The sequence below is a fragment of the Saccharopolyspora elongata genome (genome assembly GCF_004348985.1).
GTDB lineage: Bacteria > Actinomycetota > Actinomycetes > Mycobacteriales > Pseudonocardiaceae > Saccharopolyspora > Saccharopolyspora elongata.
On sequence record NZ_SMKW01000030.1, the window covers coordinates 1 to 55,939 of the forward strand.

Annotated in this window: 54 protein-coding genes, 1 tRNA gene, 1 pseudogene and 1 riboswitch (1 of these 57 cut by a window edge); of the genes and pseudogenes, 33 read left to right on the forward strand and 23 right to left on the reverse strand. The window is 70.8% G+C overall.

The annotated features are described in order from the left end of the window. Positions 1–316: 316 nt before the first annotated feature. From E1288_RS22100 to E1288_RS22120, 5 genes are all read right to left on the reverse strand, one after another. Positions 317–1,561 (reverse strand): beta-ketoacyl-[acyl-carrier-protein] synthase family protein, encoded by a 1,245-nt coding sequence (locus E1288_RS22100; RefSeq protein ID WP_132488018.1) that lies wholly within the window; start codon positions 1,559–1,561, stop codon positions 317–319. Beyond that, complete coding sequence (locus E1288_RS22105; RefSeq protein ID WP_093273031.1) at positions 1,558–1,797, reverse strand: acyl carrier protein; 240 nt, start codon at positions 1,795–1,797, stop codon at positions 1,558–1,560. The genes E1288_RS22100 and E1288_RS22105 overlap by 4 nt, the downstream gene beginning before the upstream one ends. Before the next feature lie 68 nt (positions 1,798–1,865). Next, entirely contained in the window at positions 1,866–2,846 is a 981-nt protein-coding gene (locus E1288_RS22110; protein WP_132488020.1) for a beta-ketoacyl-ACP synthase III, read from the reverse strand. Then, positions 2,843–3,763, reverse strand: coding sequence for an ACP S-malonyltransferase (locus tag E1288_RS22115; protein ID WP_132488022.1), 921 nt, complete (start codon positions 3,761–3,763; stop codon positions 2,843–2,845). Before E1288_RS22115 ends, E1288_RS22110 begins: the two co-directional genes overlap by 4 nt. Before the next feature lie 195 nt (positions 3,764–3,958). Continuing rightward, on the reverse strand, positions 3,959–5,173 hold the full coding sequence (locus E1288_RS22120) for a PucR family transcriptional regulator (RefSeq protein WP_207954490.1): 1,215 nt from the start codon (positions 5,171–5,173) through the stop codon (positions 3,959–3,961). Positions 5,174–5,469: 296 nt separating this feature from the next. Here E1288_RS22120 and E1288_RS22125 point away from each other — a divergent pair, with 296 nt between their 5' ends. Then, positions 5,470–6,237, forward strand: a complete 768-nt coding sequence (locus E1288_RS22125; RefSeq protein WP_132488024.1) for a mechanosensitive ion channel family protein — start codon at positions 5,470–5,472, stop codon at positions 6,235–6,237. A 136-nt stretch (positions 6,238–6,373) separates the two neighbouring features. After that, entirely contained in the window at positions 6,374–7,264 is an 891-nt protein-coding gene (locus E1288_RS22130; RefSeq protein ID WP_132488025.1) for a peptidoglycan recognition protein family protein, read from the forward strand. A gap of 3 nt (positions 7,265–7,267) precedes the next feature. On the opposite strand, the gene E1288_RS22135 is transcribed toward E1288_RS22130, so the two are convergent. From E1288_RS22135 to E1288_RS22150, 4 genes are all read right to left on the reverse strand, one after another. Next, positions 7,268–7,948: an antibiotic biosynthesis monooxygenase gene (locus E1288_RS22135; protein ID WP_132488027.1), complete on the reverse strand. Its 681-nt coding sequence runs from the start codon at positions 7,946–7,948 to the stop codon at positions 7,268–7,270. Between the two features lie 26 nt (positions 7,949–7,974). Further along, positions 7,975–8,829 (reverse strand): SDR family oxidoreductase, encoded by an 855-nt coding sequence (locus E1288_RS22140; protein WP_235883724.1) that lies wholly within the window; start codon positions 8,827–8,829, stop codon positions 7,975–7,977. 185 nt (positions 8,830–9,014) lie between these two features. Next, on the reverse strand, positions 9,015–9,248 hold the full coding sequence (locus E1288_RS22145) for a DUF3263 domain-containing protein (RefSeq protein WP_132488029.1): 234 nt from the start codon (positions 9,246–9,248) through the stop codon (positions 9,015–9,017). 102 nt (positions 9,249–9,350) lie between these two features. Continuing rightward, positions 9,351–10,532, reverse strand: coding sequence for an MFS transporter (locus E1288_RS22150; protein WP_132488031.1), 1,182 nt, complete (start codon positions 10,530–10,532; stop codon positions 9,351–9,353). A gap of 171 nt (positions 10,533–10,703) precedes the next feature. Beyond that, positions 10,704–10,839, forward strand: a riboswitch (FMN riboswitch). Positions 10,840–10,937: 98 nt separating this feature from the next. Here E1288_RS22150 and E1288_RS22155 point away from each other — a divergent pair. Next, positions 10,938–11,585 (forward strand): nicotinamide mononucleotide transporter family protein, encoded by a 648-nt coding sequence (locus E1288_RS22155; protein ID WP_132488033.1) that lies wholly within the window; start codon positions 10,938–10,940, stop codon positions 11,583–11,585. Positions 11,586–11,733: 148 nt separating this feature from the next. Further along, positions 11,734–13,299 (forward strand): alkaline phosphatase D family protein, encoded by a 1,566-nt coding sequence (locus E1288_RS22160; RefSeq protein WP_132488035.1) that lies wholly within the window; start codon positions 11,734–11,736, stop codon positions 13,297–13,299. A 63-nt stretch (positions 13,300–13,362) separates the two neighbouring features. On the opposite strand, the gene aceE is transcribed toward E1288_RS22160, so the two are convergent. Continuing rightward, a complete protein-coding gene (gene aceE, locus E1288_RS22165) occupies positions 13,363–16,101 on the reverse strand; it encodes a pyruvate dehydrogenase (acetyl-transferring), homodimeric type (protein WP_132488178.1) in 2,739 nt (912 codons plus the stop codon). 310 nt (positions 16,102–16,411) lie between these two features. Here aceE and E1288_RS22170 point away from each other — a divergent pair, with 310 nt between their 5' ends. The 3 genes from E1288_RS22170 to E1288_RS22180 all read left to right on the forward strand — a co-directional run bounded on the left by E1288_RS22170 (position 16,412) and on the right by E1288_RS22180 (position 17,609). Beyond that, positions 16,412–16,846 carry a DUF3052 domain-containing protein gene (locus E1288_RS22170; RefSeq protein ID WP_132488180.1) on the forward strand — a complete coding sequence of 145 codons (435 nt, stop codon included), beginning with the start codon at positions 16,412–16,414 and terminating at the stop codon, positions 16,844–16,846. 127 nt (positions 16,847–16,973) lie between these two features. Then, positions 16,974–17,438, forward strand: a complete 465-nt coding sequence (locus E1288_RS22175; RefSeq protein WP_093273006.1) for a peroxiredoxin — start codon at positions 16,974–16,976, stop codon at positions 17,436–17,438. Positions 17,439–17,534: 96 nt separating this feature from the next. Beyond that, positions 17,535–17,609, forward strand: a tRNA-Val gene (locus E1288_RS22180). Positions 17,610–17,730: 121 nt separating this feature from the next. Here E1288_RS22180 and E1288_RS22185 read toward each other — a convergent pair. Next, positions 17,731–18,873 carry a sensor histidine kinase gene (locus E1288_RS22185; RefSeq protein ID WP_132488037.1) on the reverse strand — a complete coding sequence of 381 codons (1,143 nt, stop codon included), beginning with the start codon at positions 18,871–18,873 and terminating at the stop codon, positions 17,731–17,733. Then, entirely contained in the window at positions 18,870–19,535 is a 666-nt protein-coding gene (locus tag E1288_RS22190; RefSeq protein ID WP_132488039.1) for a response regulator transcription factor, read from the reverse strand. Before E1288_RS22190 ends, E1288_RS22185 begins: the two co-directional genes overlap by 4 nt. 213 nt (positions 19,536–19,748) lie before the next feature. On the opposite strand from E1288_RS22190, the gene E1288_RS22195 reads away from it, so the two are divergent. The 4 genes from E1288_RS22195 to E1288_RS22210 all read left to right on the forward strand — a co-directional run bounded on the left by E1288_RS22195 (position 19,749) and on the right by E1288_RS22210 (position 21,403). Continuing rightward, entirely contained in the window at positions 19,749–20,072 is a 324-nt protein-coding gene (locus E1288_RS22195) for a hypothetical protein (RefSeq protein ID WP_132488041.1), read from the forward strand. Positions 20,073–20,266: 194 nt separating this feature from the next. Continuing rightward, positions 20,267–20,656 carry a DMT family transporter gene (locus tag E1288_RS22200; RefSeq protein WP_132488043.1) on the forward strand — a complete coding sequence of 130 codons (390 nt, stop codon included), beginning with the start codon at positions 20,267–20,269 and terminating at the stop codon, positions 20,654–20,656. Positions 20,657–20,658: 2 nt separating this feature from the next. Further along, on the forward strand, positions 20,659–20,985 hold the full coding sequence (locus tag E1288_RS22205; RefSeq protein ID WP_132488045.1) for a DMT family transporter: 327 nt from the start codon (positions 20,659–20,661) through the stop codon (positions 20,983–20,985). A 157-nt stretch (positions 20,986–21,142) separates the two neighbouring features. Then, positions 21,143–21,403, forward strand: coding sequence for a cytochrome P450 (locus E1288_RS22210; protein ID WP_328592472.1), 261 nt, complete (start codon positions 21,143–21,145; stop codon positions 21,401–21,403). A 159-nt stretch (positions 21,404–21,562) separates the two neighbouring features. Here E1288_RS22210 and E1288_RS22215 read toward each other — a convergent pair whose 3' ends face one another. Beyond that, positions 21,563–21,766: a cold-shock protein gene (locus E1288_RS22215; RefSeq protein ID WP_093273004.1), complete on the reverse strand. Its 204-nt coding sequence runs from the start codon at positions 21,764–21,766 to the stop codon at positions 21,563–21,565. A 200-nt stretch (positions 21,767–21,966) separates the two neighbouring features. On the opposite strand from E1288_RS22215, the gene E1288_RS22220 reads away from it, so the two are divergent. The 3 genes from E1288_RS22220 to E1288_RS22230 all read left to right on the forward strand — a co-directional run bounded on the left by E1288_RS22220 (position 21,967) and on the right by E1288_RS22230 (position 23,688). Next, entirely contained in the window at positions 21,967–22,338 is a 372-nt protein-coding gene (locus E1288_RS22220) for a hypothetical protein (RefSeq protein ID WP_235883725.1), read from the forward strand. Between the two features lie 31 nt (positions 22,339–22,369). Further along, positions 22,370–23,095 carry a Clp protease N-terminal domain-containing protein gene (locus E1288_RS22225; RefSeq protein ID WP_132488049.1) on the forward strand — a complete coding sequence of 242 codons (726 nt, stop codon included), beginning with the start codon at positions 22,370–22,372 and terminating at the stop codon, positions 23,093–23,095. 134 nt (positions 23,096–23,229) lie between these two features. Continuing rightward, positions 23,230–23,688, forward strand: coding sequence for a GreA/GreB family elongation factor (locus E1288_RS22230; protein ID WP_132488051.1), 459 nt, complete (start codon positions 23,230–23,232; stop codon positions 23,686–23,688). 61 nt (positions 23,689–23,749) lie between these two features. On the opposite strand, the gene E1288_RS22235 is transcribed toward E1288_RS22230, so the two are convergent. Then, positions 23,750–27,187, reverse strand: a complete 3,438-nt coding sequence (locus tag E1288_RS22235; RefSeq protein ID WP_132488053.1) for an indolepyruvate ferredoxin oxidoreductase family protein — start codon at positions 27,185–27,187, stop codon at positions 23,750–23,752. A gap of 159 nt (positions 27,188–27,346) precedes the next feature. Here E1288_RS22235 and E1288_RS22240 point away from each other — a divergent pair, with 159 nt between their 5' ends. Beyond that, positions 27,347–27,796: an Lrp/AsnC family transcriptional regulator gene (locus E1288_RS22240; protein ID WP_132488055.1), complete on the forward strand. Its 450-nt coding sequence runs from the start codon at positions 27,347–27,349 to the stop codon at positions 27,794–27,796. A 376-nt stretch (positions 27,797–28,172) separates the two neighbouring features. Continuing rightward, positions 28,173–28,511, forward strand: a complete 339-nt coding sequence (locus E1288_RS22245) for a hypothetical protein (RefSeq protein WP_132488057.1) — start codon at positions 28,173–28,175, stop codon at positions 28,509–28,511. 4 nt (positions 28,512–28,515) lie between these two features. Here the strand turns inward: E1288_RS22245 and E1288_RS22250 are convergent, their stop codons facing one another. Further along, the gene (locus E1288_RS22250) at positions 28,516–29,274 is read right to left on the reverse strand and encodes a hypothetical protein (RefSeq protein ID WP_132488059.1); all 759 of its coding nucleotides are present in this window, start codon (positions 29,272–29,274) and stop codon (positions 28,516–28,518) included. Between the two features lie 148 nt (positions 29,275–29,422). Then, on the reverse strand, positions 29,423–30,958 hold the full coding sequence (locus E1288_RS22255) for a UxaA family hydrolase (RefSeq protein ID WP_132488061.1): 1,536 nt from the start codon (positions 30,956–30,958) through the stop codon (positions 29,423–29,425). Between the two features lie 293 nt (positions 30,959–31,251). On the opposite strand from E1288_RS22255, the gene E1288_RS22260 reads away from it, so the two are divergent. The 6 genes from E1288_RS22260 (at position 31,252) to E1288_RS22285 (ending at position 35,592) form a co-directional block, all read left to right on the forward strand. Continuing rightward, positions 31,252–32,085: an arylamine N-acetyltransferase family protein gene (locus tag E1288_RS22260; RefSeq protein WP_132488063.1), complete on the forward strand. Its 834-nt coding sequence runs from the start codon at positions 31,252–31,254 to the stop codon at positions 32,083–32,085. Positions 32,086–32,149: 64 nt separating this feature from the next. Beyond that, a complete protein-coding gene (locus E1288_RS22265) occupies positions 32,150–32,719 on the forward strand; it encodes an NADPH-dependent FMN reductase (RefSeq protein WP_132488065.1) in 570 nt (189 codons plus the stop codon). Positions 32,720–32,802: 83 nt separating this feature from the next. Continuing rightward, positions 32,803–33,759, forward strand: coding sequence for a DUF3048 domain-containing protein (locus E1288_RS22270; protein ID WP_132488067.1), 957 nt, complete (start codon positions 32,803–32,805; stop codon positions 33,757–33,759). An 83-nt stretch (positions 33,760–33,842) separates the two neighbouring features. Beyond that, the gene (locus E1288_RS22275) at positions 33,843–34,436 is read left to right on the forward strand and encodes an ArsR/SmtB family transcription factor (RefSeq protein ID WP_207954491.1); all 594 of its coding nucleotides are present in this window, start codon (positions 33,843–33,845) and stop codon (positions 34,434–34,436) included. Positions 34,437–34,438: 2 nt separating this feature from the next. Beyond that, positions 34,439–34,849 carry a VOC family protein gene (locus tag E1288_RS22280; protein ID WP_165968208.1) on the forward strand — a complete coding sequence of 137 codons (411 nt, stop codon included), beginning with the start codon at positions 34,439–34,441 and terminating at the stop codon, positions 34,847–34,849. Between the two features lie 2 nt (positions 34,850–34,851). Continuing rightward, positions 34,852–35,592 carry an SRPBCC family protein gene (locus E1288_RS22285; protein ID WP_132488071.1) on the forward strand — a complete coding sequence of 247 codons (741 nt, stop codon included), beginning with the start codon at positions 34,852–34,854 and terminating at the stop codon, positions 35,590–35,592. Between the two features lie 84 nt (positions 35,593–35,676). Here the strand turns inward: E1288_RS22285 and E1288_RS22290 are convergent, their stop codons facing one another. Next, entirely contained in the window at positions 35,677–36,594 is a 918-nt protein-coding gene (locus E1288_RS22290) for an endonuclease/exonuclease/phosphatase family protein (protein ID WP_268951856.1), read from the reverse strand. A 176-nt stretch (positions 36,595–36,770) separates the two neighbouring features. Here E1288_RS22290 and mshB point away from each other — a divergent pair, with 176 nt between their 5' ends. Further along, positions 36,771–37,595, forward strand: a complete 825-nt coding sequence (gene mshB, locus E1288_RS22295; RefSeq protein ID WP_132488188.1) for an N-acetyl-1-D-myo-inositol-2-amino-2-deoxy-alpha-D-glucopyranoside deacetylase — start codon at positions 36,771–36,773, stop codon at positions 37,593–37,595. Positions 37,596–37,820: 225 nt separating this feature from the next. Here the strand turns inward: mshB and E1288_RS22300 are convergent, their stop codons facing one another. Both E1288_RS22300 and E1288_RS22305 read right to left on the reverse strand, forming a co-directional pair. Beyond that, a complete protein-coding gene (locus tag E1288_RS22300) occupies positions 37,821–38,537 on the reverse strand; it encodes a maleylpyruvate isomerase family mycothiol-dependent enzyme (RefSeq protein WP_132488190.1) in 717 nt (238 codons plus the stop codon). Between the two features lie 41 nt (positions 38,538–38,578). Then, positions 38,579–39,280 (reverse strand): GntR family transcriptional regulator, encoded by a 702-nt coding sequence (locus tag E1288_RS22305; protein WP_132488073.1) that lies wholly within the window; start codon positions 39,278–39,280, stop codon positions 38,579–38,581. Positions 39,281–39,457: 177 nt separating this feature from the next. Between E1288_RS22305 and E1288_RS22310 the strand changes: the two genes are divergently transcribed. The 7 genes and pseudogenes from E1288_RS22310 (at position 39,458) to E1288_RS22340 (ending at position 46,708) form a co-directional block, all read left to right on the forward strand. After that, positions 39,458–40,678, forward strand: a complete 1,221-nt coding sequence (locus E1288_RS22310; RefSeq protein WP_132488075.1) for an NRAMP family divalent metal transporter — start codon at positions 39,458–39,460, stop codon at positions 40,676–40,678. A gap of 7 nt (positions 40,679–40,685) precedes the next feature. Continuing rightward, positions 40,686–41,447: a LamB/YcsF family protein gene (locus E1288_RS22315; protein ID WP_132488077.1), complete on the forward strand. Its 762-nt coding sequence runs from the start codon at positions 40,686–40,688 to the stop codon at positions 41,445–41,447. Further along, positions 41,447–42,058 carry a 5-oxoprolinase subunit B family protein gene (locus E1288_RS22320; RefSeq protein ID WP_132488079.1) on the forward strand — a complete coding sequence of 204 codons (612 nt, stop codon included), beginning with the start codon at positions 41,447–41,449 and terminating at the stop codon, positions 42,056–42,058. Before E1288_RS22315 ends, E1288_RS22320 begins: the two co-directional genes overlap by 1 nt. Continuing rightward, positions 42,055–42,936 (forward strand): 5-oxoprolinase subunit C family protein, encoded by an 882-nt coding sequence (locus E1288_RS22325; RefSeq protein ID WP_132488081.1) that lies wholly within the window; start codon positions 42,055–42,057, stop codon positions 42,934–42,936. Before E1288_RS22320 ends, E1288_RS22325 begins: the two co-directional genes overlap by 4 nt. Before the next feature lie 148 nt (positions 42,937–43,084). Beyond that, positions 43,085–43,867, forward strand: a complete 783-nt coding sequence (locus E1288_RS22330; protein WP_132488082.1) for a putative hydro-lyase — start codon at positions 43,085–43,087, stop codon at positions 43,865–43,867. A gap of 228 nt (positions 43,868–44,095) precedes the next feature. Then, positions 44,096–45,653, forward strand: a pseudogene (locus tag E1288_RS50405) (alpha/beta hydrolase). A 587-nt stretch (positions 45,654–46,240) separates the two neighbouring features. After that, entirely contained in the window at positions 46,241–46,708 is a 468-nt protein-coding gene (locus E1288_RS22340; protein WP_132488084.1) for a hypothetical protein, read from the forward strand. A 363-nt stretch (positions 46,709–47,071) separates the two neighbouring features. On the opposite strand, the gene E1288_RS22345 is transcribed toward E1288_RS22340, so the two are convergent. Then, positions 47,072–47,458, reverse strand: coding sequence for a hypothetical protein (locus tag E1288_RS22345; RefSeq protein ID WP_132488086.1), 387 nt, complete (start codon positions 47,456–47,458; stop codon positions 47,072–47,074). A 331-nt stretch (positions 47,459–47,789) separates the two neighbouring features. On the opposite strand from E1288_RS22345, the gene E1288_RS22350 reads away from it, so the two are divergent. Both E1288_RS22350 and E1288_RS22355 read left to right on the forward strand, forming a co-directional pair. Then, entirely contained in the window at positions 47,790–48,536 is a 747-nt protein-coding gene (locus E1288_RS22350) for an IclR family transcriptional regulator (protein WP_132488088.1), read from the forward strand. A gap of 91 nt (positions 48,537–48,627) precedes the next feature. Then, positions 48,628–49,701, forward strand: a complete 1,074-nt coding sequence (locus E1288_RS22355; RefSeq protein WP_235883727.1) for a saccharopine dehydrogenase family protein — start codon at positions 48,628–48,630, stop codon at positions 49,699–49,701. A 30-nt stretch (positions 49,702–49,731) separates the two neighbouring features. Here E1288_RS22355 and E1288_RS22360 read toward each other — a convergent pair whose 3' ends face one another. After that, the gene (locus tag E1288_RS22360; RefSeq protein WP_132488090.1) at positions 49,732–50,292 is read right to left on the reverse strand and encodes a VOC family protein; all 561 of its coding nucleotides are present in this window, start codon (positions 50,290–50,292) and stop codon (positions 49,732–49,734) included. Positions 50,293–50,388: 96 nt separating this feature from the next. On the opposite strand from E1288_RS22360, the gene E1288_RS22365 reads away from it, so the two are divergent. After that, a complete protein-coding gene (locus E1288_RS22365; RefSeq protein ID WP_132488092.1) occupies positions 50,389–50,874 on the forward strand; it encodes a GNAT family N-acetyltransferase in 486 nt (161 codons plus the stop codon). 102 nt (positions 50,875–50,976) lie between these two features. Here the strand turns inward: E1288_RS22365 and E1288_RS22370 are convergent, their stop codons facing one another. Both E1288_RS22370 and E1288_RS22375 read right to left on the reverse strand, forming a co-directional pair. Continuing rightward, positions 50,977–52,245 (reverse strand): TIGR02679 family protein, encoded by a 1,269-nt coding sequence (locus E1288_RS22370; protein WP_132488094.1) that lies wholly within the window; start codon positions 52,243–52,245, stop codon positions 50,977–50,979. A gap of 258 nt (positions 52,246–52,503) precedes the next feature. Further along, positions 52,504–55,939 carry the 3' portion of a TIGR02680 family protein gene (locus E1288_RS22375; RefSeq protein ID WP_132488194.1) on the reverse strand. Its footprint extends 644 nt past the window's final position, so only the last 3,436 of its 4,080 coding nucleotides appear in the window; the start codon falls outside the window, past its right edge — the gene reads right to left on this strand; its stop codon occupies positions 52,504–52,506.

The following is a 55,939-nucleotide window of genomic DNA, read 5'->3' on the forward strand; positions in this document are numbered from 1 at the left end:
GATCACCCTCGTGCCGTCGATGCGACCGCGCACCGCGTACATCCCGCTGCTGTCGCGGGGGTGCAGTGGTTCGATCGACTCCGGGTCGAGCAGCTGCTCCAGCCGCACGTCGGGGTCGCGCGGATCCTGTTGCGCCTGCTCGGTTTCCGGGCGGGTGGCCACTGCGGTCATCGGTTCCTCCGGAAGTTCGGTGTTGGGAAGGCCGCCGTGGGCGTGATTGGCGCCGCTGACGGCGGCCGACCGTGTGCGGTTGTCGTACCGCAGAGCGCCAAAGGACGGGCTGAGCGGAGGCCCAGCCCGTCCCGTGCGCGAACGGTCATGCCCTAGCGAAGGCGAGCGCGACGTTGTGCCCACCGAAGCCGAAGGCGTTGTTGATCGCTGCCGTCTGCTCGACGTGCCGCGGCTTGTCGGCGACCACGTCGATCTCGATCTTCGGGTCGATCGTTTCCAGGTTCCGGGTCGCCGGGATGATGCCGCGCTGCAGCGAGAGGATCGTCAGGATGCTCTCGACCGCGCCGGCCCCGCCGACCAGGTGACCCAGCGAGCCCTTCGGTGCGGTGACCACCGCACCGTCGCCGATCGCCTTGCGCACCGAGTTCGCCTCGCCGACGTCACCGACCACGGTGGACGTCGCGTGCGCGTTGACGTGCCCGATGTCGGACGGCTGCAGGCCCGCGGTCTGCAGGGCCTTGCGCATCGCGGCGACCTGGCCGCGGCCGTCCGGCGGGCTGCCGGTGATGTGGTAGGCGTCGGACGTGATGCCCACGCCCGCCAGCCGGCCGTAGATCCGCGCGCCGCGCGCCTTGGCGTGCTCCGCGCTCTCCAGGACGACCACGCCGGCACCCTCGCCCATCACGAACCCGTCGCGGTCGACGTCGAACGGGCGGGAGGCCCGCTCCGGGTCGTCGTTGCGGGTGCTCAGGGTCCGGGCCTGGGCGAAACCGGCGATGGTGATCGGGTGGATGCAGGCCTCCGCGCCACCGGCCACCACCACGTCGGCATGCCCCTGCTGGATCATCTCGAAGCCCTTGGCCAGGCCCTCGGCGCCCGAGGCGCAGGCCGATGCGGGGGAGTGCACCCCGGCGCGGGCCCGCACGTCCAGGCTGACCATCGCGGCCGGGCCGTTGGGCATCAGCATCGGCACGGTCAGCGGCGAAACCTTGCGCAGCCCCTGCTGCTGCAGCAGTTCGTTCTGCTGGAGCAGCGTGACCGGTCCGCCGATGCCGGTGCCCAGCGACACGCCCAGCCGGTCCGGGTCGACCGGCTCGTCGTCGTCGGTGGGCAGCTCGAACCCGGCGTCGGCCCAGGCCTCGCGGGCGGCGATCACGGCGATCGCCTCGCAGCGGTCCATGCGCCGCAGCTGGACGCGGGGCAGCACCTCGCTCGGGTCGACCAGCAGCGGGGCCCCGATCTTGGCCGGGAGCTCGAGCCGGTCAACCCACTCGGCTTCCAGCCGGCGGACGCCGCTGGCGCCGTTGACGAATCCGTCCCAGGTGGACGCGACGTCACCGCCCAGCGGTGTCGTCGCGCCCAGCCCGGTGATCACGACATCCGTGGTCATGCGTTCTTCGTGATGTAGTCCACCGCATCACCGACGGTCTTGAGGTTGGCCAGCTCGTCGTCCGGGATCTTGACCCCGAACTTGTCCTCCGCCTGCACGGCGATCTCCACCATGGACAGCGAGTCGATGTCCAGGTCGTCGACGAAGGACTTGTCGACGGTCACGTCGGCGGCGTCGACACCGGCGACCTCCTCGACGATGGCGGCGAGACCGGTGGTGATTTCCTCGTTCGACACGGGTAGTTCCTTCCTGGTTCTTGCGTTCCGCGCCGCGAGCCGGTGGCCTGCGGCAGTTTGGGGTGGGCTCAGGGGCAGATGGCGACCTGGGCCGCGTACGACAGCCCGGCTCCGAAGCCCACGAGCAGCATCACGGCACCGCTGGGGATCTCCCCAGCCGCCCGCATGTGGTCGATGGCCAGCGGGATGGATGCCGACGACGTGTTGCCGGAGTAGACGATGTCACGCGCGACCACGAGGTCGTCACGGGCACCCTGCGTCTTCAGCTTCTTGGCGATCGCCTCGACGATCCGCAGGTTCGCCTGGTGCGGCACCAGGACGTCCACATCGGACAGCTGGAGTCCGGCCGCCTCGACGGCCTGGGCCGCCACCGGCGCGATCTGCGTGGTCGCCCACCGGAAGACCGACTGGCCCTCCTGGTAGATGTACTTGGCGTCGCGCAGGTAGATGGTGTCCACCAGGTCGCCGGCGCTGCCCAGCACGCCCGGGCCGAGCTCCGGCTCCTCGGCCGGTCCGACCACTGCGGCGCCGGCACCATCGGCGAAGATGATGCAGTTCGCGCGGTCTTCCCAGTCCAGCCATTCCTGGAACCGCTCCGAGCCGATCACCAGCACGTTGCGGGCCGATCCGGAGCGCACCGCGTCCGAGGCGGTGGACAGCGCGTAGACGAACCCGGCGCAGGCGGCGTTGAGGTCGTAGGCGCTCTTGGCCTTGATGCCGATCTGGTCGGCGACCTGGGCCGCGGCGTTGGGGATCCCGCCCTGCATGGTGCACGTGGCGACGATCACCTGGTCCACATCGGACGGTGCCAGGCCCGCGTTCGCGATCGCCTTGGCACCGGCCTCGACGGCCATGCTGACCACGGTCTGGTCGTCGTCGCCGAGGCGGCGGTGGATGATGCCGACGCGCTGCCGGATCCACTCGTCGTTGGTGTCGACGATCTTGGCCAGGTCGTCGTTGGTGACGATCCGGTTGCCCTGCGTGCTCCCGAAGCCGAGCAGTCGGGTGGCGGCCGGAATGGGGTTCTGGTTGAGACGGGGTCGCGTCACGCGTCGCTCCCGAGCAGATCGGCGACCTTGTCCAGGTCGGCAGGGGTCTTCAGAGCGACGGCCTTGACGCCCTTGAGTTCGCGGCGCACCAGGCCGCTGAGGGTTCCGGCGGGCGGGAACTCCACCACGGCCTCGACACCGCGGTCGGCCAGCGCCGCCATGCAGCTGTCCCAGCGCACCGGGCTGGTCACCTGCGAGACGAGGCGGCTCAGGATCTCGGCGGCATCGGTGACGACCTCGCCGTCGGCGTTGGACAGCAGCGGCAGCGCGGCGTCCGTGGCGGTCACCTTCTCCGCGTGCTGGGCCAGGCTTTCCCGCGCGGGCGCCATGAAGCGGGTGTGGAAGGCGCCGGCCACCGGCAGCGGCCGCACCCGGGCGCCGGCCGGCGGTTGGGCCGCGAGCTCCTCGAGGGCGGGCACCCGCCCGGCGGCGACGATCTGGCCCGCGCCGTTGCGGTTGGCCGGGTCCAGGCCGAGCCGCTCGAGGTGGGCGACCACATCGTCCGCATCCCCGCCGAGCACGGCGGACATGCTGGTCGGCTCCAGCGCGCACGCGGCGGCCATCTCCCGGCCGCGGACGGCGGCGAGCGCGACCGCGTCGTCGAAGCTCAGGGCGCCGGCGATGGCGGCGGCGGCCAGCTCACCGACGGAGTGCCCGGCGACCGGCGTGCCCGCCGGGACCGTCACCCGGCGGCGCAGCTCGTCGGCTGCGATCAGCGACAGCGCCACCACCAGCGGCTGGGTGACCGCGGTGTCCTTGATCTCGTCCGCTTCGGCGGTGGTGCCGAGGCGGAGCAGGTCGAGACCGGTCGACTCGGACCAGGCGGCGATGCGTTCGGCGACACCGTCCAGTTCGAGCCACGGGTTCAACATCCCTGGGGTCTGCGACCCCTGTCCGGGGGCTAGAAGCGCGATCACCCTTGTAACTGAACACGTCCGGGGGCGGTCGACGTGATGTCGATAGAGACGAAGTCCGGACCGCAAAGTTGTGGAGTGTCTACAAGCGCGGAGGTGGGGGAGCCCGGCCAGGGGGCGAATCGTTGTCGGCTGTGTCTGGTTGGTGACCGATCGGTGAATACCGGTAAAGCCCAGTTGCGGCGCGTGATCACCGCGTCACCAGAGGCCGCGGGACTTGGCCAGCCTGCCCACGGCGAGTCCGACCCGCAGGACGTGGGCATCGCGGGCGTTGGACGGCGTGTGGCCGGTGAGTTCCGCCACTCGGCGCAGCCGGTACCGGACCGTGTTCGGGTGCACGTACAGCTGCCGAGCGCAGTTCTCCAGCACGCCGCCGACCTCCAGGTAGGTGTCGACGGTCTCCATCAGCGCGCCGCCGGCGTCCACCAGCGGCAGCACGATCCGCTCGACCAGCTGCCGCTCGGCCTCCGGATCACCGGCCAGCGCCCGCTCCGGCAGCAGGTCGCCGGAGGGCACGGGGCGCGGCGCGGTCGGCCACGCCACCACGGCCCGCAGCGCGGACATCGCATCGCCGGCCGACCGGTGCGCCTCGGCCAGGCTCGGCATGGTCGGCCCGACCACGACCGGCCCGTCGTCGAACGCCTCGGACAGCCGCTTGGCCGCCTCCTCGTTGGTGCGCGCGTCGTCAGGGCCGCCGAAGACCACCACCAGCCGGGTGCCCTGCACCCCGAGCAGCACCGGGCAGCCGACCCGCGCCGCGCGGCTGCGCACCTGGTAGACGATGGTCGGCGGGTCGTCGGACGGGGCGTTGCCGACCAGCACGGTCGCCTCGGATGAGGGCTCCCAGCCGAGTGCGGCGGCGCGGGAGAGCAGCGACTCCTCGGCGTCGCCACGCACGATGCCGTCGACCACCAGCGCTTCCAGCCGTGCGTCCCACGCGCCGCGGGCCTCCGCCGCCGCGGCGTACGAGGTGGCGGCCGCGAAGGAGATCTCGCGGGTGTAGCGCAGGATCGACTCGGTCAGCAGGATGCGCTCGTGCTCCTCGGAGGCCAGCTCCGGCAGCTGCTGTTCGAGCACGTCGATCGCGACCCGGACCAGCTCCAGGGTCTGCCGCAGGCTGACCCACCGGGACAGGTCCCGGGGCGCGGCGCGGAAGGCCTCGGCGGTCAGCCGGATCGCCTCGGTCGGGTCCTGCAGCCACGCCACGAAGTTGGTGGCGCCGGTCTGGGTCACCAGGAGCACGCTCGCCCGCTGGTCGGCGGGCAACCGCCGGAACCACGGCAGGCGCTGTTCCATAGCGCTGACGCTGGCGCTGGCCAGCCCGCCGGTGCCCCGTTCGAGGCGGCGGAGCGTGGCGGCGGAAAGCTGACGCTGCGTACCGGTATCCCGCTCACCTGCGCGTTCGGTACTCATGCCTCCAGAATCGCACGTCGCCGATCAGCTCCGGCGACCAGCGGCCAGGCGGTGCGGGCCGGCTCACAACGCGGCGGGGCTCGGGCCCGGGGAGCGGTGTTGCGGTACCGCCGGGGCTCGGGCCGCCGCGGACGGTTGATCCCACGGTCGGGGGCGGTCGCCTTCGGCGGCATCGACCCGATCGAGGGAAATGAATCGCCCTTTCGAGGGGCCTGTCGCGGTTGCCGGTAAAGCCGTCGCAGGAAACGATCTCCGGCACACGCGAATCGGGTTTTGTTCTATCGAGGTGAATTCAAGTGGGAGCTCTCCAGCAGGGACTCGCAGAGGCGTGGGTCGCAATTGCGACCTTCGTCCCGAAGCTGGTCGTATTCCTCATCATCGTGCTGGTCGGCTGGCTGATCGCGAAGGCGATCGGCAAGGCGATCCAGATCGTGTTCGCCCGGCTCGGTTTCAACCGGCTGCTGGCGAAGTCCGGGCTCGGTGAAATGACGTCGAAATCGAACATCGACATCTCCGGCCTGCTGGTGAAACTGGTCTACTACTTCATCCTGCTCATTTTCGTGCAGCTGGCGCTGGGCGTTTTCGGGCCCAACGCGATCAAGGACCTGATCGACACGGTGGTGCTGTTCCTGCCGCGGATCGTGGTGGCGATCGTGCTGGTGCTGGTGGCCGCGGCGATCGGCCGCGCCGTCGGCGACCTGATCCGCGGCGCGCTGGGCAGCCGCCCGATCGGGCCGGTGCTGGCCAAGGTCACCTTCGGGTTCATCGTCGCCCTCGGCGTGATCGCCGCGCTCAACCAGCTCGGCATCGCCCTCACCGTGACCACCCCGGTGCTGATCGCGGCGCTGGCCGCGCTGGCCGGCGTGATCATCGTCGGCGTCGGCGGCGGCCTGATCAAGCCGATGCAGCAGCGCTGGGGCCGGTGGCTGGACAGCGCCGAGGCCCAGTTCTCCGGCTCGCCCGGTTCCACCGGCTCTTCCGGTTCCACCGGCGGCCCTGCGGAGAACGGCAAGAACGGCGCGAAGCCGGGGACCGGCGACGCGGGCGTGAGCGGCCACGCGTGACCGCGCGCCGCGCCTAGCCGAAGGTCGGGACTCACCCGGTGGGTGGGTCCCGGCCTTTTTCACGCACTTGGCCGTGGTCGCCCGCGCGCGGTCGCGACACCATGGGAGAACGGATCAAGCCGGGAGGTGATCAGTAGTGGCTCTGCCTCTCGTCTGGCTCGCGGACGTGTTGCGCGCGGCCGGGCTGACGGTGGTCGAGACCGACGGCTGGCGGGACCGGACCGCCACCTCGGGACCGCAGCCCGCTCCGGTCGGCGTGCTGGAACACCACACCGCGACGCCCGCGTCCTACGAGAACCCCGCGCCGAGCGTGCAGCTGTGCATCGACGGACGCCCCGACCTGGCGGGGCCGCTGTGCCACGCGGTGATCGGCTTCGACGGGGTCGTGCACATGATCGCCGCCGGTCGGGCCAACCACGCCGGCAAGGCGAAGGCCTCCGGGCCGAACCCCGAGGGCGACGGCAACACCCTCTACGTCGGGTTCGAATGGGACTACCAGGGCGTGGACCAAGGGCCCAGCCCGGAGCAGTACCGGGCGGCGCTCAAGGCGACCACCGCGGTGCTCAACCACCTCGGGCGCCCGATGGACGCCGCGCGCGGCCACAAGGAGACCAGCGTCACCGGCAAGATCGACCCAGGTCACGTCGACATGGACCAGTTCCGCGCCGAACTCGGCAAGAGGGATCAGGAGGACGTGATGAACCCGGAGCAGGACGCGATTCTGCGCCGCCTGGAACACGAGCTGCTCGGCCCCCGCGGGCCGAAGGGCGAGATCCAGGGCTGGCAGACCGAGATCGGTCCGCGCACGATCGTCGCGATGCTCGTCGACCTCGTCAACGAGGTGGTGGCGAAGCAGCAGGCCCCGGCGGCTCCGGCGCAGGGGAAGGGGGCCGACGCGGAAGCGATCAAGACGGCGTTCCAGGCGCTCCCGCCGGATCAGGCCGCCCCGCTGCTGGCGGAACTGGTGCGGATCCAGCAGGACCGCCAACTCACCCCGGAGCAGTACGCCCAGCGCCCGCAGGCGTAGCGATCAGCGGGTCCGCCACCGGTGGAACCGCTTGAACCCGAGCAGGCGCAGCCCGGGTGTCGTGGAGATGAGCTGCGGAACGTCGTCGCCGTCGCGCAGGTCGCTCGCGACGATCCGGCGGTGCGCGTCCTCGTCGGCGAACTCGGCGTAGTTGACGACCCGAGTGCCGTCGGTGCTGATGTGGAAGTGGTTGGCGAGCATTCCGGCCGGCGGTTCGACGTCGGTGCGCTGCGCCAAGCCCGGCTGCTCGTCCAGCAGGGTGTCGACGAAGTGGCGCGCGGTTTCGTGGCCGTCGGTCTCGAAGGAGACGGCGACCACGCAGCCGGGCCGCTCGTCGCCCAGCACGAGGCTGCGGTAGCGCTGGTACTCGACCACGCCGTGGCGCTCGATCCCGGGCACTTCCGCGAAGATCTGCTGGACCCGCTCCGGCGGATCGCTCCGCTTGAACCCGGCGTGCGCCGCAGCGTCCGTCCACTGTGAATAGTGGAGCAGGGTGTCGCCGTCGGTGCTCGTCAAGCAGCTGTAGGAAAGCAGCCCATCCGGCCAGGCCAGGTGGTCCCACGCGGACATGGCGGTCGCGGTGGCGGCCTGCTGGCGCTCCGGTGTTCCCACGGTCCACTCGCTCATGAGCACCAGGCCCGCGTCCGCGCGGACGATGTCGGGCAGGGAAGCGGTGCTGGTCATTCCGTCCTCCTGGAAGTGGTCGGGGTTCAGCGGAAGTCCTCGGCGTGGTCGGCGACCCACTGCCGGAAGGTTCGTGCCGGTAACCCGGTGATGTCGGGTACCGCGGAGGAGATCGGGCCGGGCCGCCGGACCATCTCGGCGTAGCCGTCGAGGGCGGACTCGGCGACCGAGGTGGGCATGCCGGGGAACATCTTGGGCAGCGCTTCCTCCGGGGTGATCTCTTCCCAGCGCAGCGGTCGGCAGAGCACTTCGCCGATGGTGCGCACCTGTTCCGCCTGCGTGATCAGCTCGGGCCCGGTGAGCGTGTGCTTGGTCCGGCTGAATCCGCCGTTGGTGAGCACGTGTGCCGCGACCGAGGCGATGTCGTGCTCGTGGATCAGTGTCATGGACGCCGCCCCGAAGGCCCCGCGCACGACGTCGCCGCGGCGGATCTCCGGCGTCCAGGCCAGCGTGTTGGACGCGAACGCGTATGGGCGGAGGAATGTCCATTCGAGACCGGAGCGCTCGATCTGGTGCTCGACGGCGTGGTGGAAACCGGCGATGGGGCCGACCTGCTCCGCCACGTCGTCGCGCACCGCCGCCGAGGACAGGAAGACGATCCGACGGGCGTGCTCCTCGATCGCTTCGACGACGGCCGGATCTGCCGGGACGGAGGCCATCGGCCAGATCAGGAACGCGGAGTCGATTCCCTCCAGGGCGGAGTGCAGCGAGGGCAGGTCGGTCAGATCGCCGCGCACCACCTCCGTCGCATCGGGGAGCTTGGCGGCCGCGGGATTCCGGACCGTCGCGCGGACTTCGGCGCCGGCGTTCTGCAGGAGGGTGACGGCCTGCCGTCCGACCTTGCCGGAGGCGCCGATCACCAGGATCTTCTCGTTGATCACGGATGAAAAGTACAACGAGCATGGCAATAAGTGCAACGTTCATTGTACTTCGATAGCGTGAGCGTGATCACGGGAGATGGATGAGGCTGGGCTTGAGAAGCCCCGATTTCAGGCGGAAGCGGAAATCCACCCCGTCGGCGTTCGGGCCGAGGCGGAGGGCCGGGAGATCGTCCGAAGGTGTTCGGTCAGGCGTCGCGAACGATGCGGCGGTGGGCCCGCTGGTCGCGGCGGCTCTGGAGGCGCTTGACGAGGGCCGGCTGCTGCTGGAGCGCCTCGGGCTCGTCCAGCAGGCGGTTCAGCCGCTGGTAGTAGCGGTTCGGGGAGAAGCCGAAGCGCTCCTGGATGACCCGTTCCTTGTTGCCCTGGTAGTGCCAGTGCTCCAGCTCGAAGTCGAGGATGGCGCGATCGGTGTCGTTCATCCCGGCGTGCCCCCTTCGAGTTGCTGCCGATCGAGTCTACCGGCCGGGGCACGCGTGTTCGATCGGCCATCCCGGTTCGTCGCGCGGGAATTTCCTTGTCACTCAGGGCAAACGAGCGGCGACGGCGCGTCGCCGGTGGGACAGGTGGCGGGTCAGCGCAAGCCCTGCCAGCAGCGCCAAGAGCACCGAGACGCCCGGCCACCCGAATCGGGAGTAGGTGCGCACCCCGAGCCAGGAACCGAAGCTGCCGCCGAGGAACGCGCACGTCATGTAGGCCGCGTTGAGCCTGCCGCGCACCTCGGGGCGCAGCGCAAAGATCCGCACCTGGTTGGCGACCATGCCGGACTGCATCGCGACGTCGAGGAGCAGCGTGCCGACCACCAGTGCCGCCAGGCCGAGCGCCCCGCCGAGACTGCCGACCGCGAGGACGGCGGCGGCCGCGATCACGCCGAGGATGCAGACGAGGTTGACCGGATCGGGCCCCCGGCGGTCCGCCTGCCGCCCGGCGAGCGGCGTGCAGATCATGGTCGCCGCGCCGACCAGGGCGAGCGCCCCGACCGCCGACGTGCCCAGGCCGTACACCGGGCCGGTCAGCAGCAGCGCGACGCCGGTCCAGACGGCGGTGAAACCGGCGAAGATCGTCGCCTGGTAGAAGCAGGAGCGGCGCAGCTCGGGCTCGGCGCGCAGCAGCCGCAGCGACTCGGCCAGCAGCGCCGGATACCGCTGCCGGGATGCCGGGACCGTCGTCGGCAGCGAGAAGGCCAAGGCGGTCGCGGCGAGCAGCGCGAGCGCTCCGGCCACCGCGTAGGGCGCCCGCCAGCCCAGCCATTCCCCGATGGTTCCGCCGAACGCTCGGGCCAGCAGCATCCCGCCGATCGAGCCGCTCAGCAGCACGCCGGTGACCGATCCGCGCCGGTCGTCGGCCACCAGCCCGGCCGCCATGGGAGCGATGATGGGCGCGATCACGGTCGTCACGCCCACGAGGACGCTCGTGCCGACCAGAGCCGGCAGCGCTGTCGCGGTGCATGCGACGAGCAGGCCGATCCCGGTGAGCCCGAGCAGAGCGACGATCAACGGGCGGTGCGGGACCCGGTCGCCGAGCGGCACCAGCAGGAAGATCCCGGCCGCGTAGCCCAACTGCGCCGCCGTCACCGCCAGCGCGGCCGATTCCGGCGGCACCTGCAGGCCGGCGGCGATCAGCGGGCTGATCGCCTGCGGGAAGTAGATGTTGCCCACGGCCACGCCGCAGGTCAGCGCCAGCAGCAGGACGAGCGGCCGACTCATGCCGGCGGGGCTGCTTCCAGGCGTCCGGGAAGTGCTGTCACGAGGCAACGATCATCGGTGCGCCGACCGGGCGCAACCGGTTTTCCGGGCAGACCGATCCTGTGATCCAGCCCACGTATCGGGTGCGGAACAGATCTCCGGGCGCACGATGTTGAGCAGATCGAAACGAAGTCGTGCGCTCCGGGGTCGGTGAAAATCCGAACCGGCGGTGAAAGTCCGCGAACCGGCGCCTCCACGCGGAGGTGTCGGCCGATCCGGTGGAATTCCGGGACCGACGGTGAAAGTCCGGATGAGAGGCAGCGCACGGGCGGCCGCGATCGGCCGTCGGCGTGTCCGGCCGGCGGTCGTCGACGTCGGCTTCCCGCGTGTACCCCGGTGCGTTCGCATCCGGCGGGAGGAGCGGGCGTGCAGGCAATCGCGGAATGGGTGCTCGACAACGGGTTCACCGTGCTGGGCCAGAAGATCTCCTGGGCGGAACTGGTCGGGCAGCTGTGCGCGCTCGCCGTCGTCTTCCTCGCGCAACGCAGAACCCTCGCGACCTGGCCGGTGCAGGTGTCCGCGACGGTGCTGCTGTTCGCCGTCTACGCCTCCGCCCACCTGGGCGGGCTGGCCATTCGGCAGGTGATCATCCTGCTGATCTCGGTCTACGGCTGGTGGGCCTGGAACCGGCGCAGCGACCCGGTTTACGGCGTCGTGGTGCGCAAGGCCAGCGTCGTCGAGCGGCTCGTGCTGATCTCCGCGCTGGCGCTGGGCACCGCCGCGTTCGCGCTGCTGCTGTCCGCGCTGGACGCCTCGTGGGCCCCGTGGCCGGACGCCTGGATCTTCATCGGCACCCTGGTTGCGTTCTGGGCGCAGGGCCGCGGCCTCGTCGAGTTCTGGCTGGTCTGGCTGGCCGTCGACGCGGTCGGCGTGCCGCTGCAGATCGCCTCCGGCCTGTACTTCAGCGCGGCGATCTACGTCGTCTTCGCGGCGCTGGTGGTCCACGGCTGGTGGAGCTGGAACCGCACGGCACGCGTCCAGCGCACCCGCGAGAGCGCCGCAGTCGGGGGCTGACCGCAGTTTCAATTGAAACTGCGCCGCCGCGGACCAGCCGTGCAGGACCGGCGTGGTGTGTTCATCCGCCGGCCATGCGGGTGCGCCCGGCCGTTCGACTCCCCGGGCGAAGATCGCTGGCGATCAACGCCCGTTGTGAGGAGTTCAGGTGCCCGGAAGTCCGTTGTCCCGTCGTTCGGTCCTGGTGGGCGGGGCCGTGCTCGCCGCCGCAGCGCCCGCCCTCCCAGCCTCGGCGGCGGAGCTCCGCGGTGTCGGCAGGCCGGCCAGGCCCGGCCGGCTGTTCACCCTCGGCGTCGCCTCCGGCGAACCGCTGCCGCACGGCGTGGTGCTGTGGACGCGGCTGGCCCGTGACCCGCTCGCCGAGGACGGTCTCGGCGGCATGCCGAACCAGGAGATCAAGGTCGACTGGGAGGTCGCCACCGACGAGCGGTTCAGGCACGTCGTGCAGCGCGGGCACGTCGACGCGGCACCGCGGTCGGCGCACAGCGTGCACGTCGAGGCCAACGGCCTGCGCCCGGGGACGGAGTACTTCTACCGGTTCCGCGCCCGGGGCGAGATCTCGCCGGTCGGCCGCACCCGCACCGCCCCGGCGCCGGGCGCGCTCGGCGAGCTGACCATGTGCTTCGCCTCCTGCGCGCACTACGGCGAGGGCTACTTCACCGCCTACCGGCGGATGGCCGAGGACGAGCCGGGCCTGATCCTGCACCTGGGCGACTACCAGTACGAGTACGCCGCCAACGCGAGCAAGGACGTGCGCGAGGTGCACGGCCCCGAGACGGTCACGCTCGCCAACTACCGGCAGCGGCACGCCCAGTACAAGACCGACCCGGACCTCCAGCTCGCGCACTCGGTCGCCCCCTGGCTGGTCGTCTTCGACGACCACGAGGTGGAGAACAACTGGGCCGACGAGATCCCGGAGGCGAAGTCCGAGACGCAGGGGCAGGCGTTCCTCCAGCGGCGCCGCGACGCCCTGCAGGCGTACTACGAGAACATGCCGCTGCGGCGGGAGTCGATGCCGGGTGGCATCAACATGCGGCTCTACCGGCGGCGCGCGTGGGGTTCGCTGGCGAACTTCCACATGCTCGACACCCGCCAGTACCGCGACGACCAGGCGTACGGCGACGGCAACAAGCCGGACGGCCCGGACCTGCACGTCCCCCAGCGCACCATCACCGGGATCGACCAGGAGGTGTGGCTGCTGGACGGGCTGCGCGACTCCCGCGCTCGGTGGGACGTGCTCGGCCAGCAGGTCTGGTTCGCCCAGATGGACCACGATCCGGGCCCGGCGAAGGTGCTGCCGATGGACGCCTGGGACGGCTACCAGGCGTCGCGCCAGCGGGTCAAGGCCGGTTTCGACGCCGCCCGCAACGTCGTGGTGCTGACCGGTGACGTGCACTCGCACTGGGCCGCCGACATCAAGGCCGACTTCGACGACCCGGACTCGCGCAACGTCGCCGTGGAGCTCACGACCACGTCGGTCACCTCCGGCCGGGACGGCTCGGAGACGAACGCGGGCGGCGACAAGATCAAGGCCGCCAACGAGCACGTGCACTTCTACAGCGCCCGCCGCGGCTACGTGCGAACCCGGATCACGCCGAACCTGGTCCGCGCCGACTACCGGGTGCTGCCGTACGTCTCCAGCGCCGGCGCCCCGGCGGCGACGGCGGCCAGCTTCGTCACCCAGGACCGCGACCCGGGCCTGCACGCGGTCTGATCCCGAGCCCGGCACACCGCGGGGCGCCCGCCACCCGGCGAGCGCCCCGCGGTCGTTCCCCGATCAGGCGACGCCGGGATCCGACGTCTGCGGCCCCGCGGCCTGGACGTCCTCCAGCCGGTAGCGCCGGGTCGCCTCGACCACCTTGGACTTGTCCACCTGGCCGGTGCGGGCCAGCGCGGCCAGCGTCGCGACCACTGTGGACTCCGCGTCCACCAGGAACACCCGCCGTGCGGCCGGCCTGGTGTCGGAGAACCCGAACCCGTCGGCGCCGAGGCTGACCATGTCGCCGGGCACCCACGGCCGGATCAGGTCCGGCACCGCGCGCATCCAGTCGCTGACCGCGACCACCGGGCCGGCGGCGTCCGCCAGCGTCCGGGTGACGTGCGGCACCTGCGGCTCCGCCTCCGGGTGCAGCAGGTTGTGCCGGTCGGCGGCCTCGGCCTCGCGCCGCAGCTGCGACCAGGACGTCGCCGACCAGACGTCGGCCTGCACGCCCCACTCCTCGGCCAGCATCTGCTGGGCCTTCAGCGCCAGCGGCATGATCACGCCCGACGAGAGGATCTGCGCCCGCGGGCCCGAACCACCCGGGGCGGCCTGGTACCGGTACAGGCCGCGCAGCAGCCCGTCGACGTCCAGGTCCGCCGGCTCGGCCGGCTGCCGGTACGGCTCGTTGTAGACGGTCAGGTAGTAGAAGACGTCCTCGGCGTTCTCGCCGAACATCCGCCGCAGGCCGTCCTTGACGATGTGCGCCACCTCGAACGACCACGCCGGGTCGTAGGCGACCACCGCGGGGTTCGTCGCCGCGATCAGCTGCGAGTGCCCGTCGGCGTGCTGCAGGCCCTCACCGGTCAGCGTGGTCCGCCCGGCGGTCGCGCCGAGCACGAACCCGCGCGCCATCTGGTCGGCCGCCGCCCAGAAGCTGTCGCCGGTGCGCTGGAAGCCGAACATCGAGTAGAAAATGTAGACCGGGATCATCGGCTCGCCGTGCGTGGCGTAGCTGGTGCCCGCGGCGGTGAACGACGAGGTCGAACCGGCCTCGTTGATGCCCTCGTGCAGGATCTGGCCCTTCTCACTCTCCCGGTAGGCGAGCATCAGCTGGTAGTCCACCGGCGTGTAGAGCTGGCCCAGCGGGTTGTAGATCTTCTGCGACGGGAACATCGAGTCCATGCCGAACGTGCGGGCCTCGTCCGGGATGATCGGCACGATCCGCGGCCCGATCTCGCGGTCCTTGGCGAGGTCCTTGAGCAGCCGGACGAACGCCATCGTGGTGGCGACCTCCTGCTTGCCGGAGCCGCGCCGGACCACCTCGTAGACCTTGTCGCCGGGCAGCACCAGCGGCTTGGCCTTCGCCCGCCGCTCCGGGAGGTATCCGCCCAGCTGCCGGCGCCGGTCCTGCAGGTACTGGATCTCCGGCGCGTCCTGTCCGGGGTGGTAGTACGGCGGCAGGTACGGGTCGAGGTCCTCGTCGCTGATCGGGATCCGCAGGCTGTCCCGGAACAGCTTCAGGTCGTCCAGCGTCAGCTTCTTCATCTGGTGGGTGGCGTTGCGGCCCTCGAAGTGCGGGCCGAGGCCGTAGCCCTTGATCGTCTTCGCGAGGATCACGGTCGGCTGACCGTGGTGCTCGGTGGCCGCCTTGTAGGCCGCGTAGACCTTGCGGTAGTCGTGGCCGCCGCGGCGCAGGCCCCAGATCTCGTCGTCGGTGAGGTGCTTGACCATCTCCTTGGTGCGCGGGTCGCGGCCGAAGAAGTGCTCCCGGACGAACGCCCCGTCGTTGGCCTTGTAGGTCTGGTAGTCGCCGTCCGGGGTGGTGTTCATCAGGTTCACCAGGGCGCCGTCGCGGTCGGAGTGCAGCAGCGCGTCCCACTCGCGGCCCCAGACCACCTTGATCACGTTCCAGCCGGCGCCGCGGAAGAACGCCTCCAGCTCCTGGATGATCTTGCCGTTGCCGCGCACCGGCCCGTCGAGCTGCTGCAGGTTGCAGTTGATCACGAAGGTGAGGTTGTCCAGCCCGTCGTTGGCCGCGACCTGCAGCAACCCGCGCGACTCGGGCTCGTTCATCTCGCCGTCGCCGAGGAACGCCCACACGCGCTGCTGGCTGGTGTCCTTGATGCCGCGGTCGTGCAGGTAGCGGTCGAAGCGCGCCTGGTAGATCGCATTCATCGGCCCCAGGCCCATGGAGACCGTGGGGAACTCCCAGAAGTCCGGCATCAGCCGCGGGTGCGGGTAGGACGGCAGGCCGCCGCCCGGACCGGCGTGCGAGTACTCCTGGCGGAACCCGTCGAGCCGGTCGGCGGACAGCCGGCCCTCCAGGAAGGCACGGGCGTAGATGCCGGGGGAGGCGTGGCCCTGGATGTAGAGGTGATCACCACCACCCGGGTGGTCCTTGCCGCGGAAGAACCAGTTGAAGCCGACCTCGTAGAGGCTGGCGGAGGACGCGAAGGACGAGATGTGGCCGCCGACGCCGACGCCCGGCCGCTGCGCTCGGTGCACCATCATCGCGGCGTTCCACCGCATCCAGGCCCGGTAGCGGCGTTCGGTCTCCTCGTCGCCGGGGAACCACGGCTCCTGCTCGGTGGGGATGGTGTTGACGTAGTCCGTGCTGGTCAGCGAGGGGACGCCGACGCCGGATTCGCGGGCGCGCTGGAGCAGCCGCAGCATGAGGTAGCGGGCGCGCTGCTGCCCGTTGGCCGACAGCACCGAGTCGAAGGACTGCAACCACTCCTCGGTCTCCTGCGGATCGATGTCCGGCAGGTGGGAGGCGAGACCGTCCCGGATGACCCGAACCCGCTGCGCGGGCATGGGGACGTCGTTGTTGAGCGGGGACAAGGGAACTCCTCGACTACGTCGTGGACGTGGCAGGGTGTCGGACAGTGATGTCCGACACCCTCATGGTCCACCATCTCGGCCACCGATGCGCACACCGGAGGAGAACCAGGCTGTTGATGTCGAGCCGGCCGGTCTAGAGTCGAATCCCAACGCGTTGCTACGGCGTGTCGTGCCGTCAGCAGTTGCGCGGATGGCGGTCGGCAGTGTTCGCTATCCGCCAGATCTGGAAGGTGTGCGGCGTCCAAGGGTCGTCGCACCGGTGCATTGGAGGAGTGAGCAAACCGTGGTCGCCGCGGGAGACGCCGGTAAAGGCGAAGCCGACGTCGCCGAGAGGCTCGACATCGAGCCGGAGATGGTTGTCCAGGAACTCGGCTGGGACGAAGACGTCGATGACGATGTCCGAGCCGCGATCGAGGAGCGCTGCGGGAGCGAACTCCTCGATGAAGATGCCGACGAAGTGGTCGATGTCGTGCTGCTGTGGTGGCGCGAAGAGGATGGCGACCTGACGGACACGCTTCTCGATGCCATGACGCCACTGTCAGATGAAGGGGTCATCTGGGTGCTGACCCCGAAGACCGGCCGGGAGGGCTACGTCGAGCCGGCCGACATCTCAGAGGCGGCATCGACGGCGAACCTCGCCCAAACGGGGAAGGTGAGCCTCGGCGAGGGCTGGATGGGTACCAGGCTGGCCTACCGCAAGGCGAAGGCCCGGCGCTGATCGACCGTCGTTAGTCGCTGTGCGCATGTCCACCCCGTGGGCACCGGTGCTCGCCATCGGTGCCCACGGCGGTCGGCTCGGTGTAGGTTCGGCGATGACAAGGTCACGTCGATCAGGAGGATTCCTCATGACGGTCGAGGTCGGCGCGCAGGCGCCGGACTTCACGTTGCCGGACTTCAACAAGGAGAAGGTCTCGCTGGCCGACTTCCGCGGCAAGAAGAACGTGCTGCTGGTCTTCTACCCGTTCGCGTTCAGCGGCATCTGCCAGGGCGAGCTGTGCCAGGTCCGGGACGACCTCGGCGAATTCCAGAACGACGACGTCCAGGTCCTCGGCGTGTCCGTCGACTCGCCGTTCGCGCTCAAGGCTTGGGCGGAGAAGGAGGGTTACACCTTCCCGCTGCTGTCTGACTTCTGGCCGCACGGCGAGATCGCCAAGGCTTACGGCGTGTTCAACGAGGCGGCCGGCATGGCCAACCGTGGCACGTTCCTGATCGACACCGAGGGCAAGGTCCGCTTCGCCGAGGTGAACCAGCCGGGTGAGGCCCGCGATCAGGATGTCTGGAAGAAGGCGCTCGCCGAGCTCAAGGCCTGAGCGAAGCGGTGGCCGACCGGGTGCCGAGCGTGGCGCGAAACACCGGTAGGGTGTCCGAAGTGATCCGATCGGATGAACCCCGGACGGCCACCAACAGGGCGCATAGCTCAGCGGAAGAGCACTTGCCTTACAAGCAAGGGGTCGTAGGTTCGAACCCTACTGCGCCCACCATCATCGCAGCCCGTTGATCCGAGGTGAAATACCAGGTCAACGGGCTTTTGCACGCCATCTGGATGATCTTGATCCGTTCGTCCATTGTGGTCGCCTGCGCAGTCGGTAGGACCCGGGTGGATCATCCGGCGCTGGGCAGGGTGATGGTGATGGTCAGTCCGCCGCCGGGGTTGGGGGTGGCGGTGGCGGCACCGTGGTGGCTGTGAGCGATGGCGCGCACGAGGGCCAGGCCGAGGCCGTGTCCGTTGGCGTGAGTGCGGGCGCGGATTCGGTAGAACGGCTCGAACAGCCGGCCGGCTTCTTCGGATGTGATGGGCTCGCCGGTGTTGGTGACGGTGATGATGGCGGTGCCGTCCCGGGCGGTGGTGGTCAGTCGTGCTGTGCCACCGGTGTGGTTGTGCCGGATGGCGTTGTGCAGCAGGTTGGTCAGCAAGTGGTGGAGCAGGTCCTCGTCGCCGTTCACGGTGGCCGGGTGCAGCTCGTCGCGCACGGCGATCCGGTTGGCGCCTGCTTCGGTTCGCACCTGTTCCAGCGCGTGCGCCGCGACTGCGGTGAGGTCGACGTGCTTTGCGTCGTGGATGCCGTGGTGGGCTCGGGACAGGGCGAGCAGCGCTTCCACGGTTGCGATGCTGCGTTCGTTGGTGGCCAGCAGTTTGGGCGCCAGGGTGGCGAGATCGTGGTCGCGGGGGTGTGCGATGGCGACCTGCAGCATGGTGCGCGTGGTCGCCAGTGGGGTGCGCAGTTCGTGCGACGCGTTGACGGCGAAGCGTTGCTGGGCTTGGAAGCTGGCGTGCAGCCGGTCGAGCATCGTGTCGATGGTGTCGGCGAGTTCGGTGAACTCGTCCTGGGGGCCATCGAGGTGGATGCGTTCGTGCAGGGAGTGGCCTGCGACGGTGCGTGTCGTCCGGGTGATGCGGTGGATGGGGGCGAGCATGCGCCCGGCGATGACCCAGCCGAGCAGGAACGAGATCAGGGCCAACCCGATCAGCGCCACGCCGGACAGTTGCAGCAGCGTCATCAAGATGTCGTCTTTGCTGGTGATCGTGCCGATTGCCGGTCCGATGTCGTCGGCAGGGATGGCCGGAACCACGGTTTCTGGCATGGGGGCGGCGGGCTGCAGGTCGTAGCTCGGGATGTACCGCATCAGCGCGTACACGGTGAGCAACAACGCGATGCCGCAGGCCAGCACCGTGCCCCCGTAGAGCAGGGTGAGCCGCAGCCGGATGGATAGCCGATTCCGCCGCAGCGTGGCGTGGATGCTCACGTGGTGGCGGCGAGGTAGTAGCCGACACCGGTAGCGGTGTGCAGGATGGGTGGGTCGCCGAGTTTGCGTCGCAGTGTGGAGATGGTGATGCGGACGGCGTTGGTGAACGGGTCGGCGTGGGCGTCCCAGGCCTTCTCCAACAGGTGTTCCGCGCTGAGCACCGCCCCGTCCGCACGCAGGAGCAGTTCCAGGACGGCGAACTCCTTCCGGGTCAGCCGCAAGGAATGGTCGCCGCGGCGGGCGTCGCGGCGAGCGGGGTCCAACCGGAGGTCGGCGTAGGTCAGCACGGGAGGGTGTGCTGCGGCGCCGCGTCGTCGCAGGGCGTGCAGCCGGGCGACGAGTTCGGGGAAGTCGAACGGTTTGACCAGGTAGTCGTCCGAGCCGAGACGCAGCCCGTCGACTTTGTCGGCCAGACTGCCGGCCGCGGTCAGCATGAGGATCCGGCAGCCGGCTCGGCCGGCCACCAACTGTCGGCATACATCGTCGCCGTGCACGCCGGGGAGGTCGCGGTCCAGCACGACCACGTCGTACTCGTTGACCGCCACGCTCTCCAGGGCTGTCGCCCCGTCGCCGGCGATGTCGACCGCCATGCCTTCGCGGCGAAGGCCGGCCTGCAATGCTTCGGCGAGGAAGGCTTCGTCCTCCACGACCAGCACCCGCACGCGTTCATCCTCCTGCCCTCAGGTGACCCGCCTACGCCGGCTGGCACGAGGACTACATGATCCTCGTCGGGACATACGGTCGGCATATGGAGATCATCAGACGCTGGCGATAACCGCGGTCTGGATGGATGGGACCAGACCGCGGCCCGCTGCCGCGGTTGCGCCGGCGGTACGACCGCCGGAGCGATGTCCGCATGCAGAAGGGAATCTCACATGTCTTCCTCGCGGAAGGTAGCGACGGTCGTCGCCGGCCTGGCCATCATGCTCGGTGCCGGTGGAGTCGCGTTCGCCAGCACCACGAACTCGCCGGCCAACGACAGCAAGCCGATCACGGCGATCGAATGCCGGCCGGCCGAGGTGTTGCCGCCCGGCACGCCCACCGTGCCGGCGAAACCGGTCGACGATGTGTCGATCCCGTCGCTGCCGGGGGAGCCGATCGAATGCCAGCCTGCCGAGGTGCTGCCGCCCGGCACGCCCGGCGAGTCGGCGGAGCCGGTCGACGACGTGTCGACCGCGCCCATCGAGCTCGACAAGTAGGACAGCGGTCACGATGACCGCTTGAGGCAGATGTCCGACGACACGATTCGTGGGGCCAGGTGGACCTCGGCCCCACGAATCGTGTCGTGATCGCCGTGGTCCTGGCGGAGTGCTGGAGCTTGATGTCACCAGGCCATGCGGGCCGCGGTCATCGACCGGATCGAACGGCTGGCGACCGGGACGGGGCAGGAGGAATGAACAGGTTGCTGATGCTGGGTGCCGCGATCGCGCTGGAAGTCGTCGGCACGTTGTCGCTGCGGGCGATGGGCGGGTTCGCGCAACCGTGGTGGCTGGTGCCCGTGGTGATCGGATACGTCGGTGCCTTCTACCTCGTGGCGAAGGTGCTGGCCACCGGCCTGCCAGTGGGGGCCGTTTACGGGATCTGGGCCGCCTCCGGTGTCGCGCTGACCGCGATCTTCGGGGCCGTCATCTTCGGCGACCCGCTGACCTGGGTGATCGGGCTGGGCATCGTGATGATCATCGGCGGGGTCCTGCTCGTCGAACTGGGTTCGCAGCGGGCCGAGCGTGCGCGGCACCAGGCCGGCGAGCCGCAAGGCGTGCTGAGCGCTTCGGGAAGCGAGTGATCATGTGGTTGCTGCTCGTCGGTGCCATCGGGCTGGAGACCGTCGCGACCCTGTCGATGAAGGCATCGGAAGGCTTCACCAAGAAGGCCTGGATCGCGCCGGTCGTGCTGGGGTACGTCTGCGCGTTCGCGTTGCTCGGCGTCGTGCTGGGGCAGGGCATGCCGGTCGGGGTCGCCTACGGGATCTGGGCCGCGAGCGGTGTCGCGCTCACCGCGATCCTCGGCCGCGTCATCTTCCGCGACCCGCTGACGTGGGTCATGGCTGCCGGTGTCGTGCTCATCATCGGCGGCGTGCTGGTGGTCGAACTCGGTGCGCAGGCGGCGTACTGATCTCCTTTGGCGAGAAGGGGAATGCCAGCAGCCGGGTTCCTCGAGACCGAGTTCACCGAACCTCCTCCGCGTCGGTTCCTGCTCGGGCGGCTCACCAAGCCTGCCCGAGCGCGCCGGAATGCGACCGCAACACCTGATCTGTTGTCGAGAGTTGGGAATGGCGAGCCACCATGAGCATGACCGAGACGTCCCGGAGCCGGACCGGTTCGACATCACTAGAACGCCGAGCGCCGGGCACCTCGCGTTCGGTTCGGGGGCGCACTACTGCCTCGGCGCGCCGCTCGCCAGGCTTGAGGGCGAAGTGTTCTTCGCGGCGGTCGCTCAGCGCCTGCCCGGGCTGGTCAGGGACGGCGAGGCGCCGCACCGGCGGCTGATGGCGTTGCGCGGCCTCGGCGAACTGCCGGTGCGGCTCGGCTGACTCCGCCAGCGCCTGCGACGCCACCGTTCGCGACTGCTCGACGCTGCTTGCGGTTTCCCCTCGTTCCGTGTGGGGATTCCCTGGTACTGAAACGCGACGCGGCTCCTCCCGTCGGGAGGAGCCGCGTCGATGTTATTAACCGCTAGCGTCTGAGGATGCTCAGAGCGGGCGGACGCTGCTGGCCTGCGGGCCCTTCGGGCCCTGCGTGACCTCGAAGTTGACCTGCTGGTTCTCCTCCAGCGTGCGGAAGCCGCTGGAGTCGATCGCCGAGTAGTGGACGAACACGTCAGCGCCGCCGTCGTCGGGGGCGATGAAGCCGAAGCCCTTTTCGGCGTTGAACCACTTGACGGTTCCCTGTGCCATTTACTGTCTCCTCTGTGGAACTGAAGACGGACCGCCGCCGGTGCGGCAACCCGGGCCGTAGTTTCAGACGGCTACCACTTCAGCTGAACCAAAGGGAGAAGCTCGCCCGCAACTCGTCCTGCGAGCGTGCCGAGAACACGAACTCAGAATTCAATACGACCGAGGTCAGATTAGCACCTCCGGGGCTCGCTGTGTGCCCGGTGACCGACAGGTTCGGCGGATGGCTGGATGATGTGGGCGTGGATGTGAGTGGGCGGGACGAGCTGCTGGGGGCGGCCGAGGCGCTTGAGCGGCTTGCCGCCGTTTCGACCGGTGGCGATTGGCGGGTCGGGGGCTTGCTCGCGACCAGGCCGGATGTCGTTGCGGATCTCGGTGGTGGCTCGACCGAGCACGTCGCGGAGGCGCGGGCCGGCAGCGCTCGGTGGATCGCCGCTCTTTCGCCTGCCCTGGCCGGGCCCCTTGCCGCGTGGCTCCGGTCGGTCGCCCGGGCGGAACCCGTCGACGCCGAGGCCCTGGCGTTCGCCCGTGCCCTGCGACGGCGGCTCCCCGGGCCATCGTCAACTCATGGTTGACGACAATCGAACGTCAACCTATGGTTGACGCATGGACAAGGTACAGGTTTCCGACCACGTTTCGCTGGACGCGTTGATCCAGGCCATCAAGAAGGCGCACACCGATGCCCTCGACCAGCTCTCCGATGCCGTCATCGCCGCCGATCACCTCGGGGAGGTCGCCGATCACCTGATCGGGCACTTCGTCGACCAGGCCCGGCGGTCCGGCGCTTCCTGGACCGAGATAGGCAAGAGCATGGGCGTCTCGAAGCAGGCCGCCCAGAAGCGGTTCGTGCCGAAGGCCGACGCCGGCCTCGACATGAGCCAGGGATTCGCCCGGTACACCGACCGCGCGCGGAATGTCGTGGTGGTGTCGCAGGCAGAGGCCCGCACCTCGGGCAGCGTCGAGATCACGCCCGAGCACCTGGTGCTGGGGCTGCTGGGCGAGCCGAACGGGCTCGGCGCGAAGGCGATCGTCGCTCAGGGCGTGTCGCTGGACGCCGTCCGGGAGTCCGCGGCCGAGGCGCTGCCGCCTGCCGCCGACGAAGTGCCGCATCTCATCCCGTTCGACGCCGCGGCGAAGAAGGTGCTGGAGCTGACCTTCCGGGAGGCGCTGCGGATGGGGCACAACTACGTCGGCACCGAGCACATCCTGCTCGCGCTGTTGGAGAACGAGGACGGCACCGGTGTGCTCTCCGGGCTGGGCATCGAGAAAGCCGCGGCCGAAGCCAACATCACCGCTGCGCTCGACGCGATCGTGGCCGCCCGGGAGGAGTGAGCCACCTGGCGGCGGAGCCCGTTGGCCTGCGGGGATGTCGACGGGCTCCGCAACCGCGCGCCCGCCGGTTTCGCCTCGTCCGCGGCCGGGCAACCGCTGATGATGGCAGTCGGGTGCCGGTGAAGGGATCGATCATGGGTGGCGAGGAATCCGCGGTGGGTCGGGCTCGGTTGACCGAGGAGATCCGCACGTTGCGCGCGCGGCGGCAGCAGTTGGTCGACGAGCTGAGGCAGGGCGACGAATCCGGGGACCGGGGCGACGCCGCGCAGGAGTTGCAGGGCGGTGACGAGCTCGTCGCGATCGACGACCGCATCGCCGAGCTGGAAGAAATCCTCGCCGGCGGGCCGTCCGACGTCCGGGGCTTGGCGGCCGGTACCGAGGTGACCTTGCGGTTGCCCGACGGCGCGACGCAGGCCTACCGCGTCGTGGCGATCCCGGAGGAGATCCCCGACGGCGAGGAGGACACCACGTTCACCTCCGACAGCCCGCTGGGCCTGGCGGTGGCCGGGAGTCGCCCGGGGGAGATGATCGGCTTCCCGACGCCGGAAGGCAAGACGAGCGTCGAGGTCGTCAGCATCCGGCCGCCGGACTGAGTTGATCCACAGCGGATGGAAGGGTGCCTCCCACCCCGGGCGGGAGGCACCCTTCCGCCGCTCATGATGCGGCGACGACCTCGGCGGTTTCCAGCGACCTGAGCAGTTCGGCCTGGCGCCGGCGGTAGGTCTCGACGTTCGCCAGCTTGATCTCCTCGTAGCCGCGGACGACGTCCGGCAGCTCGGCCAGCTCCAGGACCGCCGGGTGGTCCGGCGTCGCCAGGGCCTTGGTGATCGCCGTCCGGTACTCGCCGACCAGCTCCCGCTCGACGCGGCGGACCTCGGCGTAGCCGAACGGGTCCAGACGGGTGCCGCGGACCTTCCGCGCCGCGCGCAGCACCCGCAGCACGTTGCCGAACCAGGGGCCGAGGCTGATCTTCCGCTTCATGCCGAGCGCGCGGAGCACCGGCGGGTGCAGGCGGAACGCGAACCGGGAGCCCGCGCCGAACTGGGCTTCGATGTCGGCCCGCAGCCGCTCGTCGAGCGAGAGGCGGGCGACCTCGTACTCGTCCTTGTAGGCCATCAGCTTGTAGAGGTTGCGGGCCACCGCCTCGGTCACCGCGTCCTCCCCGCGGCCGCGCACCTCCTCGACGAATTCCGCGTAGGCGCGCGCGTAGTTCTCGTCGTGGTAGTCGACGAGGTCGGGAATCCGGATGTCCAGCAGCCGCGCCAGTTCCGAGCCCTCGGTGGCCTTGACCAGCGCCCGAGCCCGCCGCGCCGCCGCGCCGGGCTCGCGGGGGGCCGCCGGCGGCGGGGTGATCTCGGCCTGCAGCGCGTCCGGGTCCGCGATCGCCTGGCGGCCGCGGCGGAACGCCTGGATGTTGGCCGCCACCGCCGTCCCGTTGAGCTCGATCGCGCGCTCGATGCTGTCGGCCGACAGCTGCAGCGAACCCGCCTGGTAAGCCGCGCCGAGCTGCAGGATGTTGGCGAACTGGTCGTCGTCGAACAGCTGCTCGGCGAGGCCGCGCGCATCCAGGTAGAAGGCCCGCGCGGTGGCGTCGTCGAGGGTTGCGCGGATGCCGGACTGCACCGGGAACGAGACGGCGGTGTCCACGACCATCCGGCCGGTCGGGACCTCGGTGGTGGACACCACCGCCGTCGTCCGCTCGGCGTCGGCCGCCGCGAGGTGCACCGGATCGGCCGCCACCAGCAGGTCGCAACCGAGGTACAGGTCGCACTCGCCGGCGGCCAGTTTCGGCGCCTGCGCAACGGGTTCCGCGGTGATCTTGAGGTCGGAGACCACCGCGCCGCCCTTCTGCGCGAGGCCGATCTGGTCGAGCGTGCGGACCTGCCGGCCGTCGATCACCGCCGCCGTTGCGAGGATCTGCGTGACCGTGACGACGCCGGTGCCGCCGATGCCGGTGATGCGGACGGTGAAGTCGCCGGTCCCGCGCTCGGGCTCGGGCAGCTCGCCGGCGCTGACCTCGCTGATCTCGCGGCGCACCGTTCGGCCGCTGGGCACCACGGTCAGGAACGACGGGCAGTCGCCGGCCAGGCAGGAGTAGTCGACGTTGCACGAGGACTGGTGGATCTGCGTCTTGCGGCCGAACTCGGTCGATACCGGCTGCACCGAGAGGCAGTTGGACTTGGCGCCGCAATCCCCGCAGCCCTCGCAGACCCGCTCGTTGATCAGCACCTTCTCCGGCGACGTCGGCTGCTTGCCGCGGCGGCGCTTGCGGCGCTTCTCGGCCGCGCACTCCTGGTCGTGGACCAGCACCGTCACGCCGGGCACGGCGGCCAGTTCTTCTTGCGCCCGCAGCAGATCGTCGCGGTGCCGGACCTCGACGCCGCGGGGCAGCTTGCCCGCCAGCCGCTTCGGCGCATCGCTGGTGACGATCACCTTGGCGACGCCTTCCAGCAGCAGGACCTCGGTCAGCCGCGCCAGCGGCAGAGCGCCGACCGCGTCCTGACCGCCGGTCATCGCCACGGCCGAGTTGTGCAGCAGCTTGTAGGTGATGTTGACCCCGGCGGCGACCGCCGCGCGCACGGCGAGGCTGCCGGAGTGCGTGAAGGTGCCGTCGCCGATGTTCTGCACGAAGTGCTCGGTGCCGACGAACGGGGCCATGCCGATCCACTGGGCGCCCTCGCCGCCCATCTGCGTGATGCCGACGACGTCGCCGACCTGGTCGGCGTCCATGAACAGCGCCATCGTGTGGCAGCCGATACCGGCGCCCACCACCGTCCCGTCGGGCACCTTCGTCGACGAGTTGTGCGGGCAGCCCGAGCAGAAGTACGGCGTGCGCGCCAGCAGGGGGACGGCGATGCGCTCGCGGCGGCGGCGCTGCCGCCAGGCGTTGACCGGCTCGATCTCGCCGTGCGCGGTCAGCCGGCCGGCCAGGCCCTTGGCGATGCGGTCCGGGTCGAGCTCGCCGAGCTCGGTGAACAGCGTGCCGCCGTCCGGCCCCTTCTTGCCGTGGACGGCCGGGGCGCCGGGCTGGCCGTAGAGGACCTCCTTGATGGCCGTTTCGAGGAACGAGCGCTTCTCCTCGACCACGACGATCTCGGTCAGCCCGGTCGCGAAGTCCCGGATGAGCTGCGGGTCGAGCGGGTAGATCGCGCCGAGCTTGAGCAGCCGGATTCCGTAGGCGGCCAGCTCCGCTTCGCCGAGGCCGAGCGCCCGCAGCGCCTGCCGGATGTCCAAATAGGACTTCCCGGCCGCCACGATGCCGATCCGGTCCGCCGGGCCCGAGCGCACCACCCGGTTGACGCCGCTGCGCCGGAGGTATTCCACCGCCAGCGGCAGGCGTCGGTTGTGCAGGCTGTGCTCCAGCCCGGCGAGCTCGGCGCCGAGCAGGCGCGCGCTGGGGCGGTGCGAGTACGGCTTGAGCTCGGCCGGGATCTCGGGCGCGGCCCAGTCCGGCGTCACGACCGCCGTGCCGGCCGCGTCCGCGACGTTGGCGACCACCTTGATCGACGTCCACAACCCGCTGGCCCGCGACATCTCCACCGCGTGCAGCCCGAAGTCGAGCAGGTCCTGCGAGTCCGCCGGAAAGAACACCGGCATCGCCAGGTCCGCGAGCGCCGCCTCCGAGGCCGCCGGAACCGTCGAGGACTTCGCGTTCGGGTCGTCGCCGATCAGCGCGACCGCGCCGCCGCGCGGGTTCGTGCCCGCGAGGTTGGCGTGGCGCAGCGCGTCGCTGGCCCGGTCCAGGCCCGGCGCCTTGCCGTACCAGACGCCGACGACGCCGTCCGGGCGCTGCGTGCCGAGCCCCTCGGTGAGCTGGCTGCCCATCACCGACGTCGCGGCCAGCTCCTCGTTCAGGCCAGGCTGGTGGACCACGTCGTGGTCGGCGAGCAGCTTCGCGCGGCGGGCCAGCTCCAGGTCGAACCCGGCCAGCGGCGAACCCTCGTAGCCGGAGACGAACGCCGCGGTGCGCAGTTCGTGGCGGCGGTCGTGCCGGATCCGGTCGAACAACAACCGCACCAGGGCCTGCACCCCGGTCACGTAGACGGTCCCCGACTCCTGGAGGTAGCGGTCGTCCAGGGTGAAGGCGGCCATGTCGAACTCCCTCGGTCGGGCACGCGGATCGTGATCGCCGACACTTCAGCGGATGTGCGATGTGGCGCACAACACCGAGACCCGAAACTGCGGGAACCACGCAAACTTCGGTGGTGCAGATGCCGTCGGACGCCCGAATTTTGCGTAACATCGCGGTCCATGGCCGACCCGACGCTCGATGCGACAGATCACGAAATCCTGGCTCTGCTGCGCGAGGACGCGCGGCGGACGCTGTCGGACATCGCCGGCCGGGTGACGCTGTCGACGGCCGCCGTGAAGCGGCGGATCGACCGGTTGGAGGAGGCCGGCGTGATCCGCGGGTACACAGTGCAGGTGGATCACGCGAAGCTCGGCTGGGCCGTCGAGGCTTTCATCGAGCTGCGGTTCCTGGGCACCAGCGGCGTGGACGAGATCATCCAGACGACGACCCGGATGCCCGAGGCGCAGGCGGTGTTCACGATCGCGGGCGACCCGGATGCGCTGGTGTGGCTGCGGGTCCGGGACATGGCGCACCTGCAGCGCACCATCGACGAGATCCGCCGGAGCCATCGGGTCACCAGCACCAAGACCCTGATCGCCCTGGACTCCTGGCAACGCAGCCGCCGCTGAGCGGAACCTATTTCCAAACTCGTCTTGGGTGGCGGTGCGGGTAGCGGCCCCCCTGCGGGAATCACGGTCGCCTTCTCGCTGTGGGATCCCCGACATCATGTATGCCCAATACACCACGTCGGGGACTGGCCTCGCCGAGAGCCCCTCGGGCGGGCACAGCCTGAGAACCCGCGGCGGTGCGAGTTGCGTAGGTGGGCTATGCGGCTGCGCCGCTTCAAAGACAAAACCCCGCGCCCACCACATCCAAAACCGGGTTGCCATAGCGACACGAAGTACTCACGGCCCACGTGACCAGGTGGCACGGCCTCGGGGCGCGATTTCCGCCGGAATCCGGGTTCGGCGAGACAAACGGGCGTTGACCGCACATCCTGATCACATGGTCGGGGATCTTGAGCTGGCCGCCGTGCCGGCGTTGTTGCCCACCGGTCCGCCGGGCGTCGAGATCCGGCTGGACGGGCTCGTCGTCGGCGACCTGGAGCTGCGGATCTGCCACGGCTGCCGGATCGCGGTCGTGGAGTACATCCGCATCGACCGGCGCTGCCGGCGGCGGGGCCTGGCGACGCTCGCGATCGACCTTCTCCGGCGCACCTGGCCGGACTACCGGTGGAGCACGGCGCCGATCGAACGCAGCACCGAGGCGCTGGGCTTCTGGCACTCCCTCGACTGGCCCGGCCCGCTCGGCGAACCAGACGAGTGCCCCCACCTGCTCGCCTGAGCCGTCAGCCGGCCACCGCCGGCGGCCGGGTCAGGTCGTGGTAGGTGGCTCCGTGCGCGTCCTCGCCGATGGTGCGCTCGGCGAGGCTCCAGCGGAGTTCGTCGCGGTGGTGGCGTCCGGCCTGGCGGAGCAGCTGGTCCAGGCGCCGCTGCGCGTCGTCGAAACCGGCGTGCAGCGAGATGTGCCGCCGTTGCCCGTCGAACAGCGGAATCCGCGTTCCCTCGCCGTCCACCACGAGCACCCACACCGCCGCCGCGGCCCGGTCGGCGTGCATCCGGGCGCGGATCTCGGTGGTGCTGCCGGGCGCGGCGCCGAGGTGCTCGACGACGTCCGTCACCGAGGCCGCCAGGCCGAGGCGGCAGAGGTGCCGCGCCACCTGGAAGTCCGAGGCGCGCAGCCCTTCCGCGAGCGCCGGCAGGAACGTTCGCCGCCGCCAGCCCGCGATGAGCTCGCGCTCGTCGGTCGCGGCCCAGTACCGCCGTTCCTCGGCGGCGTAGTTCCGCAGCGCGACGGCGCGCCAGTCGTAGTCGGGCTCTTCGGCGAGCTTCGCGCGCAGCCAGTCTTCCCTGGCCCGCGCGCCCCGCACGGCGTCGCCGGGGATCAGGTACCTGAGCCGGCCTTCGACGGCGCGCACGCTGCGCTGCAACTCCGCGGCGATGTCGGCCAGGTCGTCGCCCTGCCGCAACGCTTCGATCAACTGGGCGTAGTCGCTGTCGAACCAGTACTCGTGCTCGCGACCACCCGCCTGCGGTAATTCGCTCATGTTTTCGAATCTAGCCAGCGCGGGGCGCGTCGAGTAAGGCCCAACCGTGCGACGCGATGCCGCTGATCAGGCGGTTCTGCGCTGCTCCCACGGGGAGCGGAAGCCGAGCAGCACCAGGCCGAGCCTCCCCGACGGGACCCGGGCGCCGTCACATGACGGTGCCGATGTGCCAGGGGACGAACTCCTCCTCGCCGTAGCCGAGGTCTTCGCTCTTGGTGTGCTCGCCGGAGGCGACGCGCAGCACGTGGTCGAAGATCTGCTCGCCGAGCTCCTCGACGGTGGTCCCGCCGTCGATGATGCTGCCCGCGTTGATGTCCATGTCCTCGCTCATGTGCTCGTAGAGCGGGGTGTTGGTGGCGAGCTTGAGGCTCGGGACGGGGGAACAGCCGAACGCCGATCCGCGGCCGGTGGTGAAGCAGACGACGTTGGCGCCGCCCGCCACGATCCCGGTCACCGACACCGGGTCGTAGCCGGGCGTGTCCATGAACACGAAGCCCTTGCTGGTGACGGGGGCGGCGTAGTCGACGACGTCGCGCAGCGTCGTGGTGCCGCCCTTCGCGACCGCGCCCAGCGACTTCTCCAGGATGGTCGTCAGGCCGCCCGCCTTGTTGCCGGGGGAGGGGTTGTTGTCCATCGAACCGCCGTTCTTGGCGGTGTAGTCCTGCCACCAGGCGATCTTGTCCAGGAGCTTCTCGCCGACCTCGCGGCTGGCGGCGCGGCGGGCGAGCATGTGCTCGGTGCCGTAGATCTCGGGTGTTTCGCCGACGATGCCGGTGCCGCCGTGCGCGACGAGCCGGTCGACCGCCGCGCCGAGCGCGGGGTTGGCCGTGATGCCGGAGTAGGAATCCGAGCCGCCGCAGTTGGTGCCGAGGACGAGTTCGCTGGCCGGGACCGCGGTGCGCTCGACCTTGTCGGCCTCGGGCAGCAGCTCGGTGAGCCGGCCGACGCCCGCTCGGACGGTCTTGGTGGTGCCGCCGAGCTCCTGGATGGTGGCGGTGACGACCGGCAGGCCGCTGCGCAGCTCGACGTCCTCGGTGAGCTTGACGATCTGGTTGTCCTCGCAGCCGAGGCCGAGGACGAGGAAGCCGGCGAAGTTCGGGTGCGTGAGGTAGCCGCGCATGACGCGGCGCAGCACGTCGATGCCCTCGCCGTCGGGGGCCATGCCGCAGCCGGTGCCGTGGGTGAGCGCGACGACGCCGTCGACGTTCGGGAAGTCGTCCAGCACGCCGGAGAACCGCATCTGCTGGGCGATGAGCTTCGCCGCGGTCGCCGAGCAGTTGACGCTGGTGAGCACGCCGAGGTAGTTGCGGGTGCCGACCTTGCCGTCGGAGCGGACGTAGCCCTGGAAGGTGGCGCGCTGGTCCGCGGGCAGGAGCTGTTCGGGCTGGGCGTCGACGGCGAACTCGTAGGCCCGCTCGAACTCGCGGTATTCGAGGTTGTGCAGGTGGATGTGCTCTCCGGCGGCGATGTCCCGGCCCGCGAAGCCGATCACCTGGCCGTACCGGCGCACCGCGCTGCCCGCCGCGATGTCGTGCACCGCCACCTTGTGCCCGCGCGGCACGTCCGCGCGCAGCACGACCGCGCCGCCGCCGACCCTGGTTTCGGCGCCCGCGCCCAGGTCGGCGCCGGCGATGGCGACGTCGTCCTCGTCGCGCAGGTGGATGAGGGTCGGAATGTTCGGCATGCCCGCTCCATGTCTGGTATTTCGAACACCGGTTGATATACCGTATTTGCGGCTCGTGTTCGGTGTCAACGGCACGGGATCCGCGCCCGTTCCGCCGGAAATCCCGGATCTGCGCCTTGATCTCCAGCACGGTCGATTTGCCAGGCTTTGGGCATGAGTAGCCCTGTGTCAACCTCAGTCCTCCTCAACCGCACCCCAGGGGACCGTGACGCAAACCAGCCACGAGAAACCACGCAACGGGAGAGTGGGCTGAACGCAACCACCACTGTGAATCGCGGAGAGGCGGACCAGTCATGAGCGAGAACGAGCACGACGAATGGCAGATCGGGACCGTCGACGTCGACGCCTACCTGGACCGGCTCGGGCACCCGCGGGTGGAGCCGTCGGCGGCGGCGCTGCGATCGCTGCACGAGGCGCACGTGCGCGCCATCCCGTTCGAGAACATAGACGTGATCCTCGGGCAGCACCCCGGGGTCGCGTTGCCCGACATCAACGACAAGCTCGTCCGGCGCGGCCGCGGCGGCTACTGCTACGAGCACGCGCTGCTGTTCGCGGCGGTGCTGGAGAACCTGGGGTTCGACGTGGAGCGCCGGATGGCGCGAACCAGGCCGCGGCAGTTCGGCTTCCGGACCCACGCGATGCTCCGGGTTCGCGTCGACGGCACCGACCACCTGGCCGACGTGGGCTTCGGCGCGAACCTGTTCACGCCGATGCCGTTCGAGGACGGGGCATTGGTCGACCAGGCCGGCTGGAAGCACCGCCTGGTCCGCGAGGGTGCACTGTGGACGCTGGAGATCGAGACCGCGGAAGGCTGGGAAGCGCTGCACTCCTCCGACGAGATGCCGCAGCACTTCGCCGATTACGAGGTGGCGCACCACTTCATCTCGACGCATCCCCGGTCGCCGTTCGGTCGCAAGCTGGTCGTCATGCGGCTGGACCAGGGGATCAGCCGCCGCCTGGTCGGCGACGAACTCACGGTGGAGCGCCCTGGCGGCAACGCGGAGGTCGCCAAGATCTCCGTCGACCAGCTGGAACCCGTCCTGCGCGACCTCGACGTGCGGCTGAGCGACGCCGAGTTCGACGCGCTCCGGGCGCGGCACGGATCCACTGCGGACAACGAGATTTGACTTCGAGTAATGTCGAAGTTTCAGGATGGTCCCGCAAGGCAGTCATCCTGAAGGGAAAGCGAAAATGTCCGAAGACCTGTTGCGACTGGGCATCATCGTCGGCAGCACCAGGGAGGGCCGCTTCGCCGGGACGGTGGCCGGTTGGTTCGCCGGCCTGGCGAAGCAGCACCCGGAACTGGACGTCGACGTCATCGACCTGGCCGAGCTCGAACTCCCCGCGGTGCACCCGGCAGGCCTCACCCCGCAGCTGACGGCGTACACCGGTCGGCTGGCCGCCGCGGACGCGTTCGTCGTGATCACCCCCGAGTACAACCACGGCTACCCGGCATCGCTGAAGTACGCCATCGACACCGCCGGCGCCGAGTGGCAGACCAAGCCGGTCGGATTCGTCTCCTACGGCGGGATTTCCGGCGGCCTGCGGGCGGTCGAGCAGCTCCGCCAGGTCTTCGCCGAGCTGCACGCGGTGACCGTCCGCGAAACCGTGAGCTTCCACGGCGTCTACGACCGCTTCGACGAGTCCGGCAACCCCAAGGACGAGACGGGCCCGGCCGGCGCGGCGAAGCTGATGCTGGACCAGGTCGTCTGGTGGGCTCGCGCGACGAAGGAAGCCCGGGATCGGCGTCCGTACCGCTGATTCTCGGCCAGACGGCCCCTTGTCGTGGCTGCCGGAGCGCGCGAAGCTACCCGGCAGCGGACGACTGCCGTCGTGGAGGGGCGATGTGGTGGTTGCGCGTCTTCGGAACCCTGGTCACCGTCCTGGCCGTCGTGCTCGGCGGGTTGGCCCTGCAACCCGCCGGAACGCTGACGGTGCCGATCGCCGAGCCGGCGCCGCCGCTACCGCCCGAGCCCCCACCGCCGCCTCCGCCGCCTGGGCCGCCGGTGCTCGCGGTCAAGGTGGACAACTCGCCGCCGGCCCGCCCGCCGACCGGGATCGGCGCGGCCGACGTGATCTTCGTCGAACCGGTCGAGGCGGGAATCAGCAGGCTGATAGCGGTTTTCGCGTCCAGCCTGCCGCCGGTGGTGGGCCCGGTGCGCAGCGCCCGGCAGACCGACCTGCGCCTGCTGCCCCAGTTCGGGCATCCGACGCTGGCGTTCTCCGGTGCGGCACCGGAACTCCTGCCGGAGATCGGGCGGGCACCGGTGAACGACGCCTCGCAGGCGAGCGTTCCCGGTGCGTACTTCCGGGGGCCGGGCGAGGCGCCGCACAACCTCTTCGTGCGCCCGGCCCGGCTTCCGGCGGGCGCGGGTTGGTCGCCGAACGCCCGGCTGCTGTTCGGCGCGGCCCCTCCCGGCGGCGTGCCTGCCGACCGGGAGGAGGTCGCCTACCGGGCCGCGCGCGTGAGATTCACCTGGTCGCCGGGTGATCGGCGATGGCTGGTGTCGATGGACGGCCGCCCGTACTCGGCCGCCGACAGCGGGCGGCTCGGCGCGAGCACGGTGGTGCTCCAGGAAGTCCCCGTGTCCGCCTCGCCGTTCCGCGACGTGGTGGGGAACGTGTCGCCGTTCGCGGAAACCGTCGGGGAGGGGCGGGCGGTGGTGCTCCGCGACGGCCTTTCGTTCGAGGCCAGCTGGTCCCGGCCGACCCCCGAGGTGGGCACCGCCTACACCGCACCGGCGGGCGAGCCGATCCCGTTCGCGCCCGGCCAGGTCTGGATCGTCCTGGTCCCCGTCTGAGCAACTATTCCTGACTGATCAGCAGGCGTTGGCGAGAGCGGACCCGCATTGACAAAAAAATTTGTCAATGAGACGGTGTTGACATGCACGATGTGGCGGTGATCGACGATCCGGGGGCGGCTGAGGTCTCGCTTGACCCGGTGCGCGCCCGGCTGCTCGCCGAACTGGCCGAACCCGGCTCGGCGACTACGCTCGCGCAGAAGGTCGGGCTGACCCGGCAGAAGGTCAACTACCACCTGCGCGAGCTGGAGCGGCATGGGTTGGTCGAGCTGGTCGAGGAGCGGCGCAAGGGCAACTTCACCGAGCGCGTGCTGCGGGCGACCGCGGTCTCGTACGTGATCTCGCCGAGCGTCCTGGCGGCGGTCGAGCCCGATCCCGCGCGGTCCCGCGACAGGCTGTCCGCGCGCTGGCTGCTCGCGGTGGCCGCGCGGCTGGTGCGCGACGTGGGCGAGCTGATCGCGGGAGCGGCAAAGGCCCGCAAGCGGCTCGCGACGTTCGCCATCGACGGCGAGGTCCGGTTCGCCTCCGCGGCCGACCGCGCCGCGTTCGCCGAGGAGCTGTCCGGGGCGGTGGCATCGCTGATCTCGAAGTACCACGACGAGTCCGCGGCCGGTGGGCGGGCGCACCGGATCGTGGTCGCTGTGCATCCGACGGTTCGACGAGAAGGGGAGAGCTGATCATGTTCGTTCCGGTTACCAGCATCCTGGTCGACGACCAGGACAAGGCCTTGGCGTTCTACACCGACGTGCTGGGCTTCGTGAAGAAGACCGACATCCCGGCCGGCGACGCCAAGTGGCTGACCGTCGTCTCGCCCGACTCGCCGGACGGCGTCGAGCTGCTGCTCGAACCGGACGGCAACCCCGGGATCCAGATCGACGGCAAGCCGGCCGGGCAGGTGTACAAGAAGACGCTCTACGACGCGGGCATCCCGTTCACCATGCTCGGCAGCACGGACCTGGAGAAGGACTGCGCGCGGATGAAGGAACTCGGGGTCGAGTTCACCCAGGAACCGACGAAGACCGATTTCGGCGCGCAGGCGGTGTTCGACGACACCTGCGGCAACCTCATCATCCTCGTCCAGCAGGACTGATCGTGGTGGACGAGCGCCGGCGGCTGGCGAAGGAGATCGAACTCGCCGCCACCCCGGAACAGGTCTGGCAGGCGATCTCCACCCCGGAGGGCATGTCGGTCTGGTTCGTGCCGCATGAGCACGCGGGCGAGGAGATCGAGGCGGACTTCGGCGGCGGCAACACCCAGGCCGGCCAGGTGCTGGAGCGGGAGCCGGGCAGGCGGGTCGTGTACGGCGCGCCCGGCCCGGACGGTGAACCGCCGATGACGCTCGAGTTCCTGGTCGAGGGCAGGGCGGGCGGCACCACCGTGCTCCGGCTCGTCCAAAGTGGATTCTTCGGCGGCGACGACTGGGAGGCCGAGTATGACGGCTTCGGCAAGGGCTGGGACCTGTTCCTGCACAACCTCGCCGAGTACTTCCGGCACTTCCCCGGGCTGCCGGTGGCCAACGTGGTCGCCACCGGGTTCACCGACCGGCCCGGAAAAGCGGTGTGGGCCGACCTGATCGCGCGGCTCGGCGCGGATCCGGCGCTCGGCGAACAGGTGCGCCTCACCCCGGAGGGGCTCGAACCCATCGAGGGCGTGGTGGACCTGCGAGACGAGTCGCTGCTCGGCATCCGCACCGAGCACGGCCTCTACCGCTTCATGGCCGACGATCTGCACCACATGGTGAGCACGACCCAGTACTTCTACGGCGTCGCGGTGGACCGCGAGTCCCGCAGCGCCGCCTGGCAGTCCTGGCTCGACCGCATCACCGGGCGATGAAGTCCGCCTTCGGCCGGCCAGGCCGTGGGTCTTCCGGGCCGCAACGGCGACCGGAAGACCCACGGCCCTCGCGCGCCGAACGGATCAGGCGAATTCGAGCAGCGCGTGGACCGGCAAGTGGTCGGACGGGAAGTAACCGTTGCTGCGGTAGGCGTTGATCGCGGCCTGCAGCACCCGGAAGCGCCCGTTGTGCAGCAGCCAGTCGATCCGCTCCTTGCCCTCGACCGGTTCCTTGTAGGCGCCGAAGGTGCCCCACGCCGGGGTGAGCCGCTCGGCGGCCGTGGCCCAGCTGTCGGCCAGCCCGCCGCCGGTCAGGATCTTGAAGGACTCCGACGTCTCGGCGGGCGTGTTGAAGTCGCCGGTGAGCACGACCGGCAGCGCGGCGTCGAAACCGGCGATCCGGTCGCGCACCAGCTGCGCGCTGCGGCGGCGCGATTCCTCCGACTGGTGGTCGAAATGCGTGTTGACGTGGACGAACTCGCGGCCGGTCCGGCGGTCCAGGAAGCGCACCCAGGTGACCATCCGGATCACGTTGTTGCCCCAGCTCTTCGAGCCGATCACGTTCGGCGTGTCGGAGAGCCAGAAGTGGTCGTAGTCCAGCGGCTCGACCCGGCGGGTGTCGAAGTAGATCGACATGTACTCGCCGCGGCCGCCGCCTTCGCGGCCCAGCCCGATCCAGTCGTAGTGGCGCGGGAGGTCCGCCCGGACCTCCTTCACCTGGCTGTACAAGGCTTCCTGCACGCCGAGCAGGGTGGGCTGCTCGGTGTTGAGCAGCTGGGCGAGGATCGGGCGGCGGGTGGTCCAGGCGTCGGGGTTCGGCGGTGCGGCCTTGGTGTCGAGGCGGATGTTGAAGGTCATCACGTGCAGCCGATCGCCGCGCGCGGGCCCGATCAGCGCCTCGCCGCCCGGCCGCGCGGCCGCCTGACCGCCGGTGCCGAGCACGCCGGCGACCGCCGCGACTCCGGCCATGCCGAGAACTCCCCGTCGGGTAACACCAGACACTGCTGCCTCCTTGATCGTCTGACCGAGATCCTCGCAGCCGGCGGACCGGGAATGGTTGACCGGAAGGCGAACATTGCCGGAATTCCGCGGCAGGTTGCGGGTGTGACCAGGTCGGCGATCGCCGCCCGCTGTCGGTGACCGTGGCTAGGCTCGTGCTCATGAACGATCGCCGCCTGCTGCTGGTTCACGCGCACCCCGATGACGAATCCACCGCCACCGGCGCCACGATGGCCCGGTACCTCGCGGAGGGCGCATCGGTTTCGCTGGTGACCTGCACCAGCGGGGAGCTCGGCGAGGTGATCGTCGACGATCTCGCGCACCTGCGCGGAGAACCCGATGCGCTGGGCGAGCACCGGCGCGGGGAGATCCGCGCGGCGCTGGCGGAGTACGGCGACGTCCGGCACCACTGGCTCGGCGGCCCGGGTCGCTGGCGGGACAGCGGCATGGCGGGCGAGGCGGGCAACGACGCGGACGGCTCCTTCGCCAAGGCCGATCCCGCGGACGTCACCCGCGCGATGGTCGAGATCCTGCGTGCGGAGCGGCCCCAGGTGGTGATCACCTACGACGAGTTCGGCGGCTACGGCCACCCCGACCACATCGGCGCGCACCGCGCGGTGATGGACTCCATCGACCCGGCGGCCGACCCGGACTACGCGCCGGAGCTCGGCGAGCCGTGGCAGGTGTCGAAGGTGTACTGGACGACGCTGCCGCGTTCGATCCTCAAGCAGGTCGAGGAGGCCGGCGTCGAGGGCTTCGAGCCGTACACGGTGCCCGACGAGGAGCTCACGGCGATGGTCGACGGCCGCGACTTCCACGCGATCAAGACCGCCGCCCTGCGGCACTACCGCAGCCAGGTCAACCTGGACGACGGCGGGTTCTTCGCCCAGCTGGTATCGCGCCCGGAGTTCGCGATGGAGCACTACCTGCTGGTCCGCGGAGAACGAGGCCCCGGATCCGGCACCTACGACTGGGAATCCGACCTCTTCGCGGGCCTCGCCTGACGAAACCACGCGCCCGCAACAGAAACCTCGGCTAACGCCGAAGGCTCCCAATTTTAGGCAAAATCGGAAGATCCCTTCGGGAACCCCGTGCGCTGGCTCCGGGAAGCCCCCAATTTTAGGCAAAATTGGGGGCTTCCTAGCCCGGCGAGGGCTTGAGAGGGCTCCGGGAAGCTCCCAATTTTAGGCAAAATTGGGTCGTGCTCGTGCCGCCGTCGTCTGGTGCGGTTACCCGTTCGTGCGGCGTTCGTCGTCCGGGATCGGGGCCGGGTGCGCGGGCCAGGGGCCGAGGTCCGGCAGCGGGCCGAGCGGCGAGCGCTCCGGCGTCCGGCCCGCGAGCCAGGCCGCGAGGTCGCGGGCCCGGCCGCTGATCTCGGGACGGCCGTCGGCGTCGCCGGTCGTCCACCGGCGCGGGCCGTCGGCCTGCCGCAGGACGACGCCCTCCGGCAATCGGGGAAGCAGGAAATCGACCGCGTGGCAGGAGAATTCGTTGCTCCACTCCTGCGGGCCGATGCCCAGGTCGAGGTCCACCAGGTGGATCCACACCTCCCGCCAGCGCATGTGCACGAGCCCGCCCAGGTCGCCGTTGCGGAACCGCACCGGGCGCGCCCAGTCGTCGGTGGTGGCCTGCGACCACACCGCTTCCAGCGCGGCGGAGTGCCGGGCGATGGCGGACCGGTGTTCGTCGGCGCTGCTCGGGGCGAGGCCCGCGATGATCGCGTCGCGTTCGGCCTGCCCGCCTTCGTAGGCGTCGACCAGCTCGCCGCGCAACGCGAGCTCGGAGACCCGCGCGAACGCTCGGGCGTTGTCGGTCAGGTGGGCCAGCACGTGGCCTCGGCTCCACCCGGGGAGCAGCGACGGAGCGGTGACTTGATCATCGGTCAGCGCGGCGAGCGCTTCGCGGAGTCGACGATGGCCTTGCGCGACAGCGTGCAACGGAGGCATCACGCGCCAGGATCCTAGACCCGTCCCGCCGTGGGGCGCCGTCAGTGCGAGTTGTAGGTCTTGTACGCCTCGACGAGCTGGGTCTCGGCCTCGTCGAAGTACTCGTCGAGCCGGTCGGCCGCCGCTTCCATCGAGCCGCCGGTGATCAGGTCCGCGATCGCCCGGTTGAGCGCGAGGTAGGGCTGGTGGAACTCCTGCGGGCGGGACATCACGTGGAACGCCAGTCGCAGCTCGGCCAGCAGCTGCCGCATCGTCTCGTTCACCCGCGGGCTGGCGGCCAGCGCCGCGAGCGCTTCGTGGAAGCGCATGTTCGCGGTGCCGACGTCGCTCCACCGCTCGTCCTCGGCTGCCCGCTCGCCGTCGGTCACCGCCCGGTCCACGGCCGCCACCAGCTCGGCCGCCGCGGTGCCGGCCCGGCGCACCGCGCTGGTCTCCAGCAGCCTGCGGATCCGGTACAGGTCGATCACGTCGTCGGCGCTGAGCACCCGGACGAACACGCCGCGGTGGAACTCGTGCACCAGCAGTCGCTCGTGCACCAGCAGCCGGAACGCCTCGCGCAGCGTGTTGCGGGAGACGGCCAGCGCCTTGCCCGCGGTTTCCTCGGAAAGCCGGGTGCCCGGGGCGAGCGCGCCGTCGATGATGCGCTGCCGCAGCACGTCGGCGACCCGTTCGGCCGTGCTGGTGCGGTCCAGCAGCGATCGGTCGGCCGTGAGCAGGTCCGCCCACGGGTCCGCGGTGGTCAATCGAGCTCCCAACGACGTGCCCGGCAGTTGATCTGAGTGTAACGAGACAGCTCCGAATGAGGTATTGCAGAATTGTTCAACAATTCACTATCTTGACCGGAACTGCCGCTCGGCGGCCCGAACGCGAGACCCCTGCCACCGGCGAACGGCCGGTGTTCTGAGTTGATCGGAGGTGCCATGGCTCAGACGACCACGGCCGACGGCAAGTCGTCGGCGGCGAAGCGCAGCACCCTGTTGGGCGCGGTCTTCCTGATGGCCACCAGCGCCATCGGCCCCGGCTTCATCACCCAGACGACGCAGTTCACCATCCAGCTCGGTGCGGCCTTCGCCTTCGCCATCCTGGTGTCGATCCTGGTCGACATCGCGGTGCAGCTGAACGTGTGGCGGGTCATCGGCGTCTCCGGCATGCGAGCGCAGGACCTGGGCAACCGCGTGGTGCCCGGCCTCGGCTACGTGATGGCCGCGCTGGTGGTCTTCGGCGGGCTGGTGTTCAACGTCGGCAACATCGCCGGCACCTCGCTCGGCCTCGACGCGCTGTTCGGGCTGGACGCGAAGATCGGCGGCACCCTCTCGGCCGTCATCGCCATCGGGATCTTCCTGAGCAAGAAGGCCGGGGTGGCGATGGACCGCATCGTCGTGGTCCTCGGCGTGGTCATGATTCTGCTGACCGCGTTCGTCGCCTTCTCCTCCCACCCGCCCGTCGGCCAGGCCCTGGTCCAGGCGGTGTGGCCGTCGGAGGTGGACTTCCTGTCCATCACCACCCTGATCGGCGGCACCGTCGGCGGCTACATCACCTACGCGGGCGCGCACCGCCTGGTGGACGCCGGGGTGACCGGTCCGGAGCGGATCGTCGACGTCAGCCGCAGCTCCGTCGTCTCGCTGCTGGTGACCGGCGTGATGCGGCTGGTGCTGTTCCTCGCGGTGCTCGGCGTCGTGGCCGGCGGCGTCACGCTGGCCTCGTCGAACCCGACCGCGGAAGCCTTCCAGCACGCGGCCGGCGAGGTCGGCCTGCGGCTGTTCGGGATGATCCTCTGGGCCGCCAGCATCACCTCGGTCGTCGGCGCCGCTTACACCTCGGTGTCGTTCCTGGTGACCTTCTCGCCGAAACTGGCCCGCGCCCGCAACTGGATGGTCGTCGCGTTCGTGGCGGTGTCAGCGGTGGCGTTCCTGCTCCTGGACCAGGCGCCGACGACACTGCTGGTGCTGGCCGGCGCGCTCAACGGGCTGATCCTTCCGGTCGGCTTCGGCGTGCTGATGTTCGTGGCGGCCAAGCGGCGGGACCTGCTCGGCGGATACCGGTACCCGCGTTGGCTACTGGTCGTGGGTGTGCTCGCCTGGTTGCTGACCTTGTACCTGGGATTCAACTCGCTCGGCGGCATCGCCGCGCTGTGGAAGTGAGGCGGGCATGGACCTCAACTCGGACCTCGCGGAGGGCTTCGGCCGCTGGGAGCTCAGCGACGACGAGGCGCTGCTGCGGATCGTCACCAGTGCGAACGTCGCGTGCGGCTACCACGCCGGGGACGCCACGGTGATCCGCCAGGCCGTCGAGCAGGCCGCGAAGCTGGGCGTCGTGGTCGGCGCCCAGGTCAGCTACCGGGACCTGGCCGGGTTCGGCCGCCGGTTCATCGACGTGCCGCCGGTGGAGCTGGCCAACGACGTGATCTACCAGATCGGCGCGCTGGCCGGGTTCGCCCGCGTCGCGGGCACCGAGGTCGGCTACGTCAAGCCGCACGGCGCGCTCTACAACGCGATCGTGCACCACGCCGACCAGGCGGCCGCCGTGGTCGACGCGGTGCGCGCCTACGACCCGTCGCTGGCGGTGCTCGGGCTGCCCGGCTCCGAGTGGCTGGCCCGGGCCGAGCAGGCCGGGCTGCAGGTGTTCCGCGAGGCCTTCGCCGACCGCGCGTACACGCCCGAGGGCACCCTGGTGTCGCGCCGTGAACCTGGCGCCGTGCTGCACGATCCGGACGTCATCGCAGACCGCTGCGTGCGGCTGGCCGCCGGCGAGCCGATCAAGGCAATCGACGGCTCCGACATCAAGATCGACGCCGATTCGATCTGCGTGCACGGCGACAGCCCGGGCGCGGTGGCTATCGCCGAGGCGGTGCGGGACCGGCTGGTGGCCGGGGGAGTGGCGTTGGCGCCGTTCGTTGTGCGAGGTCTGTGATGCGGTTCCTGCGGTGCGCCGATTCGGGGCTGCTCATCGAGCTGGCCGATCTCGAAGCCGTGCAGGCGCTGTTCGCCGTCCTCGCCGAGAACCCGCCGGAAGGCGTCACGGACCTCGTCCCGGCGGCCCGGACGCTGCTGCTGCACCTGGACCCGCAGCGCGCCGACATCGGCGCGGTCGAGGCGGCGGTGCGTGCGGCAGAGCCCCGCGACGGCTCGCGCGCCTGCGGTGAGCTGGTGGAGGTGCCGGTGGTCTACGACGGCGCCGACCTCGCGGAAGTCGCGTCGCTGACAGGTCTGACCGAGCGCGAAGTGGTGCACCGGCACACGGGCGCGGAGTGGACGGTCGCCTTCGGCGGGTTCGCGCCCGGTTTCGGCTACCTCTCCGGTGGCCCGGCGGAGCTGGTGGTGCCGCGCCGCACCGAGTCGCGGACCAAGGTGCCGCCGGGCTCGGTCGGCCTCGCGGGCGCGTTCAGCGGCATCTACCCGCGCGAATCGCCCGGCGGCTGGCAGCTGATCGGGCGCACCGACCTGGAGATCTGGCGGGTCGACCGAAATCCGCCCGCACTGCTGCGGCCCGGCGTGCGGGTGCGCTTCCTGGAGGTCGCATGAGCTGCCTGGAAATCCTGGCCACGGGCCCGCTCGCGACGATCCAGGACCTCGGGCGACCGGGCCTGGCCGGCATCGGCGTCGGCCGCTCGGGCGCGGCCGACGCCGGCTCCTTCCGGCTGGCCAACAGGCTGGTCGGCAACGACGAGGGCGCCGCGGCCATCGAGGTCACGTTCGGCGGGCTCGCGGTCCGCGCGACCCGCGACCTCACGGCAGCGGTGACCGGTGCGCCCTGTCCGATCACTGTGGACGGTCGCGCCGCGGCGGTGAACTCGGTGCTGCGGATCCCGGCCGGTGTCGAGCTGCGGATGGGCGTGCCCGGTTGCGGGCTCCGCAGCTACCTCGCGGTGCGCGGCGGCGTCGCCGTCCCGCCGGTGCTCGGCTCGCGCGCCACCGACGTTCTCGCGGGGGTCGGGCCGGAGCCGCTGGCCGGCGGCGCGGTGCTGCCGGTCGGCCCGCCGCCCGCCCGGTTCCCGCAGGTGGACGTCGCGCCGGTGGCGGTGTGCCCGGCCGACGAGATCGTGCTGAGCGTGGCGCCGGGACCGCGCCACGACTGGTTCGTCGACGACGCTCTGGCAACCCTGGTCAGCAAGCCGTACGAGGTCACCGCCGACAGCAACCGGATCGGCATGCGGCTGGACGGCCCGGCGCTGGACCGGAGCCGCACCGAGGAGCTGCCCAGCGAGGGCATGGTCGCCGGCGCACTGCAGGTGCCGCCGTCGGCGCGGCCCACGCTGTTCCTCGCCGACCACCCGGTGACCGGCGGCTACCCGGTGATCGCCGTGGTCGCCGCCGCCGACCTCGACGCAGCCGCCCAGGCGCGTCCCGGGCAGCGGATCCGCTTCCGCTTGAAAAAGGGTTTCCGGACCCGTCTTTCGTAGCGGCGCGGAACCTCAGGTCGGCCTGCGGGATCTCCGTCCGGTGCGCGGCCCTCGACGGGTGGGCAGGTCTCGCGGATTTGCACAGCGCTTCCGGCGCTTCACAAATGAAGAACGGGCAGAGTTTCACTGCTCGAGTAGGGAGAATTCGATGACGCAGCCGCAGGCGATGTCGCCGGACCAGGCCCGCGCGGAGTTCCGCGCCGGCCTGCGCGTGCCGACCTCGGGTTACAGCGCGGGCTGGACGCAGGCGAACCTCATCTCGCTGCCCCGCGAGTACGCCTACGACTTCCTGCTGTTCGCGCAGCGGAATCCGCGCTCGTGCCCGGTCCTCGACGTGACCGAGCCGGGCGAGACCAGCATGTCGATCTTCGCCGGCGACCTGCGCACCGACCTGCCCGCGTACACCGTCTACCGGGACGGCGAGCTGGCGGAGGAGCGCGCCGAGGTCACCGACCTGTGGCGGGACGACCTGGTGTCGTTCCTGATCGGCTGCAGCTTCACCTTCGAGGCGGCGCTGCTGGAGGCCGAGGTCCCGGTGCGCCACATCGAGGCGGGCAGCAACGTCCCGATGTACCGGACGAACCGGGAATGCCGCCCGGCAGGCCGGTTGGCCGGGCCGTTGGTGGTGTCGATGCGGCCGGTGCCCGCGGAACTGGTGTCCACCGCGGTCCGCGTGACCTCCCGCTACCCGGCGGTGCACGGCGCCCCGGTGCACATCGGCGCGCCGGAAGCGTTGGGAATCAAGGACATCGACCGGCCCGACTTCGGCGACGCGGTGGAGATCCGGCCCGGCGAGATCCCGGTGTTCTGGGCCTGCGGGGTGACGCCGCAGGCGGCCGTGATGCGGTCCAGGCCGCCGTTCGCCATCGGCCACGCGCCCGGCTACATGGCGATCACCGACGCCCGGGACAGCCGCTTCCTGGTCCCGTGACCGCCGCCTCCCGGATCGGGTGAAATCGCCGCTTTCGCGCGAAACCGCCATCATCCGGGACGACCCGTACGTGCGGACCCTTAGTCCGAAGAGCACACCTCCTGCGCTGGAGGTTCGTGCATTCTGCGGTGTCCGCCCTCCTTTTCGGACTGTTGACTCCAAGCCGGAGTTCTCAGACGACACAAGGAGGTTCGGGTGGGGGCGCTTTCCGGCCGATTAGGCCGAGCGTTGGCCATCGCGACGAGTGCGCTGGTCACGGGCACAGTGGTGGTGGCGGGATCACCGGCGATGGCACAACCTCCTGGTGCCGCACCGGTTGCCTGGGGCGAGTGCGACAGCGAAGCGCTGGACGGGGTGCCGATCACCGAGCGGTACCTCTACCGCTGCGCGAGCTACCCGGTGCCGATCGACCACGACGACCCGCGCAAGGGCACCGTCGAACTGGCGATGATGCGCCGTGCGGCGGCCGACCCGGACGCGAAGATCGGCTCGCTGTTCCTGAACCCGGGCGGGCCCGGCGGCGCCGGGTTCAACCGGCCGGTGACCGCGGTGAAGAAGTTCGAGCCGCAGGTGCTGAACCGCTTCGACATCATCGGTTTCGACCCGCGCGGGGTCGATCGCAGCACCCGGCTGCGCTGCTTCGAAACCGCCGAGCAGGCGGAGGAGGTGCTGGGCCGGCTCTCCTCGGTGCCGGTCACGGACAAGCAGATCCGCACCACGATGGCCGCGTTCCGGGACTACGGCGAGGCCTGCGACGACAACGCGGGTGAGCTGTTGCACCACATGTCCACCAAGGACGTGGCGCGGGACCTCGACCGATGCGCCAGGGCGTGGGCGACGAGCAGCTCAACTACGTCGGCTTCTCCTACGGCACGCTGCTGGGCGCGACCTACGTGAACATGTTCCCGGAGCGCAGCCGCGCGATCATCCTGGACGGCAACGTGGATCCGCAGCTGCGGACCGCCGACGGCGTCCAGTACGACCGGGAGCGGGCGCAGGGCTTCGAGCTGGCGCTGGACTCGTTCCTGAAGCTCTGCGGCGAGAAGGCGCAGCGGTGCGCGTTCGGCGAGGGCGATCCGCGGGCGAAGTTCGACGAGATCCGCGATCACCTGCGGCAGGAGCCGATCACCATGCCGGACGGCTCGGAGATCACGCTCGACCAGTTCACCGACGGCGTCAGCAGCGCGCTGTACGCCCCGGACCAGTTCCGGCAGCTCGCCACCGACCTTCAGTCGCTGCACCGGCAGCTGCACCCGAAGCCGGGGCTGGTCCCGGAGCTGCTCGGCCTGCTGAGCAAGCCGACCTCGATCGGTCGCCTGGACGCTCCCGCCGACGCCGCGGAGAGCAGCTACGTGGACGACACCTACTACGGGGTGAACTGCGCGGACAAGCCGATTCCCAAGAAGCCCCAGCAGGTTCCGGGCATCGCCGCGCAGTGGGAGGCGGAATCGCCGACCTTCGGCCGGTCGCAGGCGTTCAGCGACCTGGCCGCGTGCTCGAACTGGCCGGAGATGACCCGGACGTGCACCGCGGTCCGTGGCAGCACCAGGCGGCGAACCCGGTGCTGCTGTTCGGGAACTTCTACGACCCGGCCACCCAGTACGAGTTCTCCCGCCGCATGGAGCAGGAACTGGGCAACGCCCGCCTGGTGAGCGTCGACTCGTTCGGCCACTGCATCCTGGGGAACAGCCCGTGCACCGACCGGATCGCGGCGGACTTCCTGACGGACCTGAAGGTCCCGGAACCGGGCCAGGTCTGCCAACCGGACAAGCCACCGTTCGCCTGATGCGAGAATAGTGTTCCAGGCTCGTTTTGCGTGGCGGTGCGGGTAGCGGCCCCCCTGCGGGAGTTACAGAAGCCTTCTCGGCTGTGGGATCCCCGACTTGTGTATGGACCAATACGCGGCGTCGGGGCTGTCCTCGCGAGAAGACTTCTGAGAACCCGCGGCGGTGCGAGTTGCGAGGGTGGGCTAAGCGGCTGCGCCGCTTGCGGCAGCTTGAGCTGTGGCAGCGTTGCGTGCCGCAGGTTGCCCAAGCACGTGTGGAAACGCCGTGGTGTTCGACCGGTCAAACGAAAAGACCCCCGTCCGAGCTTGAGAAGGGCGGGGGTCTTCTTCGTTTGGTGGCCGATGCGCCGGTCGCCTCTGCGGCGATTGGCGCGACGCGGCTCCAGCCGAACGGTATTCCGCGAAGGCGGTCATTGAGGCCCGGGGGACACGGGCGCACCGACCGAACTGTTCAACGGCCGGACCCGCGGCGGTGTTCCGGTCCCGGGTGTGAGTCACCCCTCACTCGATCGAGATCTCGTCCCGACACGCGCCGGTTCGATGCTTGACTCCCGGAGTCCGCCCGCCGGGGCCCTTAGCTTCGAGGCATGGATTTCCGCAACGAAGTACGAGTCGGACAGCACATCTACGGAGTCACCGCCAAGAGCGAGCCCGCCGGCGAAGACCAGCCGGCCACCGTCGCGGTGGAGTTCACCGGGGCGGACGCCGACGGCCTCGTCGTGGCCGAGGGCAATCTGCTGATCGCCGTCGACGGCCTCTGCGACGCGAACGCGTTCCTGGCCCAGACCTTGGACGGCCTGGCCGCGCTGCACTCGCCGTGGGCCACGAGGCGGGGGCGGAGCCGACCACGGCCGCCCAACGCCGGCCGGCCGTGGACCGAAGCCGACGGCGAGCGGCTCCGGGAGCGGTGGCTGAGCTCGGTCGGCGAAACCGCGAGCCGGTTGATCGGGGAGCTCGGCGAGGAGTTCGGCCGGACCCGCGGCGCCGTTCGCGCGCAGCTGCCCCGCCTGGGCTGCGACCCGGACGTGCCGGGCCGGGTGCTCGCCGCGGCTTGAGTTCACCGCGGCGGAATCCGGTGCGGAATTCGGTTTGCGGAACGGCGGGGAATTCTTCCGGTGCATTGGATGACATTCGACCGAATATGACCGGGAATCGCGATTTTGGCGAGAAAGGAGGTGGGATTCGAGGAGTGCGGCGGAGGTGGTCCGCAATTTCGGGGGCGACGCGTTGACGGTTCTGCCGATTCGCCGTGTTCCGGGAGGAAGATTTACGGACGGCATGACGAAGACACCGCCTCGGTGGGGCCCGATGCACGCTGTCGGGGTGCCCACGCGAGGCGGTGCCTTGGGAGGCCGCGGCTGACGCCGCCGACCCGGTTGCCGGGGTGCCCGCACCCCGGCGACCCGCTCAGAGTCGGATCAGCACTTCTCGAAGGTGATCGCCGGGGAGTGCGCGATGGATCCCGTCGAGCTGATCGTCTCGGTGTGCACCCTGACGGTGGCGCCGGAGTTGCACGGTGCCTTCGTGGTCAGGTTGATCTCGGTGCCGCTCTGCGCCAACTCGCCGATCACCTTCGGTGTCGCGTCCTTCTGCTCGACGACGATCCGCACGGTGACCGTCGCGCTGTTCAGGCACCCGGTTCGCCCGCCGATGGCGGTCAAGGTGTTGCCGTCACGCGTCGGCTGGTAGGCGAACAGCGCGCAAGCCGGGGCTTGCTGGACTGCCGCGAGCGCCGGGGCGGTCGGCACGATCGCGAACGCGGCGGCCGTCAACGCGGCGCTGAGCAGGACGGGCGAGTGTCGCATTCGGGGCCTTCTTTCATGTACCGAATTGCTGACCGGGGGCAACGAGAAGTCGATCACCCGCCAGGTTTGCTGTCAATTTGGGGCTGGTTCGGACGCAATCTTTCACCCGAGCGAGTTTCGCAATTAGTTGTGGTGGCGTGCTCTTGTCGTGCCCGCGCGTCCGGGCGGAAGGGAAGGGATCGGATTGGATGGTGCTATGAAAAGTGAATTCTTGTCGGTTTGCGGCTGCCGGAGTGGGTTTCGGCCGGGCGTCGGCGAGCATCGCCCCGGGCTCGCGCTGCAATATTTGCAATTCCTCTGTTAATGTTGCAGCGCGTTCGAGGGGGTGTCGATGTCGAAGACGGTCGCCAAGGCGGTCCACGTGCTTGAAACCCTCGCCGCGGCGCCCAAGACCATCGCGGAGCTGGCGCGCGAGCTCGGCGTGCACAGCTCGACCGCGCTGCGCATGCTGCAGCCGCTGGCCGACGGCGGCCTGATCGCCCGCGGCCCGGAGGGCCGGTACCGCCTCGGGTTCCGGCTGGTCGAGCTCGGCCAGCAGGTGCTGGAGGAGATGGACCTGCGCGCCGTCGCCCGGCCGCACCTGATCGCGCTCGCGGACGCCACGCGCTCGACGGTGCACCTGGCGCAGCTGGTGGACGGTCAGATCGTCTACGTGGACAAGATCAACGGCGCGGCGTCGATCCGCACCTGGTCGCGGATCGGCCGGGCGGTGCCGCTGCACACCGCCGCGGCCAGCAAGGTGATCCTGGCGGCGCTGCCCGCCGAACGCCGGGACCGCCTGCTGTCCGCGCACGCCTTCACCCGCTACACCGAGCGCACCATCACCGACGAGACCGAGTTCCGCGATCACCTCGCCGAGGTCGAGCGGCTCGGCTACGCCACCGACCAGGCGGAGTTCGAGCCGCTGGTCCACTGCCTCGGCGTGGGGATCCCGGACGCCACCGGGCAGCTCGCGGCCGCGGTCTCGCTGACGACGGTGCGAGCGGACGCCGACATGCCCGAGCTGGAACGCCTCCTCGGTCAGGTCCAGGACACGGCGAGCGCGATCGCCGCTGCCCTCGGCCGCTCGGCGAACTGATCGCGCGGGCGCGCGGCGATCTGGGGTGATCGGAACAACTCGGGGCAACCCGTGACCGTTCCCAGGGGTGTTCGTTACCAGGGTGTTCGGCGTGACCGGGAGGATTGCGATGACCTGGATGATCTACGGAGCGAGCGGCTACACCGGTCAGCTGGTCGCTGACCTGGCGCTCGACCGCGGCGAGCGGCCGGTGCTGGCCGGACGCGATCCGGGCAAGGTCGCGGCATTCGCCACGCCTCGCGGCCTGCCCTACCGGGTCTTCGACCTCGCAGACCCGAACGCGGTCGCCGAGGCGCTGCGCGATGTCGACGTCGTGGCGCATTGCGCCGGGCCGTTCTCCGCGACGTCGGCGCCGATGGTCGAGGGCTGCCTGCGCGCCGGCGCGCACTACCTCGACATCACCGGCGAGATCGACGTGTTCGAGGCGGTTTTCGAGCGCCACGAGGACGCCCGGCGTGCCGGGGTGGTGCTGCTGCCGGGCTCGGGCTTCGACGTGGTGCCCACCGACTGCCTGGCCGCGATGGTCGCCGCCGAGCTGCCGACGGCGACGCACCTCGATCTCGCCTTCCACTCCAGCGGCGGGATCAGCGGCGGAACGCTGAAGAGCGCGCTGGAGGGAGCCGCGCTGGGCGGTCGGGCGCGCATCGGCGGCGAGGTGCGTTCCGTGCCGATGGCGTGGCGTCGGCGCGAGATCCCGTTCCCGTCCGGGCCGCGCCGGGTCGCCTCGCTGCCCTGGGGCGACGTCAGCACGGCCTACCGCAGCACCGGGATCGGCAACATCACCACCTTCGCGCACCTGCCCGGGCTCACCCGGACCGGCCCGCGCTCGGCCAGGCTGTCGCAGGTCGTGATGGGGTCGCACCTCGTGCAGCGGCTGGGCCGGGCGGCGATCGGCGCGGCCGTGCGCGGCCCGGGCCGGGCGACCCGCTCGCGCAGCTGGGTCGAGGTGTACGCGGAGGCGACGGCGCCGGACGGCACGAGCGTGTCGGCGGCCCTGATCGGCCCGGACACCTACGATCTCACGGCGGACGCGGTGCTCCGGGCGGTCGGGGCCCTGCGCTCCGAACCGCCGGCCCCCGGCGCCCACACCCCGGCCACGGCGTTCGGCGCGGACTTCGTCCGGCGTCTGCACGGCGTCAAGATCATCGAACCTGCCCACCGCTGAACCGCCCGCACCCGGCCAGCGGTGCGCGGGTCACTCGACCAGGACGCGGAGCATGCCCTCCGGGCCGTCGTCGTTCTCCAGGAACTCCAGGAACGGCCCCTCGCCCGAGGCCGGGTGCAAGGACGCGAACTCGGAGCGCTCGCCCGCCAGCTCCATGCCGGTCGCCGCCGCCATGGTCCGGGCGTCCGAACGCGGGTCCTGGGTGTCGACCACGACCGCGGCCACCGGGCCGGTGTTGGCGTAGACCTTGCGCGGTTCGAGCACGCACAGCTCGTTGCCCTCGAGGTCGGCCATCACCACCCACGGCACCTCGCTGCTCTGGTCGATGTCGGCGAACCGGGCACCGGCGTTGAACAACCGCTCCACGATCCGGTTCTGGTCGTCGTGCGTCTCGCTGCGCAGGTCCAGGTGCACGCCGTTCTTGCCGCTCTTGGCGCGGGCGCTGGCGACGAACCGCAACGGCACCCCGGGGCCGGTCGGCTGGACGACGATCCCGCACGCCGTGTCGAGCCGCCAACCGAGCACGTCGGCCCACCACCGCGCGAGCCGCTCCGGCTCCCGCGCCGAGAACTCCACGACGACCGACGCCATGCGGCGAACGTAAGGGCACTCCCGGGCTTCGCACAACTTCATCCGGGACCGAAAACGGGTGGCGACCGGCCCGCCCGGGGCCTTAGCTTGCGGGCCATGCGGATTCGCGAAGCGCACCCCGACGACTGGTCGGCGATCTGGCCGTTCATGCGGGAGATCGCGGTGGCGGGGGAGACGTTCTCCTGGGACCGCGACATCGACGAGCAGCGAGCCAGGCAGCGCTGGTTCCCGCAGCCGCCGGGCCGGACGGTCGTCGCCGTCGACGACGGCCGAGTGGTCGGCACCGCGGTGTCCGGCCCGAACCACGAGGGGCCGGCCGCGCACGTCGCGACGGCCAGCTTCATGGTCGACCCCGAACACGCCGGGCGCGGCGCGGGCCGGGCGCTGGGCCGCCACGTCCTGGACCGGGCGCGAGCGGACGGCTTCCGCGCGATGCAGTTCAACGCGGTCGTCGAGACCAACGACCGGGCCGTCGCCCTCTGGCGGTCGCTCGGCATGCGGATCGTGGCGACCCTGCCGGAGGCGTTCCACCACCCGGGCCACGGCTACGTCGGCCTGCACGTCATGTACCAGCTGTTCTGAGGCGCGGTAGGTGCCCGTGAGCGGTCCGGTGCGCCATCGCACCCCGAACCGCTCACGGGTCCCTGACCAGAGGAGATCGTCGATCCTGGCCGGTGGGCGGGGTCAGGTGCGCGAGGTGCTCAACCCGCGCCGGAGGTCGGCGAGGAGGGTGGGCAGCACCGCTTCCTCTTCGATCGCCCTGGCGGCCGTGCTCATCAGCTCGGACAGCTGCGGATCCCAGGGGGTTTCGAGCGGGGCGCCGACGAGGTTGGGCAGGTCGGTGCGGGTCGCGGCGGCCTGGTCGAGGGCTTCGCGGTAGTCGGCCGCGGACATCCGCCAGGGGCGCGCGCCGTGGTGCGCCAGGAGCGAGCTGGTGATGCTGACGCCCGGCCAGTCGAAGTCACCGTGGTAGTGCAGAACGGCACCGCAGTCCGCGAGGCGCTGCAACAGCGCCCGGGTGACGGTCGAGGGGCGGCCCGACACGCAGACCACGGGATGCGCGATGCCCTCTTCCACGGCCGATTCGAGGACTCGCGGGTTCTCGCACACCGCGATCGCCGTGGCGGGTTCGACGAGACTGGTCGGGGCGGCGCGCAGGTCGAGGTGGGTCAGATGGGTCGGCAGGCCCAGCTCGGTCCGCTGCCGGACGCCCTGCGACCAGTCGTCGGAGCCGACCAGCGGCAAGGCCCAGCAGAGCACGGTCGCGGACACGGCATCGAGTGTGACCCCGCAGCGCTCCCACAAAGCCCGGCGCTCGCGCTCGTTGCCCGGCGTCTCCACGCCGTGCGCCAGCGCAGCCGCCTTGAGCACGACCCGGCTCAACGCCGTGCCGTTGTCGAGCGCATGCGCTCCGCCAACGCTCGCCGCGAGCTCGCTGCGCGACGTCCACGCCTCCGGCGGCTCCGCCAGCGCTAACGCGCCCAACGCCTTGGCCGCGCTCCGCGCGACGGCGGGAAGCTCGTCGTCGCCGACTCGCCCGTACTGCTGGAGCCACTGCGTCCACGGCTCCGCCCATGCGGCCGTCGCGAGCCCTCGCTCCGCGAGTGCCGCTCGCACGGTCTCCGCGGTCCGCTCGCGCCGTTCGTCCCGCTCCGCGGCCTCACGTCGCCCCAGCGGCCGCTCGTGCAGGATCTCCAGGACTTCCGCCAGCCCCAGCGCGAACCGGCTCCGCCGGGTCGCTTCGTCCAATTTGGACAGGCTGATCCGGGTGCCCTGGCCCCACATCGGGCGGCCGTACAGCTCGCCGACGGCTCGCTGGGCCTCGGCGTCGGGCAGCTCCAACCGGAACGTCGCCGGCGGGCTCGCCGCCTCCAGCGCTTCCCGGGCCTTCTCCCACAGCCCGCGCAGCGGCTCGACGCCCCACGCCGCGCGGACGTCGTCCTCGACACTCACGTCAATTCGCCCCCATTCGTTCGGAAGTATGCGGCGTCAAGGACACCCGCTGACAACCCCACCGTCGCCGGACCCCGAGGCCAGCGCTCCGGCGAGGTCCACAGTCACCCGGCATGGGCGCATTTCGCGAGAACATGCGCCCACGCCGGGTGCCGACGTCCGTGCTCACCCTGCTCCATTGCACAGGTGGCCTTGCCGGAACCCCCCGGAAGGTGCCGCCGCATCAACGGCCCGGAGCCGCGCCCCGCCGCGCGAAGATCATCCGTCGGTGCGGTCGAGGGCGGCGCCGTCCCAGGTGGTGTGGGTGCAGGCGATGCCGTGGCCGCTCCGGGGGCGCAGCACGTCGTAGATGTGCATCTTCGGGATCTTCGGGGACACGCCCCAGCCGCTCGGCCAGGTGATCAGCCAGTCCATGTCCAGGTCCACCAGCAGCCCGAGCATCCGCGCGATCGTCGGGTCGTCCAGCCGCTCGAACGCCTCGTCCAGCAGCACCAGCCGCAGCGGCCCGCGCCCGTCCGAGGACACGCTGACCGCGTCGTAGAACGCCGCCGCCGCGGCGAACAGCGTCACGTAGGAGATCAGCCGCGTCTCGCCGGAGGACAGCTGTCGCAGCCGCCGGACGCGCGGCTTGCCGTCCGGGCCGATGTCGCGGACCCGCACCGTGAACGCGAACCACGACCGGTAGTCCAGCGCCCGCGCCAGGATTTCGGCGTAGCCGCCCGAAGTGCTGTCCCGCTCGGACTCGATGAGGTCGGTGAACACCCGGCGCAGCAGCGCGTCCTGGTCGTCGCTGCGGCTGGCGAACGGGGTGCGGACCAGGTCGATGGCCTGCTTGATGTCGTCGCCGAGCGCCGCCGACGGCTGCCATTCCAGCTGGACGTGCACGCCCTGGCTGGAGCGGGCGCCGTCGAGCACCTCGTTCATCCGCTTGCACAGGTCTTCGGCGATGCCGACCTGGCCGCGCAGCCGCTCCGCGAGGTCGCGGATCAGGTAGTCGGCGAAGATCGACTGGTAGCGCTCGTTGAGGTAGCCGCGCTGTTCGGCGAGCCGTTCGCCGACCCGCCGCGCGGCGTCGGCCACCGGCTGCGGGCCCTCCTCGCCGGTGACGGTCACGGTGAGCAGGCCGTGCTGGTCGGCCGCCGTGATGTCGTAGTTGCCGCTCAGCGAGTGCTGCAGGGTTTGCAGCCGGTTGAGCACCGTGGCCTCCGACGAGCCCCGGCGGTCCGCCTCGGCGAGCACCCGCGCCGCATCGGCCGGGTCGCCCGGCGCAGTCTCGCCGACGTCCGCGGCCGACCACAGGCCCGGGATCCGCAGCGCCTGCTGGAAGGCTTCGGTCGCCGCCGACGCGTCCTGCTCGCGGCCCGCGAGCTGGGACTGCTTGTGCTCCAGCTGGGTCTCCAACCGCGCCGAGGACTCCCGCAGCGAGCTGATCTTCTCCCGCGCCTGCGGCAGCTGCGTGCGCAGCTCGGCCCGCTCCCGCTCGAACGCACCGACCTTGTCGGCGATCTGCTGCGCCTCGCCTCCGACGGCGGAGGTGAGTTCCGCGAGGCCGGTGGCCTGCTCCGCGTACTCGGCGCAGCGCTGCTCGGCCTGCGACTCGGCCTCCATCCGGTCGGCCACCGCCGCGTCGTGGTGCAGCGAGAGGTCACGCAGGTCGGTGAGCGTCGGCAGGCAGCGCGACTCGATCGCCTCGCGGAGCGCGTCGATGCCCGCGCGGGCGTCGAGGGCGGCGCGGTGGGCGGCGTCGAGCGCCTGCGTGTCGGCGGGCAGGTCGGCTTCGCCTGCCGACCGCACCAGCTCGGCTTGCGCCGCTTGCCAGCGCTGATCGGCGCTCTCGTGCTGCTCGCGCAGCTGCACGGCCTTCTGTTCGGCGTCCTCTGCGGACTCGATCGCCGTGGTCAGCTTGGCGTGCGCGGTCAGCAGATCGCTGTCGTCCGGGTAGGACTCGAGGTGCTGCTCCAGCTCCGCGGTGTCCTCGCTCGCCTCGCGGTGCCGCCGCTCGGCTTCGCCGGTCTCCGCGCGCAGCCGTGCGAGATCTTCCTCCAGTTCCGCGATGCGCCGGGCCCGGGCCGCTTCGCGGGCGCCCGCGCCGACGTACTCCGCGGCTTCCTTGCGCCACGAGCCGGACAGCACCCCCGCGCGCCAGGCACCGGTGACCGACACCGAAAGCCCGGCGCCGCCGTCGATCAACACCGAGGCCAGCAGGGCCGCGACCCGCTCCGGAAGCACCGGGCAGTCTGCCTCGGCGGCGGGCGACAGCAGCTCGGCCAGCGTGCCGCCGGAGCCGGGCTCGGCCGGGGCGGCGAGCAGGTCGGCGAGGCCGGGGACCTCGCCTTCGGCGGTGACCCAGGCGTTGAGCAGCCCGCTGGACTGCAGCGCCGCCTCCAGCCCGGCCCGGTCGGATTCGTCCAGCGACGGCTGGAAGTCCACGAGTTCGTAGAAGGCCCGGCCCCGGGCGGTGTTGCGTTCGGCGTCGGCCCAGGCGGGGCGGTTCGGCGTCTGCTCGTGCCCGGCGCGGAGCTCGGCGAGTTCCTGTTCGCGGGACCGGGATTCCGCGTGGAGCTCGGTGATCTCCTGCTCCGCCTCGGCCACCTGGCGGCGGGCCTCGTGCAGCTGCGGCTTGGCCCAGCGGCGCGCCTGCTCGCGGGCTTGCCGCGTCGCCGACCGGTCCGCGACGAGGTCCTCCGCCGACGGCGGCTCCGGCAGCTGGTCGTCCACTGTGGATGGCCAGGCGACGGCCCACTTCTGGGCACGCTCCACCCACACCGCCGCGGCGTCGGTGAGTTCCTGCTGCGCCTGGTTGCGCCGGCCGACCGCCTCCGTCGAGGTCAGCTGCGCCTGCCGCGCCTGCCGCTGGAGCTCGACGACCTTGTCCTGCTCCCCGTCCAGCTCCTGGGCCTGCTGGTGCAGCGCGAGCGTCAGCGCCGAACGCTGCCGGGCGACCGCCGAGACTTCCTCGGAAGTTCCCATGGCGGCGCGGAATTCCGCGGCCAGCGCATCGGTGTCCAGCTGCGGCGCGGCGTAGCGGTCGACGGGCAGCGGCTCGGCGTCGGGCTCCGGCGAGGTGCGCACCCGCGCCTGCTCGGACCGCACCTCGGCCGCCGGAATGGCCGGTGGCCGCGGCACCAGCACCCCGTCCAGTCCCGCCGTCGAAAGCTGCTGCGCGGCGCGGGCCGCGGCCTGCCCGGCCGCCTCCGAATCGCCGGTCAACCGGCGCAGCATGCCGACCACCGACTCCGCCGAGTGGTGCTCCTGCGCGCGGTGCTTGCTCGCCGTGTCGAGCGCGGAAACCGCTGCGGCGCGGGCGCTTTCCACCAGCCGCTCGCGGTCGCGCAGGTTCTGCAGCTCGGAATACGCCGGGTGGGAGCGCAACGCGTCGATGCTGGATTCCAGCTCTGCCTCGCGCCGTTCGAGTTCGGCGATCGTCTCCTGCGCGCCCTCCCTGTCCTGCTGCTTGCCCGACACCTGCTTCTCCAGGGCGGTCAGCTCCTTGCGCAGCGCACGCAGCCTGTCCTGCGCGGTGCGCATCGCGTCGGCGCGGTCGCGCAGGGCGCCGAAGGCGTAGCCGGAATAGGTGGACAAGAACGCGGTCAGCGCCTTGTCCGCGCCGGTCAGCCGGACGATGTTCTCCCGGATCGACTCCAGGTCGTCGAACGACGTCGCCAGCCGCTCGATCAGGCCCGGGTCCAGCGGC

What these genes read in the sequence shown, in the direction of transcription:
- E1288_RS22100 (WP_132488018.1), bottom strand. Translation starts at nt 1,561, where the DNA reads ATGACCACGGATGTCGTGATCACCGGGCTGGGCGCGACGACACCGCTG.
- E1288_RS22120 (WP_207954490.1), bottom strand. Translation starts at nt 5,173, where the DNA reads ATGAGTACCGAACGCGCAGGTGAGCGGGATACCGGTACGCAGCGTCAG.
- E1288_RS22135 (WP_132488027.1), bottom strand. Translation starts at nt 7,948, where the DNA reads ATGACCAGCACCGCTTCCCTGCCCGACATCGTCCGCGCGGACGCGGGC.
- E1288_RS22145 (WP_132488029.1), bottom strand. Translation starts at nt 9,248, where the DNA reads ATGAACGACACCGATCGCGCCATCCTCGACTTCGAGCTGGAGCACTGG.
- E1288_RS22150 (WP_132488031.1), bottom strand. Translation starts at nt 10,532, where the DNA reads ATGAGTCGGCCGCTCGTCCTGCTGCTGGCGCTGACCTGCGGCGTGGCC.
- aceE (WP_132488178.1), bottom strand. Translation starts at nt 16,101, where the DNA reads ATGCCCGCGCAGCGGGTTCGGGTCATCCGGGACGGTCTCGCCTCCCAC.
- E1288_RS22175 (WP_093273006.1), top strand. Translation starts at nt 16,974, where the DNA reads ATGACGGTCGAGGTCGGCGCGCAGGCGCCGGACTTCACGTTGCCGGAC.
- E1288_RS22195 (WP_132488041.1), top strand. Translation starts at nt 19,749, where the DNA reads ATGTCTTCCTCGCGGAAGGTAGCGACGGTCGTCGCCGGCCTGGCCATC.
- E1288_RS22200 (WP_132488043.1), top strand. Translation starts at nt 20,267, where the DNA reads ATGAACAGGTTGCTGATGCTGGGTGCCGCGATCGCGCTGGAAGTCGTC.
- E1288_RS22205 (WP_132488045.1), top strand. Translation starts at nt 20,659, where the DNA reads ATGTGGTTGCTGCTCGTCGGTGCCATCGGGCTGGAGACCGTCGCGACC.
- E1288_RS22210 (WP_328592472.1), top strand. Translation starts at nt 21,143, where the DNA reads ATGGCGAGCCACCATGAGCATGACCGAGACGTCCCGGAGCCGGACCGG.
- E1288_RS22215 (WP_093273004.1), bottom strand. Translation starts at nt 21,766, where the DNA reads ATGGCACAGGGAACCGTCAAGTGGTTCAACGCCGAAAAGGGCTTCGGC.
- E1288_RS22225 (WP_132488049.1), top strand. Translation starts at nt 22,370, where the DNA reads ATGGACAAGGTACAGGTTTCCGACCACGTTTCGCTGGACGCGTTGATC.
- E1288_RS22230 (WP_132488051.1), top strand. Translation starts at nt 23,230, where the DNA reads ATGGGTGGCGAGGAATCCGCGGTGGGTCGGGCTCGGTTGACCGAGGAG.
- E1288_RS22235 (WP_132488053.1), bottom strand. Translation starts at nt 27,187, where the DNA reads ATGGCCGCCTTCACCCTGGACGACCGCTACCTCCAGGAGTCGGGGACC.
- E1288_RS22240 (WP_132488055.1), top strand. Translation starts at nt 27,347, where the DNA reads ATGGCCGACCCGACGCTCGATGCGACAGATCACGAAATCCTGGCTCTG.
- E1288_RS22245 (WP_132488057.1), top strand. Translation starts at nt 28,173, where the DNA reads ATGGTCGGGGATCTTGAGCTGGCCGCCGTGCCGGCGTTGTTGCCCACC.
- E1288_RS22250 (WP_132488059.1), bottom strand. Translation starts at nt 29,274, where the DNA reads ATGAGCGAATTACCGCAGGCGGGTGGTCGCGAGCACGAGTACTGGTTC.
- E1288_RS22255 (WP_132488061.1), bottom strand. Translation starts at nt 30,958, where the DNA reads ATGCCGAACATTCCGACCCTCATCCACCTGCGCGACGAGGACGACGTC.
- E1288_RS22260 (WP_132488063.1), top strand. Translation starts at nt 31,252, where the DNA reads ATGAGCGAGAACGAGCACGACGAATGGCAGATCGGGACCGTCGACGTC.
- E1288_RS22265 (WP_132488065.1), top strand. Translation starts at nt 32,150, where the DNA reads ATGTCCGAAGACCTGTTGCGACTGGGCATCATCGTCGGCAGCACCAGG.
- E1288_RS22270 (WP_132488067.1), top strand. Translation starts at nt 32,803, where the DNA reads ATGTGGTGGTTGCGCGTCTTCGGAACCCTGGTCACCGTCCTGGCCGTC.
- E1288_RS22275 (WP_207954491.1), top strand. Translation starts at nt 33,843, where the DNA reads ATGCACGATGTGGCGGTGATCGACGATCCGGGGGCGGCTGAGGTCTCG.
- E1288_RS22280 (WP_165968208.1), top strand. Translation starts at nt 34,439, where the DNA reads ATGTTCGTTCCGGTTACCAGCATCCTGGTCGACGACCAGGACAAGGCC.
- E1288_RS22300 (WP_132488190.1), bottom strand. Translation starts at nt 38,537, where the DNA reads ATGCCTCCGTTGCACGCTGTCGCGCAAGGCCATCGTCGACTCCGCGAA.
- E1288_RS22310 (WP_132488075.1), top strand. Translation starts at nt 39,458, where the DNA reads ATGGCTCAGACGACCACGGCCGACGGCAAGTCGTCGGCGGCGAAGCGC.
- E1288_RS22315 (WP_132488077.1), top strand. Translation starts at nt 40,686, where the DNA reads ATGGACCTCAACTCGGACCTCGCGGAGGGCTTCGGCCGCTGGGAGCTC.
- E1288_RS22320 (WP_132488079.1), top strand. Translation starts at nt 41,447, where the DNA reads ATGCGGTTCCTGCGGTGCGCCGATTCGGGGCTGCTCATCGAGCTGGCC.
- E1288_RS22325 (WP_132488081.1), top strand. Translation starts at nt 42,055, where the DNA reads ATGAGCTGCCTGGAAATCCTGGCCACGGGCCCGCTCGCGACGATCCAG.
- E1288_RS22330 (WP_132488082.1), top strand. Translation starts at nt 43,085, where the DNA reads ATGACGCAGCCGCAGGCGATGTCGCCGGACCAGGCCCGCGCGGAGTTC.
- E1288_RS22340 (WP_132488084.1), top strand. Translation starts at nt 46,241, where the DNA reads ATGGATTTCCGCAACGAAGTACGAGTCGGACAGCACATCTACGGAGTC.
- E1288_RS22345 (WP_132488086.1), bottom strand. Translation starts at nt 47,458, where the DNA reads ATGCGACACTCGCCCGTCCTGCTCAGCGCCGCGTTGACGGCCGCCGCG.
- E1288_RS22350 (WP_132488088.1), top strand. Translation starts at nt 47,790, where the DNA reads ATGTCGAAGACGGTCGCCAAGGCGGTCCACGTGCTTGAAACCCTCGCC.
- E1288_RS22360 (WP_132488090.1), bottom strand. Translation starts at nt 50,292, where the DNA reads ATGGCGTCGGTCGTCGTGGAGTTCTCGGCGCGGGAGCCGGAGCGGCTC.
- E1288_RS22365 (WP_132488092.1), top strand. Translation starts at nt 50,389, where the DNA reads ATGCGGATTCGCGAAGCGCACCCCGACGACTGGTCGGCGATCTGGCCG.